This window comes from Dactylosporangium sp. NPDC051087, assembly GCF_055586325.1.
Window position 1 is genome coordinate 93296 of the sequence record NZ_JBVJIJ010000028.1, and the last position, 52749, is coordinate 146044.

Below are 52749 nucleotides of genomic sequence, written 5' to 3' on the forward strand. Positions count from 1 at the left end.
CCGCCTCGAGCTCCTGGCGGCGGCTGACCTTGTTGTGCACGAGCATGAACAGCAGGGCGTAGCCGCGGAAGACCCAGCCGGCGACGTTGCTCGTGCTGATGTGGCCGATCGTGCGGGCGAGGGCGACACGGCCGCGGTAGGAGATCCCGGCGAAGCGGGTGTGCCGGCCGGAGTAGTGGCCGAGCTCGTGCGCGAGGACGAACCGCAGCTGCGCCACGGAGAGCGTCTGCAGCAGCGGCATCCCGATGTACAGGTGGCGGCGGCCGCCGATCAGGCCCATCAGGCGGGCCCGCTCGCTGACGGCGGCGTTGACCTCCGGTACCAGATGGATCTCGTCGGGAGCGCGGGTGCCGACGATCGCGGCCAGCTCCCGCACGGACTGCCAGAGCAGAGGCGCGTTCTGCGGGGTGAGGGCGATGCCCTGCGGGCCGGCGGCGTCGTCGCGCAGCGCCTTCCACGTGCCGTAGCCGACCGCCCACACGGTGCCGATGAAGACGGCGACGCCGATCTTCGTGCCGATGATGCCGGTGGTGATGCTCGCCACCCAGATGGCGAGGGCGAGGCCCGCGGCGAACTGCGCGAGCGCGAGGACGTAGAAGCCCGCGAGCATGACGAGCGACAAGAAGGCACGCGCTGCGACGGCCACCGGTGGTCCTTCCCCGTGTCACCACGGCGATAGCGTCCGCGGCGAACGGGACCCTATAGTTCGCAGGCGATCGACCGCAACGGGGGAAGGAACGTTTCGATGTGGCCATTCCGGCGAAGAGCTGCGACGAAGGTCGAGCGGCTGGAGCTCGACCCCGCGCAGGGCGACCCCGAGGCGACGCGGCTGATCGCGGCGGCGAAGCGGGGCGACTGGCAGGCGGCCGCGGAGACGTTGCGTGACGTCGAGCACCCCGACGTGCGGTACTTCTACTGCCGGACCCTCGGCGAGCACGCCGGCGACGGCGCCTGGCTCGACGAGTGGGTCCGCGCCGAGCCGAAGACGGCCACGCCGCTCACGGTGAAGGGGCTGCACGCGATCGACCTGGCCTGGCAGGCGCGCGGCAACGGCCGGGCCGCGACGGTCAGCGAAGAGGCGTTCAAGGTGTTCTTCCAGCGGTTGAAGGTCGCCGAGGACTGCCTCGACGACGCGACCGACGTCGACGGCGACGACGCCACGCCGTGGGTCGGCCTCGTCACGCTCGGCCGGGCCCGGCAGGTCGGGCTGGACGAGACCCGGCGGCGGTTCGACGAGGCGGTCCGCCGGTATCCGTGGCACCGCGACGCGCACTCGCACATGCTGCAGGCGCTGTGCCGCAAGTGGAGCGGCTCGCACGAGCTGATGCACGACTTCGCCGAGGACGCCGCCGCGCAGGCGCCGGCCGGGTCGCCGCTCGGGGTCCTCGTCGCCGACGCGCACATCGAGCACTGGCTGGACCTGCCCGAGGGCGAGGACGGCGAATACATGCGCAGCCCCGAGGTCGGTGAGCGGCTGCGGCTGGCCGCGGACCGGTCCGTGCGGCACAACCGCTACGAGCGGCGCCCCGGCTGGGCCGCCGCCGACAACGCGTTCGCGATGGCGTTCACGCTCAACGGGGACCGGCCGGCCGCCGCCGAACGCTTCGACGTGCTCGGCGACCGGGTGACCCGCTGGCCGTGGTCCTACCTGGCGACCCCCGACGTCGCGTTCACCAGGGCCCGGCAGACCGCCCGACAGTAGGGTTAAGCCCACTGACCCGGGCCCGCGCCGCCGCCAGAATGGCAGCATGAGGGTGAAGGCGTTCGTGCGCACCGGCGTCCTGGCGATCGGCCGGGTGGCGCTGCTCGGGCTGCTGTCGCCGCCGGTCAAGCTCGCCCTGCTGGTGCTGTCCGTGGTGTCGCTGGCGCTGACCGTGATCGGCCTGGGGCTGGTCCTGGCGCCGCTCGTCGCGATGCTGGTCCGCTCGTACGCGGACCTGCACCGGCGGGCCGCCCGCGCCTGGTCGTGGATCGACGTCCCCAGCCCGTACCGGCCGCTGCCGCCGGGCGCGTTCGTCGGGACGCCGCGGCGGTGGCTGTGGCTGGTCCGCGACCCGGCGACGTGGCGTGACCTGCTGTGGCTGCTCGCCGGGGCGCCCGTCGGGCTGCTGCTCGGCGTCGCCGGGCCGGTGCTGCTCGCCTACGGCCTGGAGGGGTTCCTCGCCATCCCCGTCATCATCGACGCCGCCACCGGCTGGTACGGCTACGGCGTCACCTGGCCGATCTCCGACGCCCTCGACATCCTCAGCGTCCCACCGCAGGGTGCCCTGGTCACCGCCGGTGCCCTGTACGCCGGCCCGTGGCTGCTGTGGGCGATGGCGCACTTCGACCGGCTGCTGCTCGCCCCGACCCGCGGCGCCGCCCTCGCCCGGCGGGTCGACCGGCTCACCGAGACCCGGACGCAGGTCGTCGACGCGCAGGCCGCGGAGCTGCGCCGGATCGAGCGGGACCTGCACGACGGCGCGCAGGCACGGATCGTGTCCCTCGCGATGAGCCTCGGCATGGCCGAGGACCTCGTCGCCCGCGACCCCGCCGCCGCGCAGGCGCTCATCGCGGAGGCGCGGGAGGCGAGCACGCTCGCGCTCGCCGAGCTGCGGCACCTGGTCCGCGGCATCCACCCGCCGGTCCTCGCCGAACGCGGCCTCGACGGCGGCATCCGCGCGCTCGCGCTGACCCTGCCGATCCCGGTGCGGGTGGACGCCGACCTCGACGGCCGGCCCGACGCGCCGGTCGAGGCGTGCGCGTACTTCGCGGTCGCCGAGGCGCTGGCGAACGTGGCGAAGCACGCGCACGCATCGACGGCCTGGGTATCGTTGACGCACCTCGGGGACGCGCTGTACATCACCGTCGGCGACGACGGCACCGGCGGCGCCGCACCGGGCGGTGGCTCCGGGCTGGCCGGTGTCGCGCGCCGTCTGGGAGCCTTCGACGGCAGCCTGCACGTCGACAGTCCCGCGGGCGGTCCCACCGTGCTGACCATGGAGCTGCCGTGCGCGTTGTCATCGCCGAGGACCTCGCCCTCCTCCGCGACGGGCTGATCCGACTCCTCACCTCCTACGGCTTCGAGGTCGTCGCGGCCGTCGACACCGGCGAGGCGCTGCACGAGGCGCTGCTGGCGCACCGGCCGGACGTGGCGGTCGTCGACGTGCGGCTGCCGCCCACCTTCACCGACGAGGGGCTGCGCGCCGCGATCGCCGCGAGGGCCGCGGTGCCGGGCCTGCCGGTGCTGGTGCTCTCCCAGCACGTGGAGCAGCTGTACGCCCGTGAGCTGCTCTCCGACCGCCGCGGCGGCGTCGGGTACCTGCTGAAGGACCGGGTCGCGACGGTCGGCGAGTTCGTCGACGCGGTCCGCCGGGTCGCCGGCGGCGGCACCGCCATGGACCCGGAGGTCGTCTCCCAGCTGCTCGCCCGCAGCACCCCGACGGCGGCGCTCACCCCGCGCGAGCGGGAGACCCTCGGGCTGATGGCGGAGGGCCGGTCCAACGCGGCGATCGCCGCCCGGCTGTTCGTCACCGACAAGGCCGTCGGCAAGCACATCAACAACATCTTCGCCAAGCTCGGCCTGCCCCAGTCGGAGGACGACAACCGCCGGGTCCTCGCGGTCCTCGCGTACCTGAACGCTTGACGGTTCCCTCCGCGGCGGCACCCCCGTGCGTCTGTCCCTGTGAAGGGGGGCACGGTGACGTTCGACGACTTCGTCCGGGGCGAGCTCGACGCGCTGACCCGGTCGGCGTACCTGCTGACCGGTGACCGCCAGGACGCCGAGGACCTCGTGCAGACGGTCCTGGCGAAGCTGGCGGTGCGCTGGCAGCGGATCGGCGACCCGGCCGCGTACGCCCGGCGGGTCCTCTACACGCAGTCGGTCAGCTGGTGGCGGCGGCGCGGGTCACGGGTCCCGGAGACACTGACCGGCGACCCTCCGGAGCGCCCCGCGCCACCCGGCGGCGAGCCGGAGCTGGCGATGGTGATGCGGCACGCCCTGGCCCGGCTGACCCCGAAACAGCGGGCGGTGCTGGTCCTGCGCTTCTACGAGGACTGCACCGAGGCGGAGACCGCGGCACGGCTCGGGGTGCGGGTCGGCACGGTGAAGAGCCAGACCCGGCACGCCCTGGACCGGCTGCGGATCCTGGCCCCCGAACTGACCACGGTCCTGGAGGTGGCGGCATGACCAGGCCGGAGCGCAGCGGAGGTGGCGGCATGACCAGGCCGGAGCGCAGCGGAGGGCTGGGCATCATCAGCGCAGTGTCTGGGTCAGGCCGACGCCGCAGCGCAGCGGAGGTGGCGGCATGACCGGCGTTCGTGAAGGGTTGCGGGCTCTCGCCGAACAGGCACCCCGCGGCACGCTGCCCGACGGGTTCTACAAGACCGTGCGGGCCCGGCACCGGGGCCGGCGGGCGGCGGCGCTCGCGGCGGTGGCGGTCCTGCTCGTCGTCGCCGGCGCCGGCTGGGGCGTCCGCGCCGGCGGTGGTCCGTCCGTGCCGGCCGGCGGCACCGGACCCGGCATCGCGACCGAACTGCCCGTGCCACCCTGGTACACCGGCGGCAGCGGCGATCTCGGGGTCACCGCCGCCGTCTACGGCGGCCCCGCGACGACCGGCGAATGGCAGGAGGGCCGCACCGCCGGCCTCAGCGCCGACGGCGAACGCTGCCGCGTCCTCACCGAACCCGTCTACCGCGTCCCCGGCTCCGAGCTCCTGCTGTCCCCCGACGGGACCCGGATCGCCCGCGACGGCACGGTCACGTCGCTCGTCACCGGCAGGCACACCCGGGTGCCGGGCACGGTGCGGGCCTTCTCACCCGACGGCACCCTCGTCGTGCACCAGGACGGCCCCACCGTCGGGCTCTTCGACCTGGCCCGCCGCACCGACATCACCCGCATCGACGTCGGCGACCGCTGGGTCGTGCCCGGCCTCGGCGCGGCCGTCACCCCCGCCAACGACCTCGTGGCGCTGATGCTCGGCACCACGACGGTGGTGTACGACGTCCGCACCGCCCGCCCGGTGACGACCCTGCCCGCGGACGCCGGTCTGCTGACCGGCCCCGGCGCCTGGCTGCCGGACGGCTCCGCGGTCGCCACCGCGAAACGCCTCGGCACCGGCGACGACTGGTCCATCCTGCTGCACTCCGGCACCCACGGCGGCGCCGTCCCCGGCCACCGGACCGCCCCGGTGACCGACGCCCGCTGGGTGCGCCTCCTCGGCTGGCGCCCCGACGGCACGGCCGTGGCGGTGGCCGGTACACCGGACAACGGCTGGGCACCCGTCGAGGAGATCCTCCAGCAGCCGGGCCCCCACGCGGCACCGGCGTCGGGCGGCGCCCGCGTCGTCGAGGCGACCCCGGAACAGACCCGGACCGTGCTGAGCACCCCGGCCGGCGTCGTCGACCTGGACGTCGCCGCAGACCTCGCCGTCGCCGGCGCCTTCCGCCCGCTCGACGACCCCGGCTACGGCGCCCGGTCGAACCCGGCCGTCTACCTCAGCAGCATGTGCCTCTTCGTCGGCGGCGCCATGCTCGCCGCTGCGCTCCTGCACCGGCGCCGCACAAAATCCCGCAGCGGGTGAAGCGGGGTGGTGCGGGGTAACGGTGGCGGCATGGGTGCGGTGGTGGTCGGGCAGCTGGCCCGCGATCTGGTCATGGTCATGGAGCGGCTGCCTGACGCCGGGGCGTCGGGGGCGGTCCGGGAGCGGCTCGAACAGCTCGGCGGGAAGGGCGCCAACCAGGCTGTCGGTCTGGTCCGGCACGGGGTCGCGACGGCGCTCGTCGCGGTGGCCGGGGACGATCCGGTCGGTGACGCGCTGCTCGCCCGGGCTGCCCTCGACGGTGTCGAGGTGGCGCACGTGGTGCGGCGGGCCGGGACGCCGACCGGGCTGATCGTCGAGGTGCTGGAGGGTGGGGGTCGCTGGCGTTACCTGGAGGACCTCCCGCAGGGGGTGCTGCTCACCGAGGCCGACGTCCGGGCCGCCGCCGATGTGCTGCGGGCGGCTGACGCTGTCCTCGTCCAGCTGCAGCAGCCGCTCGAAGCGGTCCGCGCGGCCGTGGAGCTCGCCGGTGGGCTCACCGTCCTCGACGGTGTGGTCACCGACCGGTCGCTGCTGGCCGGTGCCGACGTGCTGCGCGCCGACGCCCACGAGACGGCGCTCCTGCTCGGGGTCCCGGCGGACGAGCGGGCGATCCTCGACGCCGCGCCCGGGCTGCTGGACGCCGGCCCGCGTCTCCTGGCGTTCGCCCTGGACGAGGGCGGCGACCTGTTCGTCTGGCGGGGCGGCCACGAAACGACGTCCCAGGAAGGTGGCGGGCATGTGACGATCCCGCATCCCGGTGGGCGCGTCGTCGACACGACCGGTGCCGGCGACGCCCTCATTGCCGCGTTGACCGCCGCGCTGCTCGCCGGGGCGGCGCCGGGCGAGGCCGCGCGGGCGGCCGTGGCGGCCGCCGGGAGCGTCGTCGGACACCCCGGCGGCCGGCCGTCGATGGAAGTTTCAGCCTGACCGGCGAGGCCTACGCGCCGCCGGCTGTCAGGGTCACGGTCTGCGGGGCGAAGGACGTGCCGAGGACGTCGACCCCGGCGGTCTTCGCCGCGTCGATGGCCTTCTGCATGTAGTCGTTCGTGTAGGACAGGCCTTCGGGCTTCTTCTTCAGGACCGTGTCGCCGACCTGGTTCTTCGTGGTCATCGAGATCTCGACGGTCTGGTTCCAGGCGGCGTCGTCGATGAGCCCGACGCCCTTCGCGGCCGGCCACACGAGCTTGTTGACCTCGTTCATCTGCCACAGCTGGTGGCTCTTGCCGAGCTTGGAGCCCTTCGCGACGACCATGTCGCGGCATTCCTCGGGCTTGTCGCGGCAGTACGCCCAGCCTTTGATGGTGCCGGTGAGGAACTTGACCGTCTGCTCCTGGTAGGCCTTGTCGCCGAGCTTGTCGGTGTTGGCCCACACGGCGTCCTGCAGCATGGAGGTGCCGACGGTCTTCCAGTCGATGATGGCGAAGTCCTCGGCCTTGTACAGCGCGCCGGTGGCCGGGTTGGTCGCCTCCAGCAGCTGCGCGTACTCGTTGTAGGACATGGCCTGCGCGACGTCGATCTCCTTCTTCAGCAGCGCCTGCATGTCGAACTGCTGCTGCACGAGGGTGACGTCCTTGCCGGGGTCGAGGCCGGCCTTGGTCATGCCGGCGAAGAGCTCGAACTCGTTGCCGAAGCCCCAGTTGCCGACCTTCTTGCCCTTGAAGTCCGCCGGGGACTTGATGTTGCTGCTGGCGAACGCGACCTGGTAGGTGCCGGACCGGGCGAAGATCTGCCCGACGTCGGTGATCCCGGCGCCCTGTTCCCGGGACGCGAGCGCCTTCGGTACCCAGGCGACGGCGTAGTCGGCCTTGCCGGTGGCCAGGACGGTCTGCGGGACGATGTCGACGCCGCCCTCGATGAGCTGCACGTCCAGCCCTTGTTCCTTGTAGAAGCCCTTGTCGACGGCGGCGATGTAGCCGGCGAACTGGGCCTGGAAGAACCACTGCAGCTGCAGCTTCACGGTGGTGAGACCACCGGCACCGGTGGTTGTCGTCGTCGGTGTGTCGGCGGTGCCGCAGCCGGCCAGCAGGAGGCCGGCGACGGTGGCGACACTGATGAGGGACCTGGTTCTTCTCATGGGGGTTCCTCCGGGGAAGCTAGGAACGTGCTTTCCAGGGCGTTGCCAGACGCTCCAGCAGGAGCGTGGTCAGGTAGAAGACGAGGCCGAGGGCGCAGGCGCCGACCACGAACGCCCACGCTCGGGGATACGCGGTGAACGCGGCGGCGGAGGTGATCCGCGCCCCCAGCCCGTCCTGCAGGCCGCCGAAGTACTCGGCGACGACCGCGGCGATGACGGCGAGGGAGGACGCCTGCCGCAGTCCGGTGAACACGTAGGGCAGCGCGCCGGGCAGGCGCACCAGCCGGGCGTAGGTCCAGCTGCCCGCCGCGTAGCTGGCCATCAGCTCGCGGTGGGTCGGGTCGACCTCGCGCAGCCCGCGCAGCGTGTTGACGAAGACCGGGAAGAACACGATGATCCCGGCGACGAGCCGGCGCGGCAGGCTGCTGGTGGAGTCGAACATGTTGTTGAGGATCGGGGCGAGCGCGATGATCGGCAGCGCGTTGACCACGGCGGCGTAGGGCACGGCGACGTCGCTGAGCAGCTTCGACCGGCTGGTGGCGAGCGCGGCGAGGACCGCGACGACGGTGCCGCCGATGAGGCCGACGAGGGCGTTGGCGCCGCTGGCGAGGGCCGCGTCGGCGACGTTGCCGCGCTGCTCGACCAACTGCGCCCAGATCGCCGACGGGGCCGGCAGGATGAACGGCGCGACCCGTCCGGCCTTGACGATCAGCTCCCACAGCGCGAGGCCGAGGACGCCGACCAGCACCGGGGGCAGGACCGACCGGACGTGCCTCATGCCCGCAGCGCCTTGCGCACGGCGGTGACGTGTTCGAAGTAGGCAGGGGACTGCCTGGCCGCCTCGTCGCGGCCGGGCAGGTCGATGTCGACGGTCGCGGTGATCCTGCCGGGCCGCGCGGACATGACGACGACCTTGTCGGACAGGAACACCGCCTCGGAGATCGAGTGCGTGACGAAGACGGTGCTGGTGCCGGTCTTCGCGCAGATCTGCAGCAGCTCGGCCTGCAGCCGCTCCCTCGTCATCTCGTCCAGGGCACCGAACGGCTCGTCCATCAGCAGCAGCGGCGGGTGTACCGCCAGAGCCCGCGCGATCGCGACCCGCTGCTGCATGCCGCCGGACAGCTGGGCCGGGTAGTGGCCCGCGAAGTCGGCGAGACCGACCAGCGCGAGCATCTCCTCCGCCCGGGCCTTCCGCTCGGCCTTGGGCACCTTGCGCAGTTCGAGGGGCAGCTCGACGTTGCGCCGCACGGTGCGCCACTCGAAGAGGCCGGCCTGCTGGAAGGCGATGCCGTACTCCTGGTCGCGGCGGGCCTGCGCGGCCGGTTTCCCGGCGACGGTGACGGTGCCCGAGGTAGGGTCGATGAGGTCGGCGACGAGCCGCAGCAGGGTGCTCTTGCCGCACCCGGACGGCCCGATCAGCGACACGAACTGTCCACTGCCGACGGTGAGGTCCACATCGGACAGTGCGGTCACCTCGTCGGGGCGGCCCGCGTTGAACACCTTGCTGACGCCGGCGATCGACACGGCCGTCATATGACGTTCACCTCCACCCTGCGCCCGGTCCGGCCCGAGAGCTTCGCATCGTCGGCCCAGACCAGGCGACGCCGGTGCCGCATGAGGGGGAGCTCGAGGAGGCTGACGACGCCGGCGACGACGAGGCCGAGGACGGCGGCGCCGAGCATGGCGGTGTAGACCTTCGCGGGGTCAGAGGTGGCCTCCCTGGAGTATTCGATGACGAGCCGGCCGATCCCGCCGCGGGTGCCGGTGGAGATCTCGCCGACGACCGCGCCGACGACGGCGGCGGCACCGGCGAGGCGCAGCGCGGGGAACAGGAACGGCAGCGCGGCGGGCAGCCGCAGCTTGCCGTAGGTGCGCCACCAGCCGGCCGCGTAGCTGCGCATCAGCTCGACCCCGGCGTCCGACGGGGACTGCAGGCCGCGCAGCAGCCCGACGGCGACGGGGAAGAACGCGAGGTAGGCGGCGATGACGGCGACCGTCATCCAGTCCTGCCACGGGTAGGGGCCGAACGACAGCGCCCCGCTCCAGCCCGCGACGAGCGGGGCGAGGGCGACGAGCGGCACGGTCTGCGACAGCACGACGTACGGCAGCAGCCCCCGCTCCACGACCCGGAACCGTTGCATGAGCGTCGCGAGGACGAAGCCGATGGCCGTACCGGCGACGAAACCGACGGCGGTGACCCCCAGCGTGAACAGGCACGCGTCGGACACCACCTGCCAGACGGGCCGCCCGCCGGTGAGCTCCGGCCGGCCGAGCCGCTGCGCGACCGTCCACAGGTGCGGCATCGACAGGTCGTCGGCGCGGGGCAGCACCTTCACGCCGAGGACCGCGGTGCCCTCGGGGTCACCGACCGCCTTGTACCCCTCCCACAACAGGGCGAAGACGACCAGTCCCCCGAGAGCACCGAGGACCTTCCTCATGACAGCGCCGGGATGATCCGCTCGCCGTACGCCCGCAGCGTCGACTCCTTCGCGTCGTGCTGCAGGTACACGGCGAACTGGTCGACACCGAGGTCCTTGAGCTCGGCGAGGCGCTTCAGGTGCTCCTCGACCGGGCCCAGGATGCAGAACCGGTCGATGATCTCGTCGGGCACGAAGTCGGTGTGCGGGTTGCCGGCCCGGCCGTGCTCGGCGTAGTCGTAGCCCTTGCGGCCCTTGATGTAGTCGGTGAGGGCGGTCGGGACGGCGCCGGCGCTGCCGTACCGCTCGACGATGTCGGCGATGTGGTTGCCGACCATCCCGCCGAACCACCGGGTCTGGTCCCGCTGGTGGGCGAGATCGTCGCCGACGTACGCGGGTGCCGCGACGCAGAACTTGATCGCCGCCGGGTCGCGGCCGGCCTTCTCCGCCGCGTCCCGCACCGCCGTGATCATCCACGCGGCGATGTCGGGGTCGGCGAGCTGCAGGATGTACCCGTCGCCGACCTCGCCGGTGAGTGCGAGGGCTTTCGGCCCGTACGCGGCGACCCACACCTCGAGGCGGCTGTCCGGCGCCCACGCGAATTGCAGGTCCCGGTCGCGCAGGTGCACCTGCCGCCCGTTGCCGAGCTCCCGGATCACCTGCACGCATTCGCGCAGCTCGGCGAGGGTCGTCGGCCGGCTGCCGAGGACCCGCACGGCGGAGTCACCGCGGCCGATGCCGCAGACGGTGCGGTTGCCGTACATCTCGTTGAGGGTGGCGAACAGCGACGCGGTCACGGTCCAGTCGCGGGTGCCGGGGTTGGTGACCATCGGCCCCACGACCACCCGTTCGGTGTCGGCGAGGATCTTGCTGTAGATGACGAACGGCTCCTGCCACAGCACGTGCGAGTCGAACGTCCACACGTGGCTGAACCCGGCCGCCTCGGCCTGTTTCGCGAGCTCCACCACCTGCATCGCAGGCGGGTCACACTGGAGCACCACCCCTACGTCCATGCGTCACCTCACCTTGGGGAAGCCCAGGTCGACCTCTGACGTGGCCGGGTCGGGCCAGCGCGAGGTGACGACCTTGCTGCGCGTGTAGAACTGGATGCCTTCGGGCCCGTACATGTGCAGGTCGCCGAAGAGCGAGGACTTCCAGCCGCCGAAGCTGTAGTAGGCCACCGGCACCGGGACGGGCACGTTGACGCCGACCATGCCGCAGACGACGTCGTACTGGAACTGCCGGGCGGCGCCGCCGTCGCGGGTGAAGATGGCGGTGCCGTTGCCGTACTCGTTGTCGTTGACGAGTCGCAGCGCCTCGTCGTAGCTGTCGACGCGGACCACGGACAGGACCGGTCCGAAGATCTCGTCCGTGTACAGCGCCTCGTCGACGCTGACCTTGTCGACGAGCGACGCGCCGAGGAAGAACCCGGGACCGCTGCTGACGGGCGCGTCACGGCCGTCTACGACGACCTCCGCGCTGGTATTGGAGAGGTAGCCGGCGACCTTGTCGCGGTGCTCGCGGGTGATGAGCGGGCCCATCTCCGCGGACGGGTCGCTGGCCGGGCCGACCGCGATCCGGCCGATCCGCTCGCTGATCGCGGCGACCAGGGGGTCGGCGACGGCACCGACGGCGACGACGACCGAGATCGCCATGCACCGTTCGCCGGCCGAGCCGTACCCGGCGGAGACCGCGGCGTCGGCGGCGCTGGCGACGTCGGCGTCGGGCAGGACGACCATGTGGTTCTTCGCCCCGCCGAGCGCCTGGACGCGTTTGCCGGCGCGGGTGCCGGCCTCGTAGACGGCCTTCGCGATCGGGGTGGAGCCGACGAAGCTCAACGCCTGCACGTCGGGGTGGCTCAGCAGCGTCTCCACCGCTTCCCGGTCGCCCTGCACGACGTTGAACACCCCGTCGGGCAGCCCCGCCTGCCGGAGCAGGTCGGCGAGGAGCAGCGAGACGGACGGGTCCTTCTCGCTCGGTTTGAGCACGAACGTGTTGCCGCAGACGAGCGCGTTGGCGAACATCCACATCGGGACCATGGCCGGGAAGTTGAACGGGGTGATCCCGGCGACGACCCCGAGCGGCTGGCGGATCGAGTACACGTCCACGCCGCCGGACGCCTGCTCGCTGTAGCCGCCCTTGAGCAGGTGCGGGGCGCCGGTCGCGAACTCGACGTTCTCCAGGCCGCGGGCGACCTCGCCGCCGGCGTCGGCGACGGTCTTGCCGTGCTCGGCGCTCACCAGGGCGGCGATCTCCTTGCGGTTGGCGTCGACGAGCTCACGGAAGCGGAACATGACCTCGGCGCGGCGGGACAGCGACGCGGCCCGCCATGCGGGGAACGCGGCTTTCGCGCTGGCGACCGCCCTGTTCGTCTCTTCCGCGGTCGCGGCGACGACGTACGCCTGCTGCTCGCCGGTCGCCGGGTCCCAGACCGGCAACTGCCTGCCACTGGTGCCCTCGACGGCGGCACCGTCGAGCCAATGCTTGATCTCACGCATGTGTGTTGCCCTCAGATCAGGTAGTCGGAGAGTCCGCGGCGGACGAACTGCCCATGGCCCTTGGCGCCGTGGTAGGCGCCGCCGGAGACGATGACCCGTCCGCGGGACATGACGGTGTCGACCTTCCCGGCGATCTCGTAGCCTTCCCAGGCGGAGTGGTCCATGTTCATGTGGTGCGTCTCGACGCCGATGCGGGTGCGGGCCGCCGGGTCGTAGAGGACGATGTCCGCGTCGGAGCCGGGCGCGATGATGCCCTTGCGCGGGTACAGGCCGAACATCCGGGCGGGGGTGGTGGCGATCGTCTCGACCCAGCGGGCGAGGCTGAGCTTGCCGTCGACGACGCCCTGGTACAGCAGGTCGACGCGGTGCTCGACGCTGCCGATGCCGTTGGGGATCTTCGAGAAGTCCCCGATGCCGAGCTCCTTCTGGTCCTTGAAGCAGAAGGGGCAGTGGTCGGTGGACACGACCGACAGGTCGTTGGTGCGCAGCCCCTGACACAGGTCGGCGCGGTGCGTCTCGTGCTTGCTGCGCAGCGGCGTCGAGCAGACCCACTTGGCGCCTTCGAAGCCGGGCGCGCCGAGCTGGTCCTCCAGGGTCAGGTACAGGTACTGCGGGCACGTCTCGGCGAACACGTTGCGGCCGAGGTCGCGGGCGGCGGCGACCTGTTCGAGGGCTTTGCTGGCGGACAGGTGCACGATGTACAGCGGGCAGTCGGCGGCGACGCCGGCGAGCCAGATGGCGCGGCTGGTCGCCTCCGCCTCGAGGGCCTCGGGGCGGGTGAGGCCGTGGTGGATCGGGTCGGTCTCGCCGCGTTCCAGGGCCTGCTTCACGAGCACGTCGATGGCGGGGCCGTTCTCCGCGTGCATCATGATCATGGCGCCGTTGTCGCGGGCCTTCTGCATCGCCCGCAGGATCTGGCCGTCGTCGCTGTAGAAGACGCCCGGGTACGCCATGAACAGCTTGAAGCTGGTGATGCCCTCGCCGGTGACGAGGGTGTCCATGGCCTTGAGCGACTCGTCGTCGACGCCGCCGAGGATCATGTGGAAGGCGTAGTCGACGTGGCAGTTCCCGTCGGCCTTGCCGTGCCAGGCGGCGAGGCCGTCCTGGACGACCTCGCCGGTGCGCTGCACGGCGAAGTCGATGATGGTGGTGGTGCCGCCCCACGCGGCGGCGCGGGTGCCGGTGTCGAAGGTGTCGCTGGCGAACGTGCCACCGAACGGCAGCTCCATGTGCGTGTGCGCGTCGACGGCGCCGGGGATGACGTACTTGCCGGTCGCGTCGAGGACCTCGAAGTCGCCCTCCGTCGGCCCCTGCCCGGGTGAGAAGATCGCCGACACCTGCTCGCCGACGACGAGGACGTCCGCCGGATACGCGCCCGTGGGACCGATGACCGTCCCGCCCTTGATGAGGATCACGGCTTCACCAGGTCCTGGTATGCGTCGGGCCGCCGGTCCCGGTAGAACTGCCATCGGTCGCGGACCTCGGCGAGGAGACCCATGTCGAGGTCGCGGACGATCAGCTCCGGGTTGTGCGCGTCGCCGACCTCCCCGACGAACTTCCCCTCCGGGTCGACGAAGTAGGACGTGCCGTAGAAGTCGTTCTCGCCGAGGTCCTCGATGCCGGTGCGGTTGATCGCGCCGATGAAGTACTCGTTGGCCACGGCGCTCGCCGGCTGCTCCAGCTGCCACAGGTACGCCGACAGGCCACGGCTGGTCGCGGACGGGTTGAACACGATCTGCGCGCCGTTGAGGCCGAGCGCCCGCCAGCCCTCCGGGAAGTGCCGGTCGTAGCAGATGTACACGCCGACCTTGCCGACCGCCGTGTCGAAGACGGGATAGCCGAGGTTGCCGGGACGGAAGTAGAACTTCTCCCAGAACCCTTTCACCTGCGGGATGTGGTTCTTGCGGTACTTGCCGAGGTAGCTGCCGTCCGCGTCGAGCACGGCGGCGGTGTTGTACAGCACGCCCGGCTGCTCCTGCTCGTACATCGGCAGCACCATCACCATGCCCAGCTCCGCCGCGATGGCCTGGAAGCGTTCGGTGGTGGGGCCGGGGATGGACTCGGCGTACTCGTAGTAGGCCTTGTCCTGCACCTGGCAGAAGTAGGGTCCGTAGAACAGTTCCTGGAAGCAGATGACCTTCGCACCTTGCGCGGCGGCCTGCCTCGCATAGTCCTCGTGCGCCTTGATCATTGATTCTTTGTCGCCCGTCCAGCTGGTCTGGACGATGGCGGCCCGGATCACGTCTGCCATGGCTGCCCCTCTCTGGGCTTTTGGCGGTGGTGGGCTTCTACGGCTGCGGCTTTGACCTTGTATCAGGTCGGATGCCGTAGGACACTAACGACACAAATCTAGGCGGACAATGGTCCAAGCGTTACAGAATGTTTCGGAGATGTAATTTGCTCGCGCTCATCGCCGGGGCGGTCGACGACCGCAGCGCCCGGGGAATCGCCGCCGCCGTCAGCCGGCTGGTGACCGCCGGGACGCTGCCCGCGGGCGCCCGCCTGCCGACCGTGCGCGACGTCGCACGCGAGCTCGGCATCAGCCCCACCACCGTGTCCGAGGCGTGGCGCAGCCTGGCCCGCGCCGGCGCCATCCAGACCCGCGGCCGCTCCGGCACGTTCGTCGCCACGCCCTCCATGCCCCGGCAGCGGCTGCGGTACGCGCAGCTCGGCGGCCGCGTCGGCGAGCTCGGCTCCGGTCTCGTGCGGGACTACTCGACCGGCGTGCCGGACTACGACCTGCTGCCGTCGCTGACCGACGCGCTGCGCCGCATCGGCGACGCCCGGCTGACCACCAGCTACCTCGACGGCGCGGTCCTGCCCTCGCTGGAGGCGGTCCTCAGGGAGCGCTGGCCGTTCCCGCCCGACCAGATCACCGTCGTCGACGGGGCCATGGACGCCCTCGACCGCATCACCGGCACCGTCGTCCGCTTCGGCGATCACGTCCTGGTGGAGAACCCGGCCTTCCCCCCGATGCTGGACCTGCTCGAAGCGGTCGGCGCCACGGTCGTCGGGGTCGCCATCGACGAGCACGGGATGCGCCCCGACGACCTCGCGGCGGCGCTGCAGAGCTGCGACCCGGTCGCCGTGTACCTGCAGCCCCGCGCCCACAACCCGACCGGCGCCAGCATGACCCAGGCCCGCGCCGACAAGCTCGCCCGCGTCCTGGCCCGCCACCCCGCCGTCACGATCATCGAGGACGACCACGCCGGCGACATCGCGACCGCTCCCCCGGTCAGTCTCGGCCGCCGCCTGCCCGACCGCACCGTGCACGTGCTCAGCTTCTCCAAGAGCCACGGCCCGGACCTGCGCCTCGCCGCGATCGGCGGCCCGGCCGACGTGGTCACCGCCGTCACCGACCGCCGCCTCCTCGGCCCGGGCTGGTCCAGCCGGCTGCTCCAGGCCGTCCTCGTCGAGCTCCTCACCGATCCGTCCACAGTGGACCAGATCGCGCACGCCCGCGACGAGTACAGCCGCCGCCGCACAATGCTGCTGGACGCCCTCGACGCCCGCGGCGTGACCGCCACCGCCGGCGACGGCATCAACCTGTGGATGGCCGTGACCAACCAGCAGGTGGCGATGCTGACCCTCGCCGCGCACGGGATCGCCGTCGCCCCTGGCGCCCCCTTCGAGGTGAGCCACCTCGACAGCGACCACGTCCGCGTCACCGCGGGCCTGGTCCGCGACGGCTTCGACGACCTCGCCGACGTCCTCGCCGAGGCCGCCGGCGCCACCACCCGCGGCAGCGGCCCCCGCACCGCCAACCACCCCCGCGGCTGGCGCTGAAGGCTGCTCTAATGTGCGCATGCTGAGCCTGCCCGAGCCGGGTGCGCCGTTCCACCGCCTCGCCCGCACCGCCGCGCACCGCTGGTGGCGTCCCGTCCTCGGCACGCTCGCCCTGACCGCCGGCGCCTACCTCATCTGGTACCGGCTGCCCGACGCGGACGTCTGGGACGGCTTCGGCGCGACCGCCGGCGCCTGGCTCCGCTGGATGGCGCTGGCGCTGCCGCTCGGGGCGATGGTGCCGCTGGCCGCCCGCTACGCGCAGGCCCGACCGGCCGGGACGCTCACGTCGGTGCTGGGCCGCACCCGCCGGCGCTGGCTCGGCGAGTGCCTGCTGGAGGCGGCGGTGGTGATGACGATGGCGGTGGCCGGGGCCGCGCTGCTGGTGTACGTGACGGCCCGCGGCTACGACATGCGGATCGACTCCGGCCCGTGGGACGTCACCGGCCCGCGGCTGGTCACCTTCCTGCTCTTCGTCACGCCGACCGTGCTGCTGGCCGTCGCCGTGGAGTACGCCTTCCGGGGCTGGCTGCTGCAGGCCGCCGGCGCGTTCGGCGGCGGGCCGTGGCCGGCGGTCGCGATCCAGGCGGTCCTCTACGGTGCCGCGTTCTACACGGCCGGGCCGTGGGACTTCACCGACGGCGTCCTGCTCGGCGCGGTGCTCGGGTGGCTGGCGGTGCGCACCGGCGGCCTGGAGGCGGGCATCGCCCTGGTGGTGTGCCTGGACCTGGTCGACGTCGCCGGTTCGGCGTTCCGCGACGAGCTCACGGACGGCGGGCCCTACGCCGACCTGCCGTGGCTCGAGTTCGCGCTGAACGCGGTCGTGACCATCGTCTATGCCACGGTCGTCGCCCGGCTCGCCCGCCGCCGCGGCGTCGCCACCGTCACCCCGGGCCCGGCCACCGCGGCGGTGCTGGAGCCCGCCTAGCCGGTGACGGCCTCGACCTGCTCGGCGATGGCGAGCTCCTCGTCCGTGGGCACCACGCACACCGTCACCCGGGCGCCGTCCGGGGAGATGATCGGGGCGTGGGCGGCGTTGCGGGCGGCGTCCACCGAGATGCCCCACATGTCCAGGCCGTCGAGGGCCGCGGCGCGGACCGGGGCGGCGTGCTCGCCCACCCCGGCGGTGAACGCGATCGCGTCGAGCCTGCCCAGCACCGCGTGGTACGCGCCGACGTACTTGCGGACGCGGTGGCAGTACACGTCGAAGGCGAGCGACGCGTCGGGGTCGCCTTCGGCGCGGCGGGACAGGACGGTGCGCATGTCGTTGGCGCCGGCGAGGCCCAGCAGGCCGCCGTGGCGCTGGAGCTGCTCCTCCGCGCCGGCCGCGGACAGGCCGGCGGCGCGGTGCAGGTAGCTCAGCACCGCCGGGTCGACGTCGCCGGAGCGGGTGCCCATGACGAGGCCCTCGAGCGGGGTGAGGCCCATCGACGTCTCGACGCTGCGGCCGCCCCGGATCGCGGTGGCGCTGGCGCCGTTGCCCAGGTGCAGGACGATCATGTTGAGCTCGGCGAGCGGGCGGCCGAGCAGCTCCGCGGCGCGCCGGGACACGATGTCGCACGAGGTGCCGTGGAAGCCGTAGCGGCGGATCCCGTGCCGCGCGGCGAGGTCCTTGTCGAGGGCATACGTGCGGGCGGCGGCGGGCAGCGTCGCGTGGAACGCGGTGTCGAACACGGCCACGTGCGGGACACCGGGCAACGCCGCCCGGGCGGCCTCGATGCCGGCGATGCCGCCCGGGTTGTGCAGCGGCGCGAGCGGCGTCAGCTCGCGCAGCACCGACAGCATCGCGTCGTCGACGACGGCCGGCTCGGTGAACCGGGAGCCGCCGTGCACGACCCGGTGCCCGACGGCGCCGATCCCGGAGGTGCCGGACCCGCTCTCGAGCCCGCCGAGGATCTCCCTGAGCGCGGCCGCGTGGTCCGGCGGCCCGCCCGGCTCGCCGATCCGCTCCACCGCGCCCCGCTCGCCGCCGGCCGGCTCGGCCAGGTCGACGACGCGGAACTTCACCGACGACGAGCCGCTGTTGAGCACGAGGATCATGACAGGCAGACTACTGCTGTGGCACGCATCGTGTACGTGGTCGAGCACGGCCCCGGATCCGGCAAGTCCGCCGTCGCGCTCGGTCTCGCCGAGCTGCTGTCGCGGAAGGTCCCCCGGATCGGGGTGTTCCGGCCGTTCGTCGACGAGGCGGCGGCGGACCCGACGCTGTCGCTGCTGCGGTCGCGGTACCACATCGACATGGACCATCAGGAGCTCTTCGGCGTCACGGCGGCCGAGGCGGCGCAGCTGCTGTCCGCGGGCGACGGTGAGGGGCTCGTCGGGCGGATCGTGGAACGCTTCCGGCCGATCGCCCGCGACCATGACGCGGTGGTGGTCATCGGCAGCGACCTGGACGACGAGCAGTCCCCGACGCTCGCGCTCAACGCCCGCCTCGCCAACGAGTTCGGCGCGGTCGTCGTCGCGGTGGTCAACGGCGCCGACCTGGACGACGACACGGCCGGGTCGGTGGCGCGGCAGGCGTACCACGCCCTCGTCGACCACGACGTGACCGTCGCGGCGGTGGTGGTCAACAAGTCGTCCGTGAAGCCGCCGGAGCTGCCGGTGCCGTGCTACTCGATCCCCAACGTGGCCACGGTCGCGGCGCCGACGGTCGCGGAGGTCGCGGCGGCGCTGGGCGCGAAGGTCCTCAGCTCCGGGCCCGCGTCCCTCGAACGCGACGTGCTCGACTACGTCGTCGGCGCCGCGCAGGTGCCCGCCGTCCTGACCCACCTGACCCCCAACTGCCTGCTGATCACCCCCGGCGACCGGGCCGACCTGCTCGTCGCCGCGGCGGCCGCGCACGCGTCGGGCACCGTGCCGCTCGCCGGGATCGTGCTGACGATCGGGATCGCGCCGGACCCGGCGGCCCTGGCGCTGTTCGAGCGGCTCGACACGGGTCTGGCGGTGCTGTCGGTGCCGACGGCGAGCTACGACACCATCGCGGCGTCGACGCGGATGGAGCACCGGCTCGGGCCGGACAACCCGCGGAAGGTGGCGGCGGCGCTCGGCGCGTTCGAGTCGCACGTGGACACGACGGCGCTCGCGGCGGCGCTGGAGCTGACGGCGTCGCCGCGGGTCACGCCGCTCATGTTCGAGTACGACCTGATCGACCGGGCCCGGGCGGCGCGGCGGCACCTGGTGCTGCCCGAGGGCACCGAGGAGCGGATCCTGCGGGCGGCGGACATCCTGCTGCGGCGGGGTGTCGCGGCGCTGACGCTGCTGGGCGACCCGGCCGTGATCGCCGCGAAGGCACGGGACCTCGGCCTGGACATCTCGGACGCGGCGGTGATCGACCCGGCCGGGTCGCCGCTCCTGGAGCGCTTTGCCCCGATCTATGCGGAATTGCGCTCGCACAAGGGTGTGACGCTGGACCTGGCCCGCGACGTGGTGCGGGACGTCAGCTACTTCGGGACGATGATGGTGCACCTCGGCCTCGCCGACGGCATGGTCTCCGGCGCGACCCACACCACCGCCGCCACGATCCGCCCCGCGTTCGAGATCATCAAGACGGTGCCGGGCCTGGGCGTCGCCTCCAGCGTGTTCTTCATGCTCCTGCCCGACCGTGTCCTGGTGTACGGCGACTGCGCCGTCAACCCGGACCCCGACGCCGAGCAGCTCGCGGACATCGCCCTGTCCTCGGCCACGACCGCCGCCCAGTTCGGGATCGACCCCAGGGTGGCGATGCTGTCCTACTCGACCGGGACGTCCGGCGCCGGCGCCGACGTGACGAAGGTGGCCTCCGCGACCGCGCTCGTCCGCACCCGCCGCCCCGACCTGCCCGTGGAGGGCCCGATCCAGTACGACGCCGCCGTCGACCCCTCGGTCGCCGCCACGAAACTGCCCGGCAGCGCCGTCGCCGGCCAGGCGACCGTCTTCGTCTTCCCCGACCTGAACACCGGCAACAACACCTACAAGGCCGTGCAACGCTCGGCGGGCGCGGTCGCCGTCGGCCCCGTCATGCAGGGCCTGCGCAAGCCCGTCAACGACCTGTCCCGCGGCGCGACGGTCAAGGACATCGTCAACACCGTCGCGATCACCGCCATCCAGGCGCAGGGTTTTCCGCCGGACTCGTCGGGCACGATGGGGGGATGACGGCGAAACTCACCTCGGTGGTGCTCGACACCCCCGACCCGCAGACCCTCGCCCATTTCTACTCCGAGCTGCTCGACCTGCCGGTCACCCGGGTCGACGGCGACTGGGTCGACATCGGCGACGGCACGACGAAGCTCAGCTTCCAGCTCGCGCCCGAGTTCCGGCCGCCATTGTGGCCCGACCCCAACTTCCCCCAGCAGATCCACCTCGACATCCAGGTCGACGACATCGACGCCGCCGAGTCCCAGGTCCTGCGCATGGGCGCGACGCTGCTCTCGACGAAGGAGGCCGGCTTCCGCGTCTACAGCGACCCGTCAGGCCACCCGTTCTGCCTCTGCTACGACTGACCCTGCCGCGACTGACCGACCCGATCGCGGATGATGACCCGGCCGCGACTGACCGACCCGATCGCGGATGACCGGCCCGGCCGCGGCGTTCTGCTTTCCCGAGCGTAACGCCGCTCACCTAATTGACCTTCGAAGCCATCACCCACTGTAGTACCCCCTGGCCCACCGGATCGGCGAGCGTGACGGTACGAGGTGGAACGCCCGCGGACGGTAGTTACAGGTTGGTCAGGGGCTTGGTCGGGCAGCCGTGCTCCTGCTGCCACTTGTCGACGTCGGCGAGCGGGGACTTCGTGGTGCCGGCCTTCCAGGCGTCCAGGTAGGACCACGGCCAGATCACGCCGCGGCGGGTCCACCAGTCGCCGGTCTTCTGGCAGGCCGGGGACAGGCCGAAGTGGATGTGGCAGGCGCCGGCGTCGCCGGTACGGCCGATCTTGGCGACCGGCTGGCCGGCCCTGACCACGGCGCCGGCGTCGATGCCCTGGTCGATCGCGGAGAAGTGGGACATGTAGTAGCGCACGCCGTCGCCGCCGAGGATCGACACGGACAGGCCGCCGCGGGTGGCGCCGTCGTTGACCTTCGCGGTCCACGTGTCGGTGCGGGTGACCTCCAGGACCGTGCCGTCGACGGGTGAGACCGCCGTCAGGCCGCAGGCGGCGATGATGTCGCTCGCCGGATAGTCGTGGTGGGTCCGGGCGTAGGACGCCTTGCCCTGCACCGGGAACGCGTGCTTGACCGACTGCCCGCTCGCGGCGCCCGGCGTGCCCGGCGCGCTGGAGGTGCCCGGCGACGCAGCGCCCGACGCGAGCTGCCGGCCTGGCGACTCGGACGCGTTCGCCGTGGCGGAGACGGTGGACGGAGCAGGGTCGCCGCCACAGCCGGCGGCGCCGAGCGCCACCAGTGCGACGACACCGGCAAGCCTGGTGCGCAGCGCGAACATCGCCCGTCACCCTACGCCCCCGCGGCAACCGCCCGCACCACGGAGGCCCGCGACCACCTTCGGGCTCTGCTGACAGCAGAGGCGCTTGGCCCCGGGCGGGCGGCGATCCCATGGTGGATCGACAAGGTCCGAGCGCGAGGAGAAGACGATGCAGTACGCCACCGGGTTGACCGCGATGCACGCGGGGACGCTCGACGACCAGGTCGCCGCTCAGCTGCTGTACCAGCGCATCATCGTCCTCGGCACGGAGGTCGACGATCAGGTCGCCAACCGGCTGTGCGGGCAGTTGCTGCTGCTGTCGGCGGAGGACCCGCGCAGCGACATCAGCCTGTACATCAACTCGCCGGGCGGCTCGGTGAGCGCGGGGCTGGCGATCTACGACACGATGCGGCTGATCCCCAACGACGTGAGCACGCTCGCGATGGGCCTGGCCGGCAGCATGGGGCAGTTCCTGCTGTCCGGCGGGGCACCCGGGAAGCGGTTCAGCCTGCCGCACGCGCAGATCCTGATGCACCAGGGGTCGGCGGGGTTCGGCGGCACCGCGGCCGACGTCGAGATCTACGCCGAGCAGCTGGAGCGGGTCGGCGCCACGCTCATCAGGTTGATCGCCGAGCACAGCGGGCAGCCGGTGGAGACGGTGGAGCGGGACAGCCGCCGGGACCGCTGGTTCACCGCGCAGGAGGCGCTGGACTACGGCCTCATCGACCGCATCCTCGAAGAGGTCGCCGATGTACGGCCCGCGGTCGCCCAGCGCATGGCGGGGCTGGGCGCATGAGCGGCCCGGAACGCAGCGGAGAAATCGCTCATCAGGATGACAGGTCGAGCTCGGGCCGGCGCCGGAGCGCAGCGGAGGGGACGGCATGAGCCAGTACACGATTCCGACGGTGGTGGAGAAGACCCCGAACGGCGAGCGGGCGTACGACATCTACTCGCGGCTGCTCTCGGAGCGGATCATCTTCATCGGCACCGAGATCGACGACGGCGTCGCCAACGTGGTCATCGCGCAGCTCATCCACCTGGAGTCCGACAGCGAGCGGGAGATCGGGCTGTACATCAACTCGCCGGGCGGCTCGTTCAGCGCGCTCACCGCGATCTACGACACGATGCAGTTCGTGCGGTGTGACATCTCGACGATCTGTGTCGGGCAGGCGGCGTCCGCGGCGGCGGTGCTGCTCGCGGCCGGCACCCCGGGCCGGCGGTCGGTGCTGCGGCACGCGAAGGTGACCCTGCACCAGCCGTCCAGCCAGGCCCGGGGCACCCTGCCCGACCTGGCGGTGCAGGCCAGGGAGGTGGCCAAGGTCCGGGCCGAGATGAACGAGATCCTCAGCGAGCACACCGGGCAGCCGGTGGACAAGATCCGGGCCGACACGGACCGGAGCATGACGTTGTCGGCGGCCGGCGCCGTCGCCTACGGCATCGCCGACCAGGTCGTCACCAACCGCGCGGCCCGCCCGCTGCAGCACGCCCTGGCAGCCTGACGCACAAAGTCCCGACGCGCCGCAAAGTCCCGACGCGCAAAGCCCGACGCGCAGAAGGCCCGACGCGCCGCAAAGACCCGACGCGCAAAGCCCGACGCGCAGAAGGCCCGACGCGCAAAAGCGCAAAAGACCCGACGCGCAAAGCGCGAAGGCCCGCGTCAGGCGGCGAGCAGCACGACCCCGCCGGGCCGCTGCGCGGGACGGCCGGGTGCCATCGGGGCGGTGCCGAGCAGCGGACGGAGGCGGATGACGGGGGCGCGGTCGTCGAGCAGGTCGCGCCCCACCTCGGCGAGCAGGTCGGCGAGGTCGATGCGCAGCGCGTCGCACACCGCGGCGAGCACCTCGGAGCTGGCCTCCTTGCGGCCGCGCTCCACCTCCGACAGGTAGGGCATCGACACGCACGCGTCCGCGGCGACCTCGGCGAGGGTGCGTCCCTGCGCGAGACGGTGCCGGCGCAGGACGTCACCGACGAGGGCGCGCAGCAGCGGCCGGGTGCGCCGCCCGCCGGGCCCGAGGTGTGCCACGTCCGCCACGTGGGTCACCATACCCACGCCCGGCGGTCCGCCAGAACCGTCCCGGCGCCCGTTCCGCCGCAGGCGTAACGGGGTCTAGACGGGCGCGGGCAGGATGGCGATCAGCTGGGTCGGGGGTTCCAGGGCGTCGACGAGCGTGTCGCCCTCCAGCCACAGCCCGCCGGCGCGGCAGACCAGCGCGGCCGCGGCCTCGACCGGGCAGGGCAGGAGGGCACCGCAGGCGCCGCAGCGGGCCGGGTCGTCGGGGTCGCGTTCGAGGTGCCGGGTCTGGAGCTCCGCGGCGGTGGTGACGAGGACGCTGTCAGGGTCGAGGTGCAACATGCCGATGATGGTGCCGCCGGTACCGGCGCCGGCCGTTGTCACAAATCGGGTGAAAGACCTGCGGGTGGTGGATCACCCGGCGGGGTTCAGTGGGTCGGCTTGCCGGTCCCGGCGCACTGGCCGGAGGCACCGTCCGCGTGGTGCGAGGGGGCCGGGGCGCCGGCGTTGACGTGGACCTTCGCGTCGCAGACCGGGCAACGGCTGGTGGCTTCGGACGACATGGCGGGCACCCTTTCGGCAGGAAGGACCGGACGAGGGTCTGATTCCCCTCGTCCGGCCCGTTCGAACATGCCGGCGCCGGCGGGTCAGCCGCTGACGAGCACCAGCATCTGCTGGATCTGCTGGGTGCGGGACAGCTCGATGCGCTGCGCGAACTGCTTGACGGTCGTGTTCTGGCCGTTGGTCTTCAGCTGCTGCGCCATCTCGACCGCGTTGTGCTGGTGGGCGATGAGCAGGTTGAGGAACTTCATCTCGAAGTCGGCGCCGGACGCGTCGCGCAGGGCCTGCAGCTGCTCCTCGCCGGTGGCCGCCTGGCCGCCGTGCGCGGCGTGGCTGCTGTGGTCGTCACTGCCGGTGGCCTGCACGTTCCAGCCGGTGAGCCAGCCGGTCATCCGGTCGACCTCTTCGGCCTCGGTAACGTCGATGGCGCCGGCGAGGTTGACGACGTCCTCGCGGACGCCTTTGGCCTTGCCGAGCTTCAGCATCTCCAGGCCCTGCCGCTGGTGGCCGATCATCATCTGCAGGAACAGCACGTCGTAGGCGTTGTGCGGGCCCTCGGCGACGGCCGCGACGCCCTGCGGGACGGCGGGGGCGGCCGGGGCGTTGACGTCCTTGCAGCCGGTGAGCAGCAGCGCCGAGGCGACGAAGGCGGCGAGCAGGACGCGGGTCACGGCGGTCACACCGGCAGCCAGAGGGCGAGGGTGTAGATCGGCTCCCACGTGTAGATCGACGTGTGGGCCTGGCGGCACTGGTACTTGCGGCCGTCGTACGTGACCGTGTCACCGACCCGGTAGGTGACGCCGGCGGCCCAGGCGGCCCCGCTCGGCGCGGGCGGCTTCGTGGTGGTCGGCGCCTTGGTCGGCGTCGTGGTCGGCGTCTTCGAGGCGGTGGCGGTCGGCTTCGGCGACGAGGTGCCGGTCGCGGTCGGCTTCGGCGAGGCGGTGGCCGTGGCGGTCGGCGTCGGGGTCGACCCGCCGCCGCTGCCGATCTGCAGGTCGACGCAGTTGTAGAAGGCGTTGACCGTGTCCGCGATGTTCCACACCGCGAGGACCGTCTGCCGCCCGGAGTACCCGGCGAGGCTCACCTGGTGCGACACGGTCGCGTTCGGCTGCTTGCCGCCGTCGTTGAACTGCGCGATGCGGGTGTTGCCGATGAAGTAGTCCCAGGTGCTGGTGGAGTGCCGGGCGGTCAGGACCCAGTTGAACGTGACCGACGAGCCGACGGACGTGGCCGGCCAGTTGCGGCTGTTGTCGTTGAGGACCGCGAACTCGGGCTTCCCCGCGTTGCAGTTCTTCTGCCCCTTCGGCCCTTCGACGCTCTGCGGCTCGTACTGGATGGGCCCGCAGTCGGCGACCTTCTTCTGCGCGCACAGCGCCTGCCGGCTGGGCGGGGACGACACGTATCCGTGCGCGGACGCGGGCGAGCCGAACCACAGGGTCCCGGCCGTCGCGCCCAGGGCAACCAGCGGATAGAGCACGGATCTACGCATTGGGAAACTACCTTCCACACCATTGTTCGCGGGTGTGGAAAACGTATCTGAGCTGCGCTTAACGAGCCCTTCTGCGATTTGCAAATCTCGCCTAACGCGTATTTATGGCGGCTTTAAGCGAGGTGTCCTGGACGAGCCCGAAGCCGGTCGCGGGCCGCCCGGCGACGACGTCGAGGAGCCAGTCGGCGGCGACCCGTGCCCGGTTCCCCGGCAGCGAGATCAGGTGGTACGCGCGGGTGACCGCCTTGGCCGGTACCCCCGACAGCGGGATCCGCAGCGGGTTCGCCGCCGCGTCCCGGCCGCCGAGGTCGACGAGGAAGCCGAGGTCGTTGTGCTTGTACCGGCGCCGCCGCCCGATCCCGAACGACGCGACCACGTTGTGCGCGGCGAGCTCCCCCTGCCGCACGGCGTGCTGGGCGGTCATCGGGGTCAGCCGGCCGGGCCGGGTCAGGTCGGGCACGGCGGCGGCGTCGCCGCAGGCGAACAGGTCCGGGTACCCGGGCACCGTCAGGTACTCGTCGACGACCAGCCGGCCCTGCTCGGTGCGCAGGCCCAGGTCCTCGACGAGGGGGTCGGGCCGCACGCCGACGCACCAGACGAGTGTCCGGGTGGGCAGGACCCGGCCGTCGGTGAGCCGCACCTGGTCGTCGAGGGCTTCCGCGACGGTACAGCCGGTGAGGACCTCGACACCGCGGGCGCGCAGCACCCGGTCGGCGGTGCGGGACAGCCGCGGCGACAGCTCCGGCAGGACCCGCGGCGCGGTGTCCAGCAGCAGCCAGCGGACCTGTTCCCCGGCGAGCGAGGGCTGGTGGCGCAGCAGCTCGGCGACCGCCAGGCGGCCGTGCGCGGCGACCTCCGTGCCGGTGTACCCGGCGCCGACGACCACGAACGTCAGCCGGGCCGCGCGCTCCGCCGGGTCGCCGGTCGCGGCGGCCAGTTCGACCTGCCGGATCAGGTGGTCGCGCAGGTACAGCGCCTCCGGGATGCCGCGGAAGCCGTGCGCGTGCTCGGCGATCCCGGGGACCGGCAGGAGCTTGTTGACGCTGCCGGCGGCCAGGACGAGCCGGTCGTACCGCAGGACCCCGGCGCGGCCCTCGGGGTCGTGGTGGCGGACCTCGCGCCGCTCCGGGTCGACGTGCGTCGCCTCGCCGAGCACGACCCGCACCCCCGGCAGCGACGCGGGCAGCGACACCGCCACCCGGCGCGGCTCCAGGACCCCGGACGCGACCTCCGGCAGCAGCGGCAGGTACAGGAAGTAGTCGGTCGGGTTGAGCAGCGTGATCCGTGCCCGGCCGCGGGACGTCCGGGCCAGCCTGCGGGCGGCGCGGAACCCCGCGAACCCGCCGCCGACCACCACGATGTGCGGTGCCATCCGTGCCTCCTGTGCAGGTCCGTCATGAGCGTCACATCGCGATACCCGTCTGGACCCGGCCCACGCCCGCCGCGCATGATCCCTTCCATGCTCACCGTCGTGCTGCGGACCGCACAGGTCGCCAGGGTCCTCGCCGCCAGCACGATCGGCCGGTTGCCGCTCGGCGCGGCGCCCGTCGCGCTGCTGCTCTTCGCCCGCGAGACCCTGTCGATCGGCGCGGCCGGGGCGCTCGTCGGCGTGTACACCGCCGGGCTCGCGGTCGGCGGCCCGGTCCTCGCCCGGGTCGCGGACCGGCTCCGGCAGCCGCCCGTCATGCTGGCCGGCGCCGCCGTGTCGACCGCCGGGTTCGTGCTCCTCGCCTCCGGCGTGCCGCTGTGGGCGGGTCTGCTGGCCGCGCTCGTCGCCGGGCTCGGCGCCCCGCCCTTCGAGGCCGGGCTGCGGGTGCTGTGGCGGTCGCTGCTCGACGAGGAGCAGGTGCCGACGGCGTACACGCTGGACATCGCGGTGCAGGAGCTCATCTTCATCTTCGGCCCGCTGGTGGCGGGCGTGTCCGTCGCGGCCGGTGGCCCCGTCGCGGGCCTCTACGTGACCGCCGCCCTGCAGCTGCTCGGGACCGTCTGGTTCGTCACCACCCCGGTCGTGCGGGGCTGGCGCGGTGAGCACGCCGAGCGGCACTGGGCCGGTGCGTTGCGCTCCGGGCGGCTGCGGCTGCTGCTGGTCGCGGTCGTCCTCGTCGGTACGGGGGTCGGCAGCCTCCCCGTCGCCGTCATCGACTACGCGGAGTCCGTCGGCAGCCGCGGCTGGTCGAGCTGGATCCTGGCCGCCCAGGCGACCGGCGCTCTCATCGGCGGTCTCGTCAACACCAGGGTCAAGGTCGACGGGCGCCGGCTGCCGGTGCTCGCCCTGTGCCTGGGCCTCGGCTACGCCCCGCTGCTGCTGACCCCGTCGTCGCCGGTCCTGCTGCTGCTCCTCGCCGTCGTCTCGGGCCTGTTCCTGCCGCCGTTCCTGGCCGCCACGTTCGTCACCGTCGACCGGATCGCCCCGCCCGGCACCGCGGCGGAGGCGTTCGCCTGGGTGGCGACCGCGTTCTCGGTCGGCGCGGCCACCGGCGCGGCGGTCGACGGCGCGATCCTCGACGCCACGGCGGGCCCGCGGATCGGTTTCCTGCTGGCGCCGCTGGTCATCGCGCTCGCCGCCCCGCTGCTGCTGCCGCTGGCCCGGCACGTGCGGTCGACGCTGAGCTGAGCTATGACACGTTCGGGCGGAGAGCACCTGATTTGTCCGAAATAGCCGGAACATCGGGTTTACTGGTTAGTGTCGAAAGCAGCGCGGCGGCCACCGGCAAGAACAACGGGGGACGGGGGACGTCGCGGTAGCGGCGGGTCCGGGGCGGCAATGGCGCCACCCGGGCCCGTTCGACATTTCGCGTACAGTTCCGGGGTGACTCCGCACGACCCCACCCTCGTCTCTGACCCCGCGGCCACCGCCGGCGCGCCCACCCCGAGGGGTGACCAGCCCTCCGCCGCCGACGACCTGAGCGGCGCCTTCGACGGCGCCCGGGCGTCCGACGCCGGCACCCCCGCCCAGGCGGCCGCCCCCGCCGCGGGCGGCGCCGCCCCGGCCACGAGCAGCGCCACGGACGCCACAGGGGCCACGGACGGGGCGGTCGACGGGCCGCACGCCGGGGTCGACAGCGAGGGCGTGCCGTTCGGGCCGGGCGTCGACCCCGAGCGGCTCGCGATCTGCCTGGCGGTCTTCGACGAGCTGTCGGACCTCCCGCCCGAGCACCCCGACGTGCAGCGGGTCCGCAGGGCGACGTCACATCTGTACAAGAGCGTCAAACGGCAGCGGCGCAGCGACCGGCGGGCGGCGATCACCGAGGCCGACCGGATCGTCACGGCGGCGACCGCGACCGGCGCGCCGGGGCGCATCGACGACGAGACGCAGGGCATCGCCCTCGTCTCGCCCACGATCGGGGCCAGCGCCGGGCGGCTGCTGCGGGCCAGGTCCTGCTACACGTGCAAGGAGCGCTACGTCGACGTCGACGCGTTCTACCACCAGCTGTGCCCGGCGTGCGCGACGCTCAACCGGCAGCGGCGGGACGCCCGGACGGACCTGACCGGGCGGCGGGCGCTGCTGACCGGCGGCCGGGCGAAGATCGGCATGTACATCGCGCTGCGGCTGCTGCGCGACGGGGCGCACACGACGATCACGACGAGGTTCCCGAACGACGCGGTGCGCCGGTTCGCGGCGATGCCGGACAGCGCGGACTGGCTGCACCGGCTGCGGATCATCGGCATCGACCTGCGCGACCCGGCGCAGGTCGTCGCGCTCGCCGACGACGTCGCCGCGCACGGCACCCTCGACATCCTCATCAACAACGCGGCGCAGACGGTGAAGCGGGCCGCGGGCTCGTACTCGCACCTGGTCGCCGCCGAGTCGGTCCCGGTGGAGCTTCCCGGGCCGATGCCCGAGATGATGACGTTCCACAAGGCGGACCCGCACGCGGAGCTGACCCTGGAGGCCGGCCCGGCGGCGATCATCCCACCGCACGCGCTCGCCGCCCTCGCGCTGACCACCGGCTCCGCGACGCCGGAGCGGATCGCGGCGCTGACCGCGATCGACGCCGGCGGGCTGGTGCCGGACCTCGCGTCGATCAACAGCTGGACCCAGCGGGTGCACGAGGTCGACCCGCTGGAGCTGCTGGAGGTCCAGCTGTGCAACGTGACCGCGCCGTTCATCCTGGTCAGCCGGCTCCGGCCGGCGCTCGCGGCGGCACCCGCGCGGCGCAAGTACGTGGTGAACGTGTCGGCGATGGAGGGCCAGTTCAGCCGCCGGTACAAGGGACCCGGCCACCCGCACACGAACATGGCGAAGGCCGCGCTGAACATGCTGACCCGCACCAGCGCGGAGGAGATGCTCACCGAGGGCATCCTGATGACCGCCGTGGACACCGGCTGGATCACCGACGAGCGCCCGCACCCGACGAAGATGCGGCTGCACGAGGAGGGCTTCCACGCCCCGCTCGACCTGACCGACGGCGCGGCACGGGTGTACGACCCGATCGTGCGCGGCGAGCAGGGCGAGGACCTCTACGGCTGCTTCCTGAAGGACTACAACCCGTCGGCGTGGTGAGCGCCGTGGACCGGCTTCAGCGCAGCTGGTAGGACAGCGTGAACTTGCCGACCTGCACCTCGTCGCCGTCCTTCAGCGTGGCGCTCTTGACCCGCTCACCGTTGACATAGGTGCCGTTGAGGCTGCCCATGTCCAGGGTGGAGTAGCCGAAGCCGCTCGGGTTGCGGTGGAACTCGACGTGCTTGCGCGACACCGTGTTGTCGTCGAGGACGATCTGGTTGGCGGAGTCGCGGCCGCAGCTGCAGATCTCGCCGTCGAGCGCGAACTCCGCGCCCGCCTCGGCGCCCCTGCGGATGAGCAGCGTCGCCCGGCCGGACGGCAGCTTCTCCATGTGCGCGGTCAGGTCGAGGGGCTGGGTGGCGCCCTCGGGCGCGGCGACGGACGCCTGCTGCAGCAGCTCCTCGCTGGTCACGATCGGCACCCGCCAGTGGCGGGCGAGCGCGATCGCCTCCAGGGGCGCGGCCGGGACGCGGATGCCGTCGCCGAGCACGAGCTGGAACGGGCCCTGCGCGGCGACGACCTCGATCGCGCGCAGCGGGGCGCGCAGCGCGGTCAGCGCCCGCTGGAACAGCTCGGCGCTGACCGGCTCGACCATGTCACGCGGGCCACCCTCGACCGCGAACTGCAGGTGGCGGCCGGTCTGCTCGTCCTTCAGCAGCACCATCGGACGGCTCTGCCAGGTCTGAGCCCGCACACCAACGACGACGAGCTCTCGCATGCCCGGCCTCCCGTGTCCGACGGTCAACTGTGATGTGCCGCTAACGGTACCGGTCGGGTGCTTGCTTTCAGAAATGCCAGCCCCGGCGTTCCGTCGCCTGGCGCACCCAGCCCTCGACCTCGGCGGGCCAGTGGACCCCCGCGGCCTGGGCGTGACCGACCTGGAAGCGGCTGATCTGGTCGTGGCCCTCGGTGATGAAGCCGCCACGCTTGTCGAACTCGAGGATCACCGTCGTGCCGTGCGGGTCGGTGACGAAGGTGATCTCGACCTCGTTGATGCGGCTCGAGTACTGGTGCGCGGCGTAGAACTCGATCTCCTGGTAGAACGGCAGCGTCTGGTGCACCCCGTGGATGCGGCCACGCTCCAGGTCGGCGCCCTTGAAGCGGAAGCCGAGCTGGTTGAACGCGTCGAGGATCGCGCCCTGCACCGGCAGCGGGTGCACGTTGATCGGGTCCAGGTCGCCCTTGTCGAGCGCCCGGGCGACCTCGAGCTCGGTGCGCACGCCCATGGTCATGCCGTGCAGGCGCTGCCCGTACATGTGCGTGATCGGGGTCTCCCACGGCACCGGCAGCTGGAAGGGCACCGCGTGCTGCTGGCCGGGTCCGAGACGGAACCCACCGGTCAGCTGCTGGCGCTGGAACTCGACCGTCGCGTCATATTCGCTGTCGGCGCCCTCGACCTCGACGCGCGTCTGCAGCGCGACGTTGATCCGCTCGACCTCGACCTCGTGGTCGCCGCCGGCGAACCGGACCTGGCCCTGCACATATCCGCCCGGCTGCACGTCCGGACTGTCCAGGACGGTGTCCACGGTCGGACCACCCACACCGAACGCACGCTTCAGGCTCTTGAAGACCATTCGCGGAGACTAACACGCGACACTGTAGGGTTGGCTGATGTCCAGACTGCTGCGGATCGGGGAGCTGGCGCACCTCGCGGGCGTGTCCACCCGCACCGTGGATTTCTACACGGGACTCGGCCTGATCGAGCCGGCCGAGCGCACCGCGGGCAACTTCCGGCTCTACAGCTCCGACTGCGCGGACCGCATCGCCGCGATCAAGGCCCTGGAGGCCAACGGGGTCAGCCTGGCCGACATGGCCGGCGCCCTGGGCCAGGGCGCCGGCGACCTGCCCGGGCAGCTGTCGCAGCTGCAGATCGACCTCGACACGCTGCGGGAGGCGGCCGCGCACTCCGGCCCGGCCGCACACCAGCTGCTGCTCGCCCTGACCGCCCGGCTGCAGTCGCTGATCACCACCGCCATCGAGGTCACGGGCAGCCTGCCCCCCATGTGACGCGGGGTCAGACCCGGATCAGCTCCGCCACCCGTACACCGTGGGCCGCCGCCTGCTCGTGGCCCTGCCGCAGCGACTGGGCGGCCAGGCCGCGCAGCGGCTCCATCGCGGGCGTGACGTCGGCGAGGGTCAGCTCCGCCTCGGCGACGTGCAGGTCCAGGCCCCACACCTCGCCGAACACGCGGCGCAGGTAGGGCGTGACGTGGTCCCAGCCCTCCTTCGGGGTGCCCGGCCCGTAGCCACCGCCGCGGCTCAGCGCGAGGACGGCGGGCTTGCCGGCCAGGGGCTGGTCGCCGTGCAGGCCCAGCCTGGGGTGCAGCACGATCAGGTCGATCCAGTTCTTGACCTGCGCGGGCAGGTTCCAGTTGTACAGCGGCACCGCGAAGAGGAACGCGTCGGCGGCGAGCAGCTCGGCGCCGAGCCGGTCCACGAGCTCGCGGGCCTCGTCGGCGGGCGGCGCGCCCGGGTCGACGGCGGCCCGGGCCAGGCTGCTCCACGCGTCGGCCGGCAGCGGCTGGACGCCCAGGTCGCGGCGGGTCACGACGGCGTCGTGGTGCTCGGCGAGCCAGGCCTGCTCGGCGGTGTCCGCGAGCGCGCGGCTGACCGATCCGGTGGTGCGGATGCTGGCGTCGAGACGGAACAGGTGCATGGAACTGACCCCCACTGAAGTTCGGCTGTCTTGAAGATAGTCTGCACAGCAGAACATCTTCCCGCAAGAGCGAGTGAGCTGCTTATCATTGCTGCATGACGCAGGCGCCGGAGGTTCGCGACGAGCTCCAGTCGGACCTCGGCTGGGCGCTCGGCGTCATGCTGCGGGCCTATGCGAAGGGCGCCGCGCACGTCATCGCCGGCGTCCCCGGCGGACCCCGCGGCTATCAGGTGCTCGCCGCCGCCGCGTCCGGCGCCGAGGGCACCCAGCTCGCCCTGGCCAACAAGCTCGGCGTCGACCGCACCGTCATGACCTACCTGCTCGACGACCTGGAGGAGGCCGGCCTCATCGAGCGCCGCCCCGACCCCGCCGACCGCCGCGCCCGGCGGATCGTCGCCACCGACGCGGGCCGCGCCACCATGTGTGAGCTGCAGGGCAAGCTCGCGCACGTCGAGACCCGGATGCTCAGCGCCCTGGACGAGCCCGAGCGCGAGTTGTTCCGCGCACTGCTGCGCAAGGCCGCCACCCGGGTCGACGAGCACGACCCCCTCGCCGACGCGTGCAGCGTCGTCGACCAGTTCGCCCCCGACACCCCGCCCACCGCCCGCGCCCGCCGCCGCAAGCCGCAGAGTTAGGTGAGGATTAGGTTTCGGGCGGTTCTGGCAACGTTCCGGTCTCATCAGCGCGTTTGAGCTCGTGAGGTCGGCATACTTGGTGCGGACCACCGGTCGAGCAGTGAGGAACGTCGGGTCGCGATGATGGTGCAACGCCGGTATCGGCTCGAGCGGCTGATCGGCGCGGGCTCCACCAGCGAGGTCTGGCAGGGCCACGACGAGCTCCTGCGCCGTCCGGTCGCGGTCCGCCTGCTCCGCGCCGACCGCGCCTTCCTGGCCGAGGTGTTCCTCGCCGAGGGCCGCGCCGCCGCCCGGCTCACCCACGCAGGAGTCGCCGCCGTCTACGACGTCGGGACCGTCGAGCTGCCCGAGCGCGGCGACGTGCCCTACGTCGTCATGGAGTACATCGACGGCCCGACCATCGCCGACCGGCTCCTCGACGGCCCGCTCACCGCCGACGAGGCCGCCCAGGCCGGCGCGGAGGTCGGCGCCGCCCTCGCCCACGCGCACGGCCAATGGGTCACGCACGGCGCGCTCACCGCCGCGAAGGTCGCGCTCACCGACGTCGGCGCCAAGGTGTTCGGCTTCACCGACCGCCGCGGCGACGACCCGCACGACGTCAGCCTCGACGTGTACGCGCTGGGCGAGCTCCTCGGGTCCGCCCTGACGGTGGCGGACCTGCCCGACGACCTGGCCGCCGCCATCGGCCGGTGCCTGGACCCCGACCCGGTGCTGCGGCCCAGCAGCGACGAGGCGGCCCTGGCGTTCGCGAGGATCGCCGGCACCAGGGTGGACCTGCCCGCCTGGTACACGATGTCGGCCGGCGACACCGCGGCCGGACCGGCCCCGCTGACGCCCGCGCGGCGGGCCTCGGCGCTGCGGTTCTCCGTGCTGCCGTTGTCGGTCCGCCGCCCGTCGGCGCTGCCCCGGGCGTTCCCCGCGGTCCGCCTGCGCCGCGACCCCGCCACCCCGCGCCCGCCGGCCGCGCCCCGGCCCGCCGGCGCGCACACCCGGACCGTCCTGGCCCGGCTGCCGTTCGGGGCGCAGTCCCGCTCGTCCGCGCACCTCAACGACGTGACCCTGGTCGATCTGCGGTCCTCCCGCACCGCCCGCGGGCCGGCCCCCGCGGCGGCTCCCGGGCACGGGCGGCGCTGGGCGATCCGGGCCGCGGTCGGGACGGTCGTCGCCGGGATCGTGTCGTTCGCCGCGGTCGCCGTGCTCGGCCAGCCGCAGGCGGAGGGGCGGCCCCCGTCGAGCGGGACGCTGCAGACCGCCACCGCCGGCGCGAGCCCCGCCCCCGCCGTCACGACCCAGGTCCCGGCGCCGCCCCCGCCTGCGACGTCGGCGGCCCCGCACACCCAGCCGGCGACCAGGCCCCCGTCGACCCGGCCGGGCACCACCCGCCCGTCGACGTCCGCGCCGGCCGGCGCGTCCCCGTCCGCGTCGGCCTCCGCTTCGCCGTCGGCGTCCGAGTCACCGTCCGAATCGCCGTCGCCGTCGGTCTCCCCGTCGGAGTCGGCGACCGTCTCCCCTGCCGCGTCCCCGGAGCCCTCCCCCGCCGAGTGACCGCTCCGGACTCCAGGGACAGGTCCCGGAGCCCTTCAAGCGGCCGCTACGGGCCCGGGACCGGTGCCGGCCGTGTCCCGGAGCCGTCGGATGACCACCGCGGAGCCCCTGGACAGGCCGCGCCCCGAAGCCCCGCCGAGTGACCGCCGACCCGGCCGCCTCCCGGAGCCCACCGAGCGACCACTACGGCACCCCGGCCGCCGCACGGCCGTCACGAGGTCCAGGACGGGTCCCGGCCCCGTCCCCGAGCCGCCGAGAGCCGCCGAGCGACCGCTACGGGGTCCAGGACGGGTCCCGGCCGCTCAGGGCCAGGGCGCGGGCCAGGGGCGGCGCGGACGCCGGGACCCGGACCTCCGCGGCGTACACGCCCATCTCCCGGCCCATGGCGGCGGAGCGGGCGACCTCGTCGTACACCCGCAGCAGCACGGCATCGTCGAAGTGCGGCTCGACGCCGGTGGCGCGGGCGAGGTCCCAGCCGTGCAGCACCAGCTCGCCGAGCACCATGCCGCCGACGAGGCCGGCGGGCAGCTCCGTGGGCCCGCCCATCCGCGTGACGCCCTCCCACGCCCCGGGCGCGGACCACGCGGCGGCGGTCGCCTCGATCCGGGCCCGCAGCAGGGCCCGCCAGTCGCCGCCGGTCAGGTCGGTCTCCGGCCCCGGATCCACCGCCTCCTTCCGGGCCGCCCCCGCCAGCGCGGGCGCCCAGTGCAGCAGGTGGTTGACGAGCGCCCGCACGTCCCACCCCGCGCACGGCGTCGGCGCGCCGAGGTCGTCGACACCGTCCACGATCTTCAAGGTCACCGGCGTGGCGACGCCGATCAGCAGCTGTCCGTCCATCACCGCAACGGTAGGGTCCGCGCCGCGCCCGGTCTTGGACAAACGCGACGCTAGCCTGGTCCTCGTGCGGGATCCGAGGGAGCTGGCCGGCGCGTGGTCGGCGTTCCAGCGGCACGGGTCCGCCCCGCCGTCGCCGGCCCTGGCCGGCGTCGTCGCCCACTTCTGGTGGGCCACCTGGGACCTGACCGGGCAGCCGGACTACCGGCAGCTGCTGCCACCGTCGCCGAGCGTGCAGCTGACGTTCCCCGCGGGCGGCGAGCCGCTGCTGCGCGGCGTCCACCGCCGGCACTTCGCCCGGACCCTGTCTGGCGCCGGCGGGGTGCTCGGGGTCGCGTTCGTGCCCGGCGCGTTCCGCCGGTTCCTCGGCGCGCCGGTGAGCTCCCTGACCGACCGGACCGTGCCCGCCGCGTCGGTCCTCGGCCCGCTCCCGCCGGCACCCCCGGGAGACCCCGCCACCGTCGACGCGTTCCTCGCCGCCCGGCTCCCGCCACCCGACCCCACCGCCGACCCCACCGCCGACACCGTCGCCGCGTGGGTGCGCCGGGCCGCCACCACCACCGACCTGCGCCGCGTCGACGACTACGCGGCGGCGTGCGGCGTCGGCGTCCGGCACCTGCAGCGCCTGTTCGCCGAGCACGTCGGCGTCAGCCCGAAGTGGCTGCTGCGCCGCTTCCGGCTGCGGGAGGTCACCGACGCCCTCGCCGCCGCGCCGGGCGCGCCGGTCGACTGGGCCGGCCTCGCCGCCGACCTCGGCTACGTCGACCAGGCCCACCTGAGCCGCGACTTCGCCGCCATGTTCGGCGAGCCCCCCACCACGTACGCCGCCCGGTACTGATCTCCGTGCGGGGCCGCGTCGCCCGCACGCGTCACCCGCTCAGCCCGGCAGAAACGCCTGGCGAAAGACCGAGGTCAGCGAGACAGTCCCAGGCCACCTGGACGAACTCGACGAGATGGGAGCAAACCCGGACCGCCGTCGCCGTCGCCTGAGGAGAATCGAGGTATGACGAACGAGCTGGTGGCTTTCATCGAGGCACGGCTGGCTGAGGACGAGTCGATCGCCGGCATGATCTCGGCCGGCGGCTATGCACCGCAGGTGTGGAGCGACAAACCGGACCAGCCCGGCGGCTGGCGAGAGATCCGACCGTTCGACCGCACCATCGTCCAGGACTCTGTGCAGGCGCGCGACGAGGGCGGCGAGCCGGTCGCGGTCGTGCCGGGCGGGCGCAACCAGCACGTCCACATCGCCCGTCACGATCCCGCCCGGGTCCTCCGCGAGGTGGAGGCCAAGCGGCGGCGGCTCGAGCGACACAAGCCGGGCTATCCCAGCGGACAACTCGAGTACGGCAAACACTACGAGGTGTACCGGCGCGAGGACGGCAAAGCGATCGAGGTGCTGGTTCAGGACGACGAGCCGCGCGAGCCGAACTGGTGCCGGACCTGTGATGAGCCCGCGCCGTGCCGGGAGCTTCGCAACGACGCGTCGGTGTGGTCCGATCATCCCGACTACCCTGAATGGATGGTATGAGCCAGGGCGGATCGTCTGGACAACCGTTGACGTCGCCCTTGCACATGCGGTTCGACGGCATCAGCGTGTACAACAGACGCCGTGGATGCCAAGCGGGTGCAAGCTGCCGGATTCGCCGCGGCGATGGGAGCCCTGGCCTGAGCCGCGACTTCGCCGCCACGTTCGGCGAGCCACCCACCACGCACGCCGCCCGGTACTGACCGGCGGGCCTGCCGGCCGGGCCCGTGCGAGGTCCGGCCGGCGCGGCCGGTCAGCGGCGGCGGAAGGGCAGGGTGCGCAGCCGGTCGGTGAGCAGGTCGCTGCCCGCGGCCCGGGTCGCGGCGCCGGCCACGATCAGGGCGAGGGCGGCCAGCAGCAGGAGCGTGACCGACGGGCCGGTGACGGGCAGCCCGCCGGTGCCCGGCGCCGTGCCGCCAGGTGTGGCGGCGCCGACCGTGACCTCCAGTTTCAGCACCCGCAGGGCGCCGGTCGGGTCGGTGCCCAGCGAGACGAACGTGTGCTCGCCGGCCAGGCCGGCCGGGACCGTCACCTGCTTGCTGAAGGAGCCCGTCTCGTCGGTGAGGGCGGTGCCCAGCGGGGTCGGGGTGGAGTAGACCACCAGCTGGACCCACGTCCGCGGGGCGAAGCCGGTGCCGACCAGGACGGTCGGCCGGCCCGCGCTCGGCAGCGAGGTGCCGGCGCTCGACTTGAGGTCGCCCTCGGTGGCCGACGGCGGCACGGTCGCCGGGACCGTCACCGGCGCCGCCGGTGTCACCGCGACCGGCGTGCTGGTCGTCACGGCGCCCACGGTCACCACCGCGGTCACCGTCACCTGGTAGGTGACCTTGTTGGTCGCGCCGGTCAGGGTGTGGCTCGTGGTGGAGCCGCCGGTGACCGTCGCGGTGAGCGGTGCGCCCGACGCGGGGGTCGCCGTCACGGTGTACCCGGTGACGGCGCCGGCCGGGTCGGGCACCGTCCACGTCACGTCGATCGTGGTGTCGCCGGGCACGACGGTCACGTCCGGTGCGGTGACCGCCGGCATCGAGACCGTCGCCGTGCCGGCCGGTGAGGTGCCCTTCGCGTTGGCCGCGGTCACCGACACTGAGTAGCCGGCGCCGGGGGTGCCCGCGAACCTGCAGGTCGTGGCGAGCGCCGACGCTGTGACGCAGTCGGGTGCGGCCGGGCCCGCGCCGGCGGTGCGGGTCACCGTCACCGTGTACGACGAGATCGCCGCTCCGCCGGTCTCCCCGGCGGTCCAGCTCACCCTGACCAGGTCGCCGGCGACCGAGGCGGTCACCGTCGGTGCGGCCGGCGCCGCGGCCTCGAGGGTCACCGAGGCGGTGCCGGCGGCCGAGGTGCCGGCGTTGTTCACCGCCGCGACGGCGACGTCGTAGGTCGCGCCGGGCACGCCCGTGGTGGTGCAGGTCGTGCCGGTCGGGCTCGCCGGTGCGCAGGTCAGCGCGGTGGCCGGGGTGCCCTGCCGGGTGACGGTCACCCGGTACGCGGTGATCGCCGCGCCGCCGGTGGCGTTCGGGCTCCAGTTGACCGTGACGGTGGTGCCGGACGCCGCGGCGGTGACCGTCGGCGCGGCCGGGGCGACCGCGGAGGCGGTGATGGTGGCGGTGCCCGGGGTGGAGGTGCCGGCGCTGTTCACCGCGGCGACCGCGACGTCGTACGTCTCGCCGGCCACGCCGGTCGCGGTGCAGCTGACCGGTGGTGTCGGCGAACCGGCCGGCGGGGTGCAGGGCAGCGTCGGCGACATCGGCGCGCTCTGCGGGACCAGCGTCACCACGTAGCTGGTGATCGCCGCGCCGCCGTTGAAGTTCGGCGTCCACGCCACCGTGATGGTGCTGCCGGCGACCGTGGGCGTCACGGCCGGCGCCGAGGGTGCCACCGCCGCCACCGTCGCCGTGGTGGTGCCGCCCAGGGACGTCCCGGCGCTGTTCGTCGCGGTGACAGCGACGTCGTAGACCGAGCCGGGCGCGCCCGTCGTGCTGCAGGTCGTGCTGGTCGGAGTGGCCGGGGTGCAGGTCAGCACCGTCGCGGGCATGCCCTGCCGGGTGACGGTCACCTGGTACGCGGTGATCGCCGCCCCGCCGGTGGCGTTCGGCGTCCAGTTGACCGTGATCCCGGTGCCGGACACGACGGTGGTGGCCGACGGCGCGGCCGGGGCGACCGCTGCGACCGCGACCGTGGTGGTCCCGGCGGTGGAGGTGCCGGCGACGTTGACCGCGGCGACCGCGACGTCGTACGTCTCGCCGGGCACGCCGGTCGCGGTGCAGGTCGTGCTGGTCGGCGTGGCCGGGGTGCAGGGCAGCGTCGGCGACATCGGCGCGCTCTGCGGGACCAGCGTCACCACGTAGCTGGTGATCGCCGCGCCGCCGTCGCCGCCGGGCGTCCAGCCGACGGTGATCGTGGTGCCGGCGGCCGACGCCGTCACGCCCGGCGCCGCGGGCGCGTTGGCGAGGACCGCGGTGGTGGTGCCGGCCACCGACGGGCCGATGGCGTTGTAGCTGCGGACCTCGATCGAATACGCGGCGCCGACGACGCCGGTGACGGTGCACGACGATCCGCTGACCCAGCCGGCCGGGTCGCTGATCGAGGGCGCCGGCAGCGCGTCGCACGCGACGGGGACCGGGACCCCGCCGTCGGTCCGGTCGACCAGGACGGTGTGCCCGGTGATCCCGGTGGCGCCGGGCGCCTCGGTCCAGGTCACGGTGACGGTCGTGCCGCTGACCGCGGCCTGCGCGGTCGGCGCGGCGGGGACCGGCGGGACGGTGACCGACGCCGTCTGGAAGCTCGACCAGCCGACGCTGTTGTGGGCCCGCACCTTGATCTGGTACTGCGTGCCGCCCTGCCCGGTGAAGCCGCAGGAGTTGGCGGTGGCCGTGGTGCAGGGCACGGTGACGACCGGGTTGCTGCCGGACACCGTGGCCACGACCTCGTAGGCGTCGATGCCGCTCTCACCGCTGGCGGGCAGGTAGTTGACCGTGATCGCCGTGCCGGTCCGGGAGGTCGACACCTGCGGCAGGCCGGGCGCGGTCAGCAGCTGCGCCAGCCAGATCGCGCTGGCCCGGTACGAGCCGCCGACGTACGCGTACACGAGCACCCGGTTGACCCCGGGGAAGATCAGGTTGGAGAACGTGCACGGGCTGACCGTGCAGGACAGGATGCCGTTGCCGTTGACGCTCACCAGGTACTCCGTGGCGCCCGGCACCGAGGTCCAGGCGACCGTGAACGTCGTCGTGGTCTCGATGATCGAGGTGATGGTCGGCGACATCGCCGCGCCGGTCCCGCCCGGGCTCGGCGTCGCCTCGACGGTCACCGCGTCGCGGGGCGCCGGGCGGCCCTTGCCGTGCCAGGGCGCGGGCGGCGGTGGCGGGGCCTGCAGGCCGGGCGCTGCCGGGCGCGCGTGGGTCGAGAGCGTCCGCGCGAACCCGTGGACGGTCCTGCCCGCGGCGGCGCTGCCCGACGGGGACTTGTCGGCCGTGCTCGCGCTTGCGGTGCCCTTGCTCGCCCCGCTCTTGTCAGCGCCCGTGCTCGCGCTTGCGGCGCTCTTGCCGGCGCTCGCGCCCGCCGCGCTCTTGCCGGCGCCCTTGCCCACGGCGCCCTTGCCCGCCACGCCCCTGTCTGCGCCCTTGCCCGACACGCCCTTGTCGGCGCCCTTGCCCGCGCCCTTGTCGGCGGTGGGCGTGCCGCTGCCGGCGCTGCCGGGGCTCGGCTTTCCGCCGGGCCTGCCGTTGCCGGACCCGGCGGACTCGCCGGTCCGTGGCGAAGGATCGGCGCTCGCCGTGCTCAGCGGGCCGCGGCCGGTGCCGCCCTGGTCCGCCGCGGCGGGCGCGGCGAGCCCGATCAGTGCGAGCAGCGACACGGCGACGCATGCCGCCGCCAAACGATGCGATCGGAAGTTGGTCGGCGCCATCATGCCCCTGGTCCTGACGTGCTTCGGTTGATCACTCCAGCGGGACGTTATGACACCGGTCCAGCAAAATGCGTATTTCCGAAAAATCAGACTATTTTTCTTCGCTGGCCGGACGGCGATCAGACCGGCGGGCGGTGCGGCCGTCGACGCTCCAGCGGGGCCACGCACGAGATGCGCGGCTGGTCCTGCCACTCGATGTCGTCGTAGCAGGGGCCCACCACGTGTGCGGTGGTCAGCGAGCCGCCGCGCGGGCGGTGAGCAGCGGGACGAGCGGCAAGAGGCAGACCCCGATCAGGACCCACCGCGCGGCACGGATCATGCTGGACGTGGCGCTCGGCACGCTGTCGAAGCACCGCTACGCGGTCAGCGCGGTCCGGAACCGCTCGGCGGCGCGAGCGCAGGAGTGCAGCTCCTCGGCGCGGTGGCGGGTCAGGTCCATGCGGGTGGTGAGGTTGTGCAGCTGGGCCCGGTGCTCGGCGTCGCGCTCGCGGACGGCGGCGAGGTCCTCGGCCAGGAGCCGGTTGATGTGCCTGACCCAGTGTTCCAGGTGCAGGCCGACCTGGTTCAGCTGATGTTCGGCATGGTGGGTGAGCGCGGCGCGGGCGGCGGCGAGGTCGCGGGCCGCGAGGTCGGCGATGCTGCCCAGGGCGAGGCTCCAGCCCTGCTTGATCCGGTGTGACAGTCCCCTGATCCGGCGCTTCGCGAGAGCGGTGGTCCGCGCGTCCGGGTGCAGCCAGCGGTCGTCGAACAGGACCGGTGGGAGCAGCCCGGGGACGGTCAGCCGCCGGGCGAGCTCCTCGTGGTGGGTCTCGGCGACGCCGCGGACGCTGTCCACGATCCGGGCCAGCGCGTCGGGATAGTCCTCGGTGAGGTACCGGCTGAAGTCCTTGTCCTTGCGCAGCTGGTCGATGCGGCTGAGCAGGATGGTGCGTTCGCCGGCGACGGCGCCGCGGATGCCGGTGGTCGCCCTGGCCACCGCCGTCTGCGCCGCGGCGTGGCCGGCCCGGTTGGAGCGGCCGCGCTGCCGTACCTCATCCGCGTCCCGGTGCAGGTCGGCGTGCTCGGCCAGGAGCGCCTGGTGGTGCTGGGCGCAGAACCGGGCGAGTTCCTCGACGACGTCGGCTGCCGCTCTGGTACGAGCGAGCCACGTGTCCCCGCCGACGCCGGCCGCGGCGAGCTGCTCGACGTGCTTCCACATGTCCTCGACGTAGTGGCGCAGCTCCGGCGGTGCCTGCCGGGACAACGCGAGCGGCAGGATGACGGGGTTCGTGCCGAGCAGCGCGGCGGCGCGGCGGCGGGACGTGGCGACGAAATCGTCGATGAGGGCGGCGCGTTCGTCCGGGCCGGCGTCGGCGAGGTCCACGTCGAGGTCGTCGAGGTGGCTGCGCAGCGCGCGGTCGGCGTGGGTGAGTCCGACCACGAGCCGGGCGTCGCCGCGGTGGGCGAGCAGCGGGCCGGCCAGGAACGGCCGGACGGCGGCGAGCGCGTCGTGGCTCGGCGGGCTGTCGGGGCGGCGGGCGTCCAGCAGCACGATCAGGACGTCCGGGCGGCGCTGGAGCAGCTCGCCGGACAGCTGGTCGTGCAGCGGCGACGGCGAGCTGAACCCGGCCGTGTCGATGACGGTGATGCCGTGCAGGCGGGGGTGCGGCAGCCGGCACACGGCGTGGGAGACCCGCAGCGCGTGCACCGGCTCGGTGACGGCGGCGGCGAAGCCGCGGACGTCGTCCTCGCCGGTCAGGTCGAAGCGCAGCGGCGGGGCATCGGCGAACGTGACGTCGATCCGCCCTGGCGGCCGGGCCCGGTCGAGGTCCGCGGCGGTGATCGGCACCGTGGTCCGCCCGGCGGTGTGGGTCAGGCCGAGCAGCCCGAACGCGTCCGGGTCGGCGCACCAGGCGGTCAGGGCCGTCGTCACGTCGTCGCCGGGGCGGACGGCGCCGGCGTCGAGGCTCAGCCGGGTGCGCAGGTGCACCCGCGCCTCCGCGGCGGTGCCCTGCCGCAGGACGGTCAGCGCGGCGGTCGTCGCGGTGCGCCCGGTCGGCAGCGGCACCGGGCCGAAGAGGTGCTGCAGCAGCGTGCTCTTGCCGGTCGAGGACGCCCCGACCACGGCGACCCGCAGCGTGGTGTCGGCCCAGTCGTCGTACATGCGACGCAGCTGCAGCTCGGGTGGGCATGGAGTGCCCGCGAGCGCCGCCGCCGTCTCCGCGAGTGTGGCGGCGCCGGCGATCAGGCCGAGACACCCGGCGGCGGGATCAGCGGGCGGCCGCGGCATTCGTGAGGGTCTCCTTGATGCTCTGCATGGCGATCGCCGCGTTCTGCGCGGCGGCGGCCCGCTCCGCCCACCGGTGCTCGTCGGAGTCGGCCGGGACGAGCGACGCCCTCGCCACCGCTCGCAGGTTGTCGACCGCACCGTCGGCGATCGGCACCAGGGTGTCGCGGATGCGGCCGGCGTACAGCCAGCGGCTGCGCTCGTACGTCGCGGAGATGCCCTGGATGAGCCGGGCCTTGCCCTCGTTGAAGTCGCGGAACAGCTTGCGCACGTCCAGCGGCACCATGACGACGGTGAAGACGCCGACGGCCTTCGCGACGGTCGACGTGGTGGCGGTGCGGGCGGCGCCGACCGCCACGGCCGTTCCGGCCTGCTCGATCGCGCTGCGGCCGATGGCCGTGCTGGCGCCGCCGACGAGGCTCTTGGCCGCTGCTTCCGCGACGGTACCGACGACGTGGCTGACGATGCCCTCGACGAGCGGCTGTGCCATGCCGCCGACGGGTCGCACGTCGACGGTGACCGCGGTCCGCCCGTCCGCACCGAGGCCGCCGGCAGCGATCTGCAGCTCACCGGCGAGAGCGTTGAGCCGCCGCTGGACCGTGCTGCGGGTGGTGACCAGGAGCCGCTCCTGAAACGCCGTGGCGGTGAGCTTGCGTTCCATCTCCGCCTCGATCGCCCGGCTCAGCCGCTGCGACACGGTGTCCGTCTGCGCGCCCCGCGCGGTGACCCGGGACAGCGCCGCGGCGGCGCTGCCGACGAGCGACCCGCCGAGGGTGAACTCGGCGGCGATGACGTCCGAGGCCGCCTCGGTGTGCAGGTGGACGAGCTCGGCGGCGAACCGGTCGGCGATGGTGCTGAGATCGGTGTCCAGCAGCTCATGGACCGGGTTGATCACTTCCCGCTCGACCCGCTGGAACGCGGCCAGCTGGTCGGCGCGGATGTGGGCGCGGCTCGTGAAGACCTGCTCGGCGGCGCGGGCGGCGTCGGCGAACGCCCCGGCGGTGCCGGCGCACTGCCGTATGAGCAGCGTCCGCCGCTCGTCGACGTCGCCGGCGAGCCGGGTCAGCAGCTCGCGGACCGCTGTGTAGCCGCACCGCTCGAGGGCGCCGGCGAACTGCGGGTCGTGCGCCCGGCTCGGGTCCGCGTGCAGCTGCCGCAGCAGGGTGCGGGCCCGGTACGCGTCGTACAGGACGACGTCGTGCAGATAGTCGCCGAGATGCGAGCGCAGCTGCGCGACGACGCCGGCGAGCTGCGGGTCGGTGCGCGGGTCGAAGTCCGGCTCGTCCTCGTGGTCCTCCATGGCCCGGGTGACGACACCGAGGACGGCGTTGCGCCGGCGGCTCAACGCGTCGGCGAACACACCCAGCTCGCCGCGGTTGGCGGCGGAGTCCGGGAAGAACGTCCAGATGACCAGGTCCGAGGCGTCGTCGTGCAGCCAGTCGAGGGCGACCCGCTCGAACGCCGCGAGCCGGTCGCCGAGGCCGGGCGTGTTGACCAGGCGCAGGTTCTGCAGGATCGGCTCGTCGAGGTACAGCCGGACCTCACGGCTGCGCAGCTGCTCCCGCTCCCCGGCCGACTGCCGGGCCAGGAACCGCACCCCGTCCTCCAGCGACGCGAACGGCTCGACCTGCCCGTCGGCGGTGACCCGCTCGGCGCGCTCCGGCGTGCCGGGCTCGGTCGCCTGCAGCACGGACACGACGCCGTCGGTCGGGTCCTGCGAGCTCGGCAGCAGCCGCCGCCCGAGCAACGAGTTGACGAACGTGGACTTCCCCGCGGACACCTGTCCCATCACGATGACGGTGACCGGTGCCGCGGCCCGCGCCCGCAGCCGACCGGCCCAGGTCGGGTCCTTCAGCACCGGATGCCGGTCAGGATCGAGCCCGGCATCGAGCGCCAGCTCCCGCACGTCCTGACCCAGCGTCTCCAGCCTGGCGAGCGAGGGATCGTCGCGCAGCCACGCCCCCATCGTCGCCGGACCGGGCCCCTCGATAGCCGGCATGGTCGCCACCTCCCTGCCGACCTTGGTTCCACACGACGCGGACCGGGAAACCTCGACGCCGGCACGGCCGGTCGGCCCACACACATGGCCATGCACATGCGGTTCGACGGCATCAGCGTGTACAACAGACGCCGTGGATGCCAAGCGGATGCAGGCGGTCGGATTCGCCGCGGCGATGGGAGCCCTGGCCGGCGCGACGCTCAGCGCGCATCGAGGACCGCGTCGTGCGGTCAAGGGGGCACTGCTCGGCGCCGCCGCGATGGCAGCCGTCGACGCGGCGGCCAGGGCCCGCCGGCGACCGAACGAGATCCCCGCCCTCTGGTCCAGAATCGCGGCGAGCGGAGCGCTGGCGGCGCCGATCGGATGGGTGGCCGGCAAGGCCGGTGCGAACCCGTTGGCCGTTGGTGTGGCCAGCGGCGCGGCCGCCGGGGCGATGGGCGTCCGCCCGCAGAAGGTCGCGCTCGGCCCGGTCGTCGGCCTCGCCGTCGGCACCGCGCTGCGTGACCGGCCGCCGGCCCAGGTCGCGGCCGCGACCGTCGTCGCGTTCCGCGCCTTGTCACAGGTGCTGTTCCGGGAGCCCCAGGTGGCGCTCGTGGCGGACAAGGTGCCCGCGGAGCGGCTGCCGTTCGTGGTGCCGCTCGAGGCGCGTACCCGATACGTCGGCACCGGATACGTCCGCGCACTCGCCGAAACGACAGGCGGCACATACCAGGAGGCCACCCCCGATGTCGGCATCGTCGCCGACCTCGACGCCCTCGCCGGACCGGCGTTCGATCCGGCCGCCGTCGCCCCGCTCGTGCGGGAGTTCTACGAGCACACCACCCGCTTCACCCTCGACATCGTGCCGCGGTGGCGCGCCTGGGTCCGGCCCGGCTACCTGCTCTACCGCACCCTGGTCGCCCGGCCCCTCGGACAAGCGAACGTACCCATGAACCAGCGGGAGGCCCAACAGGGCGTACACAGCCGCATCGACACGATCACGGCACCCGACAGTCCGGCGGTGTCGACCCGCGGCTGGATACGCAGCAACGTCCTCACCGGGGAGCCGATCTACGTGGGCATCTACACCACGTACCGGCACGACGACCGCGGCTACGTCAGCGTCGGGTTCCCACTCCCCCAGGCGAACTTCACCGCCACGCTCGCACCCCGGCAGCGCATCGACGGCGGGCTCCGGCTCACCAGCCGGGGCAGCGACGGGCACACCGGGCACTACCTCAGCTACATCGACGCGGACACCCGCGACCTGACCACCCTCGCCGTCCACGGATTCACCGAAACCCTCGACGTCTACGTCAAGAACGGCGAACTCTACGCCGACCACGCCTTCACACTGTTCGGCCTGCCGTTCCTCACCCTCGAATACCGCATCACCCGCAAGCCGGCGTAACCACCGCGGCACGCTCTGGCAACCGTCGATTCCTGCGGCGCCTGCCGCGGCGTGAGCAGGACCGACCTCACCGACGACCCGGGCTCTAGATCGCTGCGATGTCGCGGATCCCGACGACCCGGTTCATGCGTAGCCGGCACAACAAGCTGCCGGACTGGCTGTTGAGCTGACCGTACGTGCCCGCCTCCCCGGCCGGGACGTAGCGCTCGGCGATCCGGGTGGCCCACGCGATCAGGTCCGACGGATCCTCGGCGACGGAGACACCGCCACGCACCGCGACGAAGTCGTACGGGAACCGCTCGACGTCGACGGTGAGCGCGGCTCTCGGATTGGCGCGCAGGTGTCGCCCCTTCACAGAGTCACGGCCGGTGCTGAAGACAATGTCAGGGCCGTCGACGATGAACCAGATCGGCGCCACGTGCGGGTCGCCCGTCGGCCCGGCCGTGGCGAGTTTGCCGGTGTGGGTTTCCTCCGCCAGGAAGGCGATCGCTTCGTTCTCGGTCATTGCTGGCACACCTGAAGTGTGTCGCGACCTGCGGCGTCCGCAGGATGAGTGTCGGCATGATGTGGCGGACGCCGGCCTGCTGTGTCATCCCCAACGGAGGACCGTCGTCGTCGGCCTGTGACGACGATTGACGGTCTTTGAAGGCCGCTTCGTATGTCTCGAGCCCCTCGCCCTGTTCGCAGCGGGCGGCCGGGACGACGAGGTCTGTTCGGGCTGCCGTTCCTGCGCCTCGACCACACGATCAGCCGGAAGCCGGCGGCCTGATCCCCCGCTCCGACAGGCCGAAGGCGGCCAGCGCGAGGTCGAGCATCGCCTCCTGTACCGGCGGCGCATACGACTCCGGGTCGGCGGCGGCGAACGCGGCGGCGCCCTCGACCATGGCGATCAGGGCGACGGTGACGGTCGCCGGGTCCCCCACCGGCCCGGCGGCCTCGACGAGCCGGCCGACCCTGGTCCGCCAGGCGCGGTTGTTGGCCCGGTGCACGGCGGTGAGCTCCTCGTCGGCGACGGCCGCGGCGAGGAACCCGAGCCACACGGTGCTCTCCGCGACCGTCTGCGGGTCCAGCGCGAGCCCCTGGTGCAACACCGCGCGCAGCGCCGCCCGGGGGTGCTCCGCGGCCGCTTCGAGGGCCTCGACGCGGGCCCTGGTCGTCTCGTGCAGCAGCTGGCGGGCGTGGCGCAGCAGTGCCCGCCGGCTGGGGAAGCGGTGCATGACGAGGCCGGTCGTGCAGCCCGCGGCGGCGGCGACGGCCCTGATCGTCAGCCGTTCCAGGCCCTGCTGGGCGAGGACGTCCCAGACCGCGGCGGAGAGCCGCTCCTCGTGTGGCATGCGTCGCACTCCCCGTCTCGTAACAACTGTTACGGTACCACCCGTGACGGACTGGATCATCGAGGAGCGCGCCTGGGACGACCCGGACGGTGCCGCCCTGCGCGCCGCGCAGCGGGCCGAGCTGGACGGGCGGTACGGCAACGACGACCACGAACCGGGTGCCGCGCCCACCGCGGCGGACATCGACCTGTTCCTGGTGGCCTCGGCGGGACACGCGGTCGGCTGTGGTGCGCTGCGCCGCCTCGACGCCGCCTCGGCGGAGGTCAAGCGCATGTACGTGGTGCCGCCGTCGCGCGGGACCGGGGTGGCGGCCGCGATCCTGCGCGCCCTGGAGGACGCCGCCGTGCGGCGGGGGTGGACGACGCTGCGCCTGGAGACCGGCACCGAGCAGCCGGACGCGCAGCGCTTCTACGAACGCGAGGGCTACCACCGCATCCCGCTCTTCGGCGTCTACGCGGGCTCCACGCTCTCGGTCTGCTACGAGCGCACCCTGCACTGAAGGGCTCTCCGGGCGCACCCTGCGCTGAAGGGCTCTCCGGGCGCACCCTGCGCTGAAGGGCTCTCCGGGCGCACCCCGCAACTGAAGGGCTGCTACGGGCGCACCCTGCGCTGATTCGACTCAGCGCAGGGTGCGGCGGCGGTTCAGGCGGTGACGATCGAGCCGTCGGGCTTGCGTGTGCAGGTGACGGCGCGGGCGGACCCGGACACGGCACCGGTGAGGCACTTGCCGAGCACGGCGTGGCCGGCGGCGCTGGGGTGCCACGACTCCTGGCAGGTCTGGAAGTACGTCGCGCAGGTGTTCGCGATCCGCTGGATGTAGATCTTGTCCTTGCCCGACAGGCTGGTCACGAACACGCCGGACGCGCCGTCCTGCAGGCGGATCGGGGTGGCGAGGGCGTTGCCGGGGCTGTCGGCCTTCTCGCACAGCCGGGCGCCGTCGAACGCGTGCTGGACGTTGAGGTAGACCAGGTCGTCGGCGGGGAACTCGGCGGCCAGGGTGTTGCGGGTCGTGCTCACGATCGAGCCGAGGCCCTGCGAGAAGCCGTGGCCGGGGGCGAGGCTCGCCCGGTGGATCGGGCAGCCGGCCGCGTACCGCTCGGCGCCGAGGTCACGGAACTTGTCCCGGTCGTCCTGGCGGCCGTCCTCCTCCCAGTAGCTCTGTTCGAGGTCGAACGGCAGCGGGTTGGTGTAGTCCTGGAAGATCACCCGGTGCTGCCCGTCGGCGTCGATCTGGTCGAGGGTGGTGATGATCTGCCGGGCGGCGGCGATGGTCTCCGCCGTCGCGGCCTGGACCTGCGCCGCGGTGGCGAGGTCGGCGGCGGTGCACGGCTCCTGCTCGACCGGGCCGTTGATGTAGGCCCAGAACTCCCACCAGCCGGTCCACGCGTCGGCGATGAAGCGGTTGGCGCACTTCTCGGCCACGTCGCCGAACGTGAACGAGCTGTTGTTGGAGCCCAGCCCGATCAGCACCACGTCGATGTCGTGGGTCTGCGCGACGGCGCGGAGTTGGTCGAGCTGCGAGGCGACCGAGCGGCCCTTGTCGCGGGCACCGGACGGGCTGGCGATGTCCGCCGGGCGGCCGCCGGAGCACGCGAGGTTGAAGCGGGCCTGGATGCCCGGCAGGGTCGCCTGGTTGAGCGACGCGTTGGCCGAGCGGTGGCAGAAGAAGGCGTTGCTGTTGGGCGCCGACCAGCCGGGGAACGGCTGCGCGACCCCGTTGACGTCGACGACCGGCTGGTAGCTGCCGGCGCCTTCCCCACTGATGAAGCTGTCGCCGAGGGCGACGGCGGCGGTCGGGAGGGCGGCCGCTGCGGGCACCCCTGGCACGACCGCCGCGCTGGTGGCGGCCAGCACGCCGGCCACCGCGGTCCCGATCACCCGGGCAGTGCGACGGAGAACGGACACGAGGTCTCCTTCGAATATGAAAAATCCTCTGGGTCGGGATCAGATCATGACGTCCGTCCATGCGTCAATGTTTCAGGGTGATTTCCCGATAAAACCCATCGGATGAGTCATGAACTCGGGTTCCAGGGCGGCGGCGAGGGCGATCAGGAGATCCTCGCGGCCGTAGCCGGCGACGAGCTGCACGCCGATCGGCAGGCCGGTGCCCGTGCGGCCGAGCGGCAGGCTGATCGCGGGCTGGCCGCTGAGGTTGAACACCGCGGTGAACGGGCCGTGGTCGAAGATCTTCCGCAGCCAGCCGTCCAGGGTGTACCCGTCGTTGTCGTAGTCCAGGACGCCGTGCGGGGCGGGCGGCTGCGCGATCGTGGGCGTGACGAGGACGTCGGTCGTCGCCATGAACCGGCCGACGGCGCGGGCCACCCGGTTCTGCGCGGCGAACGCCCGCACCAGGTCCAGCGCGGAGGCCCGGCCGACCTCGGCGAGGACCCGCCGGGTCATGCCCTCCAGCTTGGCCGGGTCCGGCCGCCGCGGCGCCAGCAGCAGCGGGGCCGCGTTGAAGACGGCTTCCTCCCGTACCCCGGCGACCACGTCCTCCCAGTCGAGGGCGGGAGTGCCGGGCCCGACCACGTGCCCGAGCCGCTCCAGGAGCCGCGCCGCCCGTTCCGTCGCCGCCGCGACCTCCCCGTCGACGGGCGCGCCGGCCCAGGCGGCGGTGGTGACCGCGATCCGCAGCGGCCCGACCGGTTCGCCGAGGTCGCCGGTGTACCGGCGGCGCGGCGGCGGAGCCGTGCACCTGTCGCCGGTCGCGGGCCCGTGGACGGCGTCGAGCAGGTGCGCCGCGTCGCGGACCGTGCGGGTCAGCACGAACTCCTCCGGACCGTCCGCCGCGTCCGGGCCGTAGGGCACCCGCCCGCGGCTCGGCTTCAGCCCGACGAGCCCGCAGCAGGACGCCGGGACGCGGATCGACCCGGCGCCGTCGTTGGCGTGCGCGACCGGCACCGCGCCGGCCGCGACGAGCGCCGCCGCGCCGCCGCTGGACCCGCCGGCGCCCCGCGACGGGTCGTACGGGTTTCGGACCGGGCCGGTGCGCAGCGGCTCGGTGGAGAAGCTCAGCCCGAGCTCGCACATGCTGGTGCTGCCGAACGTGGCCAGGCCGGCCGCGCGGAACCTGGTCATCACGTCGCGGTCGCGGTCGGCGGGGATGCCGGGGATCGCCCGGCTGCCCACGGAGAACGGCACGCCGCGCGCCATGGGCACGTCCTTGATCAGGAACGGCACCCCGGCGAGCGGGCCGCCCGGGTCGTACCGCAGCGGCTCGTCGAACAGGGGGAAGGCGAGCCCGTTGACGAGGTCGTCGGCGCGGCGGATCGCTTCCCGGGCGACCTCGGCGACCTCCGCGGCGGTGACGTCCCCGGCCCGGATCAGCGCGGCGAGACCGACGGCGTCGTGAGCGGTGTACTCGTGCAGGTCCATGCCGTCCAGGTTGGCGGCGCCGGTGGGGTGCGGTCGTCAGCGCCAGTGCGGATCCGTGGTACGCAGATGGCATGGATCCCGACACGGCGGCGCTGCGGGCGGCGATCGGCACCGGCGCGGTCGTGGTCGTCGGCGGGCCGGCATCGGTCGTGCACACGGCGCTGGACGGCGTCGAGGGCGTCGGGTGGACGCACTGCCCGCCCGACGCGGACGCGCCGCCGCTGTGGCCGCTGACCCGGCTGCTGCCCCCGGGCGGGACCGGTGCGTCCGGCGTGTCCGGGTTCGCGGCGGTGGCGGCGGTCGCGGAGTCCCTGACGGGCGCCTGGCGGACCATCGTCGTCGAGGACGTGCAGCACGCGACGGCCGAGACCCGGGCCGTGCTGCGGCACCTGGGACGGACCGCCGCCGCGGCGGGCGCGCTGCTGGTCGTCACGCACACCGGCCGGCTGCCCGGGGACCTGGCCGAGCTGCACGGTGTCCGGGGCGCGCTCTGCCTCGGGCCGGCCGCCCGGATCTCGTCCCTGCTCGCCTCGGCGGCCGCCACGCACCGCGCCGGTCGGCCGCGGGAGGCGGCGGCACTGTGCGTCGAGGCGGCCGACCTCGCCATCGCCGCCGACCGCAACGACCTGCTCGCGTCGGCGGCGCTGCAACTGCACGGCGCCGGTGACCCGGACGTCGTCGCCCGCCTGGTGCTGCTGTGCGACCGCGCGCTGGCCCGGCGGCCCGCCGGCGCCGCACGGGCGCGGCTGCTCGCCCGGCGGGCCGGGCTGCGGGCCGAGGGCGACCTCGGCGAGCCCGACGAAGGCGTGGGGGGGGGGGGGGGGGGGGGGGGGGGGGGGGGGAGAAGGGGGGGGGGGGGGGGGGGGGGGGGGGAGGGGGGGGGGGGGAGGGGGGGGGGGGTGTGGAGGGGGGGGGGGGGGGGGGTGGAAGGGGGGGGGGGGGGAGGGGAAGGGGGGGGGGCGCCTCACCTTGGCACGATGTGCTGGTTTGG

The 52749-nt window shown here is 73.4% G+C and carries 49 protein-coding genes and 1 pseudogene (1 of these 50 running past the window's edge); 22 read left to right on the forward strand and 28 right to left on the reverse strand.

Annotated features, from left to right (window positions below; genetic code table 11):
* Positions 1 to 646: the start of a M48 family metallopeptidase gene (locus ACZ6TV_RS41975; RefSeq protein WP_465304753.1), read on the reverse strand. 1214 nt of this gene lie to the left of the window's left edge; only the first 646 of its 1860 coding nucleotides appear in the window; its start codon is at positions 644 to 646; the stop codon falls past the left edge of the window.
* Between the two features lie 99 nt (positions 647 to 745).
* On the opposite strand from ACZ6TV_RS41975, the gene ACZ6TV_RS41980 reads away from it, so the two are divergent.
* From ACZ6TV_RS41980 to ACZ6TV_RS42005, 6 genes are all read left to right on the forward strand, one after another.
* Positions 746 to 1702, forward strand: coding sequence for a hypothetical protein (locus ACZ6TV_RS41980; RefSeq protein WP_465304755.1), 957 nt, complete (start codon positions 746 to 748; stop codon positions 1700 to 1702).
* A gap of 46 nt (positions 1703 to 1748) precedes the next feature.
* On the forward strand, positions 1749 to 3038 hold the full coding sequence (locus ACZ6TV_RS41985) for a sensor histidine kinase (protein ID WP_465304757.1): 1290 nt from the start codon (positions 1749 to 1751) through the stop codon (positions 3036 to 3038).
* Complete coding sequence (locus ACZ6TV_RS41990) at positions 2990 to 3625, forward strand: response regulator (protein ID WP_465304759.1); 636 nt, start codon at positions 2990 to 2992, stop codon at positions 3623 to 3625. Before ACZ6TV_RS41985 ends, ACZ6TV_RS41990 begins: the two co-directional genes overlap by 49 nt.
* Before the next feature lie 54 nt (positions 3626 to 3679).
* Positions 3680 to 4168, forward strand: a complete 489-nt coding sequence (locus ACZ6TV_RS41995; RefSeq protein WP_465304761.1) for a SigE family RNA polymerase sigma factor — start codon at positions 3680 to 3682, stop codon at positions 4166 to 4168.
* A gap of 118 nt (positions 4169 to 4286) precedes the next feature.
* Complete coding sequence (locus tag ACZ6TV_RS42000; RefSeq protein ID WP_465304763.1) at positions 4287 to 5561, forward strand: WD40 repeat domain-containing protein; 1275 nt, start codon at positions 4287 to 4289, stop codon at positions 5559 to 5561.
* 30 nt (positions 5562 to 5591) lie between these two features.
* The gene (locus ACZ6TV_RS42005; RefSeq protein ID WP_465304765.1) at positions 5592 to 6488 is read left to right on the forward strand and encodes a PfkB family carbohydrate kinase; all 897 of its coding nucleotides are present in this window, start codon (positions 5592 to 5594) and stop codon (positions 6486 to 6488) included.
* 10 nt (positions 6489 to 6498) lie between these two features.
* Here the strand turns inward: ACZ6TV_RS42005 and ACZ6TV_RS42010 are convergent, their stop codons facing one another.
* The 8 genes from ACZ6TV_RS42010 to ACZ6TV_RS42045 are packed head-to-tail and all read right to left on the reverse strand — an operon-like array spanning position 6499 to position 14801.
* On the reverse strand, positions 6499 to 7635 hold the full coding sequence (locus ACZ6TV_RS42010; RefSeq protein ID WP_465304767.1) for an ABC transporter substrate-binding protein: 1137 nt from the start codon (positions 7633 to 7635) through the stop codon (positions 6499 to 6501).
* A gap of 19 nt (positions 7636 to 7654) precedes the next feature.
* Entirely contained in the window at positions 7655 to 8413 is a 759-nt protein-coding gene (locus ACZ6TV_RS42015; RefSeq protein WP_465304769.1) for an ABC transporter permease, read from the reverse strand.
* A complete protein-coding gene (locus ACZ6TV_RS42020) occupies positions 8410 to 9168 on the reverse strand; it encodes an ABC transporter ATP-binding protein (RefSeq protein ID WP_465304771.1) in 759 nt (252 codons plus the stop codon). The genes ACZ6TV_RS42015 and ACZ6TV_RS42020 overlap by 4 nt, the downstream gene beginning before the upstream one ends.
* The gene (locus tag ACZ6TV_RS42025) at positions 9165 to 10073 is read right to left on the reverse strand and encodes an ABC transporter permease (RefSeq protein WP_465304773.1); all 909 of its coding nucleotides are present in this window, start codon (positions 10071 to 10073) and stop codon (positions 9165 to 9167) included. The genes ACZ6TV_RS42020 and ACZ6TV_RS42025 overlap by 4 nt, the downstream gene beginning before the upstream one ends.
* Positions 10070 to 11065, reverse strand: a complete 996-nt coding sequence (locus ACZ6TV_RS42030; protein WP_465304775.1) for a TIGR03842 family LLM class F420-dependent oxidoreductase — start codon at positions 11063 to 11065, stop codon at positions 10070 to 10072. Before ACZ6TV_RS42030 ends, ACZ6TV_RS42025 begins: the two co-directional genes overlap by 4 nt.
* Positions 11066 to 11068: 3 nt before the next feature.
* A complete protein-coding gene (locus tag ACZ6TV_RS42035) occupies positions 11069 to 12550 on the reverse strand; it encodes a CoA-acylating methylmalonate-semialdehyde dehydrogenase (RefSeq protein WP_465304777.1) in 1482 nt (493 codons plus the stop codon).
* An 11-nt stretch (positions 12551 to 12561) separates the two neighbouring features.
* Positions 12562 to 13965 (reverse strand): dihydropyrimidinase, encoded by a 1404-nt coding sequence (gene hydA / locus ACZ6TV_RS42040; RefSeq protein WP_465304779.1) that lies wholly within the window; start codon positions 13963 to 13965, stop codon positions 12562 to 12564.
* Entirely contained in the window at positions 13962 to 14801 is an 840-nt protein-coding gene (locus ACZ6TV_RS42045) for a nitrilase-related carbon-nitrogen hydrolase (RefSeq protein ID WP_465304781.1), read from the reverse strand. Before ACZ6TV_RS42045 ends, hydA begins: the two co-directional genes overlap by 4 nt.
* A gap of 146 nt (positions 14802 to 14947) precedes the next feature.
* Between ACZ6TV_RS42045 and ACZ6TV_RS42050 the strand changes: the two genes are divergently transcribed.
* On the forward strand, positions 14948 to 16336 hold the full coding sequence (locus tag ACZ6TV_RS42050; RefSeq protein WP_465304783.1) for an aminotransferase-like domain-containing protein: 1389 nt from the start codon (positions 14948 to 14950) through the stop codon (positions 16334 to 16336).
* Between the two features lie 19 nt (positions 16337 to 16355).
* Positions 16356 to 17261 carry a lysostaphin resistance A-like protein gene (locus tag ACZ6TV_RS42055; RefSeq protein WP_465304785.1) on the forward strand — a complete coding sequence of 302 codons (906 nt, stop codon included), beginning with the start codon at positions 16356 to 16358 and terminating at the stop codon, positions 17259 to 17261.
* Here the strand turns inward: ACZ6TV_RS42055 and ACZ6TV_RS42060 are convergent.
* Entirely contained in the window at positions 17258 to 18373 is a 1116-nt protein-coding gene (locus ACZ6TV_RS42060) for an acetate/propionate family kinase (RefSeq protein WP_465304787.1), read from the reverse strand. The genes ACZ6TV_RS42055 and ACZ6TV_RS42060 overlap by 4 nt on opposite strands.
* Before the next feature lie 18 nt (positions 18374 to 18391).
* On the opposite strand from ACZ6TV_RS42060, the gene pta reads away from it, so the two are divergent.
* Together pta and ACZ6TV_RS42070 are read left to right on the forward strand one after the other, a co-directional pair.
* Positions 18392 to 20464: a phosphate acetyltransferase gene (pta, locus tag ACZ6TV_RS42065; RefSeq protein WP_465304789.1), complete on the forward strand. Its 2073-nt coding sequence runs from the start codon at positions 18392 to 18394 to the stop codon at positions 20462 to 20464.
* Complete coding sequence (locus ACZ6TV_RS42070) at positions 20461 to 20811, forward strand: VOC family protein (protein ID WP_465304791.1); 351 nt, start codon at positions 20461 to 20463, stop codon at positions 20809 to 20811. The genes pta and ACZ6TV_RS42070 overlap by 4 nt, the downstream gene beginning before the upstream one ends.
* A 214-nt stretch (positions 20812 to 21025) precedes the next feature.
* On the opposite strand, the gene ACZ6TV_RS42075 is transcribed toward ACZ6TV_RS42070, so the two are convergent.
* The gene (locus ACZ6TV_RS42075; protein WP_465304793.1) at positions 21026 to 21748 is read right to left on the reverse strand and encodes a M23 family metallopeptidase; all 723 of its coding nucleotides are present in this window, start codon (positions 21746 to 21748) and stop codon (positions 21026 to 21028) included.
* A gap of 148 nt (positions 21749 to 21896) precedes the next feature.
* Between ACZ6TV_RS42075 and ACZ6TV_RS42080 the strand changes: the two genes are divergently transcribed.
* A complete protein-coding gene (locus tag ACZ6TV_RS42080; protein ID WP_465304795.1) occupies positions 21897 to 22523 on the forward strand; it encodes a ClpP family protease in 627 nt (208 codons plus the stop codon).
* Positions 22524 to 22608: 85 nt separating this feature from the next.
* Positions 22609 to 23226 (forward strand): ClpP family protease, encoded by a 618-nt coding sequence (locus ACZ6TV_RS42085; protein ID WP_465304797.1) that lies wholly within the window; start codon positions 22609 to 22611, stop codon positions 23224 to 23226.
* A gap of 283 nt (positions 23227 to 23509) precedes the next feature.
* On the opposite strand, the pseudogene ACZ6TV_RS42090 reads toward ACZ6TV_RS42085, so the two are convergent.
* The 6 genes and pseudogenes from ACZ6TV_RS42090 to ACZ6TV_RS42115 all read right to left on the reverse strand — a co-directional run.
* Positions 23510 to 23771: pseudogene (locus ACZ6TV_RS42090) on the reverse strand (helix-turn-helix domain-containing protein); the annotation flags it as partial.
* Between the two features lie 63 nt (positions 23772 to 23834).
* A complete protein-coding gene (locus ACZ6TV_RS42095) occupies positions 23835 to 24080 on the reverse strand; it encodes a hypothetical protein (RefSeq protein WP_203851168.1) in 246 nt (81 codons plus the stop codon).
* A gap of 86 nt (positions 24081 to 24166) precedes the next feature.
* Complete coding sequence (locus ACZ6TV_RS42100) at positions 24167 to 24301, reverse strand: hypothetical protein (protein ID WP_354786493.1); 135 nt, start codon at positions 24299 to 24301, stop codon at positions 24167 to 24169.
* Between the two features lie 84 nt (positions 24302 to 24385).
* Positions 24386 to 24979, reverse strand: a complete 594-nt coding sequence (locus ACZ6TV_RS42105; RefSeq protein ID WP_465304799.1) for a DUF305 domain-containing protein — start codon at positions 24977 to 24979, stop codon at positions 24386 to 24388.
* A complete protein-coding gene (locus ACZ6TV_RS42110) occupies positions 24976 to 25788 on the reverse strand; it encodes a lytic polysaccharide monooxygenase (RefSeq protein WP_465304801.1) in 813 nt (270 codons plus the stop codon). The genes ACZ6TV_RS42105 and ACZ6TV_RS42110 overlap by 4 nt, the downstream gene beginning before the upstream one ends.
* A 91-nt stretch (positions 25789 to 25879) precedes the next feature.
* Positions 25880 to 27160 carry an NAD(P)/FAD-dependent oxidoreductase gene (locus ACZ6TV_RS42115; protein ID WP_465304803.1) on the reverse strand — a complete coding sequence of 427 codons (1281 nt, stop codon included), beginning with the start codon at positions 27158 to 27160 and terminating at the stop codon, positions 25880 to 25882.
* Between the two features lie 87 nt (positions 27161 to 27247).
* On the opposite strand from ACZ6TV_RS42115, the gene ACZ6TV_RS42120 reads away from it, so the two are divergent.
* Both ACZ6TV_RS42120 and ACZ6TV_RS42125 read left to right on the forward strand, forming a co-directional pair.
* On the forward strand, positions 27248 to 28405 hold the full coding sequence (locus ACZ6TV_RS42120) for an MFS transporter (RefSeq protein ID WP_465304805.1): 1158 nt from the start codon (positions 27248 to 27250) through the stop codon (positions 28403 to 28405).
* Positions 28406 to 28861: 456 nt separating this feature from the next.
* Positions 28862 to 30295, forward strand: a complete 1434-nt coding sequence (locus tag ACZ6TV_RS42125) for an SDR family NAD(P)-dependent oxidoreductase (protein ID WP_465304847.1) — start codon at positions 28862 to 28864, stop codon at positions 30293 to 30295.
* Between the two features lie 16 nt (positions 30296 to 30311).
* On the opposite strand, the gene ACZ6TV_RS42130 is transcribed toward ACZ6TV_RS42125, so the two are convergent.
* Positions 30312 to 31013 (reverse strand): bifunctional nuclease domain-containing protein, encoded by a 702-nt coding sequence (locus ACZ6TV_RS42130; RefSeq protein ID WP_465304807.1) that lies wholly within the window; start codon positions 31011 to 31013, stop codon positions 30312 to 30314.
* Between the two features lie 67 nt (positions 31014 to 31080).
* Complete coding sequence (locus ACZ6TV_RS42135; protein ID WP_465304809.1) at positions 31081 to 31869, reverse strand: sporulation protein; 789 nt, start codon at positions 31867 to 31869, stop codon at positions 31081 to 31083.
* 37 nt (positions 31870 to 31906) lie between these two features.
* Here ACZ6TV_RS42135 and ACZ6TV_RS42140 point away from each other — a divergent pair, with 37 nt between their 5' ends.
* Positions 31907 to 32302 (forward strand): MerR family transcriptional regulator, encoded by a 396-nt coding sequence (locus ACZ6TV_RS42140; protein ID WP_465304811.1) that lies wholly within the window; start codon positions 31907 to 31909, stop codon positions 32300 to 32302.
* Between the two features lie 7 nt (positions 32303 to 32309).
* Here ACZ6TV_RS42140 and ACZ6TV_RS42145 read toward each other — a convergent pair whose 3' ends face one another.
* A complete protein-coding gene (locus ACZ6TV_RS42145) occupies positions 32310 to 32951 on the reverse strand; it encodes an FMN-dependent NADH-azoreductase (protein WP_465304813.1) in 642 nt (213 codons plus the stop codon).
* A 95-nt stretch (positions 32952 to 33046) separates the two neighbouring features.
* On the opposite strand from ACZ6TV_RS42145, the gene ACZ6TV_RS42150 reads away from it, so the two are divergent.
* Together ACZ6TV_RS42150 and ACZ6TV_RS42155 are read left to right on the forward strand one after the other, a co-directional pair.
* Positions 33047 to 33586: a MarR family winged helix-turn-helix transcriptional regulator gene (locus tag ACZ6TV_RS42150; RefSeq protein ID WP_465304815.1), complete on the forward strand. Its 540-nt coding sequence runs from the start codon at positions 33047 to 33049 to the stop codon at positions 33584 to 33586.
* Between the two features lie 120 nt (positions 33587 to 33706).
* A complete protein-coding gene (locus ACZ6TV_RS42155; protein ID WP_465304817.1) occupies positions 33707 to 35131 on the forward strand; it encodes a hypothetical protein in 1425 nt (474 codons plus the stop codon).
* A 273-nt stretch (positions 35132 to 35404) separates the two neighbouring features.
* Here the strand turns inward: ACZ6TV_RS42155 and ACZ6TV_RS42160 are convergent, their stop codons facing one another.
* On the reverse strand, positions 35405 to 35968 hold the full coding sequence (locus tag ACZ6TV_RS42160; RefSeq protein WP_465304819.1) for a TIGR03086 family metal-binding protein: 564 nt from the start codon (positions 35966 to 35968) through the stop codon (positions 35405 to 35407).
* Positions 35969 to 36032: 64 nt separating this feature from the next.
* Here ACZ6TV_RS42160 and ACZ6TV_RS42165 point away from each other — a divergent pair, with 64 nt between their 5' ends.
* Positions 36033 to 36803 carry an AraC family transcriptional regulator gene (locus ACZ6TV_RS42165; RefSeq protein ID WP_465304821.1) on the forward strand — a complete coding sequence of 257 codons (771 nt, stop codon included), beginning with the start codon at positions 36033 to 36035 and terminating at the stop codon, positions 36801 to 36803.
* 165 nt (positions 36804 to 36968) lie between these two features.
* The gene (locus tag ACZ6TV_RS42170; protein WP_465304823.1) at positions 36969 to 37493 is read left to right on the forward strand and encodes a DUF6221 family protein; all 525 of its coding nucleotides are present in this window, start codon (positions 36969 to 36971) and stop codon (positions 37491 to 37493) included.
* 250 nt (positions 37494 to 37743) lie between these two features.
* Here ACZ6TV_RS42170 and ACZ6TV_RS42175 read toward each other — a convergent pair whose 3' ends face one another.
* The 3 genes from ACZ6TV_RS42175 to ACZ6TV_RS42185 all read right to left on the reverse strand — a co-directional run bounded on the left by ACZ6TV_RS42175 (position 37744) and on the right by ACZ6TV_RS42185 (position 45659).
* A complete protein-coding gene (locus ACZ6TV_RS42175; RefSeq protein ID WP_465304825.1) occupies positions 37744 to 41343 on the reverse strand; it encodes a fibronectin type III domain-containing protein in 3600 nt (1199 codons plus the stop codon).
* A 406-nt stretch (positions 41344 to 41749) separates the two neighbouring features.
* A complete protein-coding gene (locus ACZ6TV_RS42180) occupies positions 41750 to 43663 on the reverse strand; it encodes a dynamin family protein (protein ID WP_465304827.1) in 1914 nt (637 codons plus the stop codon).
* Positions 43644 to 45659, reverse strand: a complete 2016-nt coding sequence (locus ACZ6TV_RS42185) for a dynamin family protein (protein ID WP_465304829.1) — start codon at positions 45657 to 45659, stop codon at positions 43644 to 43646. The genes ACZ6TV_RS42180 and ACZ6TV_RS42185 overlap by 20 nt, the downstream gene beginning before the upstream one ends.
* Positions 45660 to 45792: 133 nt before the next feature.
* On the opposite strand from ACZ6TV_RS42185, the gene ACZ6TV_RS42190 reads away from it, so the two are divergent.
* The gene (locus ACZ6TV_RS42190) at positions 45793 to 47049 is read left to right on the forward strand and encodes a hypothetical protein (protein ID WP_465304831.1); all 1257 of its coding nucleotides are present in this window, start codon (positions 45793 to 45795) and stop codon (positions 47047 to 47049) included.
* Positions 47050 to 47134: 85 nt separating this feature from the next.
* Here the strand turns inward: ACZ6TV_RS42190 and ACZ6TV_RS42195 are convergent, their stop codons facing one another.
* The gene (locus ACZ6TV_RS42195) at positions 47135 to 47554 is read right to left on the reverse strand and encodes a PPOX class F420-dependent oxidoreductase (protein WP_465304833.1); all 420 of its coding nucleotides are present in this window, start codon (positions 47552 to 47554) and stop codon (positions 47135 to 47137) included.
* A 241-nt stretch (positions 47555 to 47795) separates the two neighbouring features.
* On the reverse strand, positions 47796 to 48383 hold the full coding sequence (locus tag ACZ6TV_RS42200) for a TetR/AcrR family transcriptional regulator (protein WP_465304835.1): 588 nt from the start codon (positions 48381 to 48383) through the stop codon (positions 47796 to 47798).
* Positions 48384 to 48426: 43 nt separating this feature from the next.
* Between ACZ6TV_RS42200 and ACZ6TV_RS42205 the strand changes: the two genes are divergently transcribed.
* Positions 48427 to 48882 carry a GNAT family N-acetyltransferase gene (locus ACZ6TV_RS42205; RefSeq protein WP_465304837.1) on the forward strand — a complete coding sequence of 152 codons (456 nt, stop codon included), beginning with the start codon at positions 48427 to 48429 and terminating at the stop codon, positions 48880 to 48882.
* Positions 48883 to 49025: 143 nt separating this feature from the next.
* On the opposite strand, the gene ACZ6TV_RS42210 is transcribed toward ACZ6TV_RS42205, so the two are convergent.
* Positions 49026 to 50288 carry an SGNH/GDSL hydrolase family protein gene (locus ACZ6TV_RS42210; RefSeq protein ID WP_465304839.1) on the reverse strand — a complete coding sequence of 421 codons (1263 nt, stop codon included), beginning with the start codon at positions 50286 to 50288 and terminating at the stop codon, positions 49026 to 49028.
* A 72-nt stretch (positions 50289 to 50360) separates the two neighbouring features.
* Positions 50361 to 51758 carry an amidase gene (locus tag ACZ6TV_RS42215; protein WP_465304841.1) on the reverse strand — a complete coding sequence of 466 codons (1398 nt, stop codon included), beginning with the start codon at positions 51756 to 51758 and terminating at the stop codon, positions 50361 to 50363.
* Positions 51759 to 51829: 71 nt separating this feature from the next.
* Between ACZ6TV_RS42215 and ACZ6TV_RS42220 the strand changes: the two genes are divergently transcribed.
* On the forward strand, positions 51830 to 52749 hold a 920-nt coding region (locus ACZ6TV_RS42220), incomplete at its 3' end, for a hypothetical protein (protein WP_465304843.1).

Excerpts from the sequence above, each read along its gene's own strand:
- ACZ6TV_RS42015 (WP_465304769.1), bottom strand. The coding sequence starts at position 8,413 with ATGAGGCACGTCCGGTCGGTCCTGCCCCCGGTGCTGGTCGGCGTCCTC.
- ACZ6TV_RS42080 (WP_465304795.1), top strand. The coding sequence starts at position 21,897 with ATGCAGTACGCCACCGGGTTGACCGCGATGCACGCGGGGACGCTCGAC.
- ACZ6TV_RS42095 (WP_203851168.1), bottom strand. The coding sequence starts at position 24,080 with ATGTTGCACCTCGACCCTGACAGCGTCCTCGTCACCACCGCCGCGGAG.
- ACZ6TV_RS42110 (WP_465304801.1), bottom strand. The coding sequence starts at position 25,788 with ATGCGTAGATCCGTGCTCTATCCGCTGGTTGCCCTGGGCGCGACGGCC.
- ACZ6TV_RS42045 (WP_465304781.1), bottom strand. The coding sequence starts at position 14,801 with ATGGCAGACGTGATCCGGGCCGCCATCGTCCAGACCAGCTGGACGGGC.
- ACZ6TV_RS42135 (WP_465304809.1), bottom strand. The coding sequence starts at position 31,869 with ATGGTCTTCAAGAGCCTGAAGCGTGCGTTCGGTGTGGGTGGTCCGACC.
- ACZ6TV_RS42035 (WP_465304777.1), bottom strand. The coding sequence starts at position 12,550 with ATGCGTGAGATCAAGCATTGGCTCGACGGTGCCGCCGTCGAGGGCACC.
- ACZ6TV_RS42115 (WP_465304803.1), bottom strand. The coding sequence starts at position 27,160 with ATGGCACCGCACATCGTGGTGGTCGGCGGCGGGTTCGCGGGGTTCCGC.
- ACZ6TV_RS42005 (WP_465304765.1), top strand. The coding sequence starts at position 5,592 with ATGGGTGCGGTGGTGGTCGGGCAGCTGGCCCGCGATCTGGTCATGGTC.
- ACZ6TV_RS42130 (WP_465304807.1), bottom strand. The coding sequence starts at position 31,013 with ATGCGAGAGCTCGTCGTCGTTGGTGTGCGGGCTCAGACCTGGCAGAGC.
- ACZ6TV_RS42185 (WP_465304829.1), bottom strand. The coding sequence starts at position 45,659 with ATGCCGGCTATCGAGGGGCCCGGTCCGGCGACGATGGGGGCGTGGCTG.
- ACZ6TV_RS42160 (WP_465304819.1), bottom strand. The coding sequence starts at position 35,968 with ATGGACGGACAGCTGCTGATCGGCGTCGCCACGCCGGTGACCTTGAAG.
- ACZ6TV_RS42180 (WP_465304827.1), bottom strand. The coding sequence starts at position 43,663 with ATGCCGCGGCCGCCCGCTGATCCCGCCGCCGGGTGTCTCGGCCTGATC.
- ACZ6TV_RS42200 (WP_465304835.1), bottom strand. The coding sequence starts at position 48,383 with ATGCCACACGAGGAGCGGCTCTCCGCCGCGGTCTGGGACGTCCTCGCC.
- ACZ6TV_RS42100 (WP_354786493.1), bottom strand. The coding sequence starts at position 24,301 with ATGTCGTCCGAAGCCACCAGCCGTTGCCCGGTCTGCGACGCGAAGGTC.
- ACZ6TV_RS42030 (WP_465304775.1), bottom strand. The coding sequence starts at position 11,065 with ATGGACGTAGGGGTGGTGCTCCAGTGTGACCCGCCTGCGATGCAGGTG.
- ACZ6TV_RS42055 (WP_465304785.1), top strand. The coding sequence starts at position 16,356 with ATGCTGAGCCTGCCCGAGCCGGGTGCGCCGTTCCACCGCCTCGCCCGC.
- ACZ6TV_RS41980 (WP_465304755.1), top strand. The coding sequence starts at position 746 with ATGTGGCCATTCCGGCGAAGAGCTGCGACGAAGGTCGAGCGGCTGGAG.
- ACZ6TV_RS42000 (WP_465304763.1), top strand. The coding sequence starts at position 4,287 with ATGACCGGCGTTCGTGAAGGGTTGCGGGCTCTCGCCGAACAGGCACCC.
- ACZ6TV_RS42070 (WP_465304791.1), top strand. The coding sequence starts at position 20,461 with ATGACGGCGAAACTCACCTCGGTGGTGCTCGACACCCCCGACCCGCAG.
- ACZ6TV_RS42120 (WP_465304805.1), top strand. The coding sequence starts at position 27,248 with ATGCTCACCGTCGTGCTGCGGACCGCACAGGTCGCCAGGGTCCTCGCC.
- ACZ6TV_RS42170 (WP_465304823.1), top strand. The coding sequence starts at position 36,969 with ATGACGAACGAGCTGGTGGCTTTCATCGAGGCACGGCTGGCTGAGGAC.
- ACZ6TV_RS42085 (WP_465304797.1), top strand. The coding sequence starts at position 22,609 with ATGAGCCAGTACACGATTCCGACGGTGGTGGAGAAGACCCCGAACGGC.
- ACZ6TV_RS42140 (WP_465304811.1), top strand. The coding sequence starts at position 31,907 with ATGTCCAGACTGCTGCGGATCGGGGAGCTGGCGCACCTCGCGGGCGTG.
- ACZ6TV_RS41985 (WP_465304757.1), top strand. The coding sequence starts at position 1,749 with ATGAGGGTGAAGGCGTTCGTGCGCACCGGCGTCCTGGCGATCGGCCGG.
- ACZ6TV_RS42020 (WP_465304771.1), bottom strand. The coding sequence starts at position 9,168 with ATGACGGCCGTGTCGATCGCCGGCGTCAGCAAGGTGTTCAACGCGGGC.
- ACZ6TV_RS42145 (WP_465304813.1), bottom strand. The coding sequence starts at position 32,951 with ATGCACCTGTTCCGTCTCGACGCCAGCATCCGCACCACCGGATCGGTC.
- ACZ6TV_RS42215 (WP_465304841.1), bottom strand. The coding sequence starts at position 51,758 with ATGGACCTGCACGAGTACACCGCTCACGACGCCGTCGGTCTCGCCGCG.
- ACZ6TV_RS42025 (WP_465304773.1), bottom strand. The coding sequence starts at position 10,073 with ATGAGGAAGGTCCTCGGTGCTCTCGGGGGACTGGTCGTCTTCGCCCTG.
- ACZ6TV_RS42060 (WP_465304787.1), bottom strand. The coding sequence starts at position 18,373 with ATGATCCTCGTGCTCAACAGCGGCTCGTCGTCGGTGAAGTTCCGCGTC.
- ACZ6TV_RS42155 (WP_465304817.1), top strand. The coding sequence starts at position 33,707 with ATGATGGTGCAACGCCGGTATCGGCTCGAGCGGCTGATCGGCGCGGGC.
- ACZ6TV_RS42150 (WP_465304815.1), top strand. The coding sequence starts at position 33,047 with ATGACGCAGGCGCCGGAGGTTCGCGACGAGCTCCAGTCGGACCTCGGC.
- ACZ6TV_RS42075 (WP_465304793.1), bottom strand. The coding sequence starts at position 21,748 with ATGTTCGCGCTGCGCACCAGGCTTGCCGGTGTCGTCGCACTGGTGGCG.
- ACZ6TV_RS42195 (WP_465304833.1), bottom strand. The coding sequence starts at position 47,554 with ATGACCGAGAACGAAGCGATCGCCTTCCTGGCGGAGGAAACCCACACC.
- ACZ6TV_RS42010 (WP_465304767.1), bottom strand. The coding sequence starts at position 7,635 with ATGAGAAGAACCAGGTCCCTCATCAGTGTCGCCACCGTCGCCGGCCTC.